Raw genomic sequence first — 57,671 nt, 5'->3', positions numbered from 1 at the left:
CTGTGCAGGCGACCCACGGCGACGTCACGGGAGACCTCGTCGTCGTCGTGCGCGACGCAGGGCGGGTCGACGCGTGGATCCGCCCGCCCGCCGACGGCTCGCCCACGGGGCGGCTGGGCGACCCGCGCTGGGACGTCGCGTGCGCGCTCGACTGGCTGGCAGTGGGGCTCGTCCCGGCGCTGGATCCTGCGTGGCACCTGGACCCGGCCGCCGTTCTCGTCGCGCGGTATCGCGACGCCGGTGGCTCCGCGATGCCGACGCGCGGCATGGCGGTGGCCCGGACGCTCGCGACCGCGGTCGAGTGGACCGCCCAGCTCGCGGTGCTGTCCGAGCCCGACGACGAGGACCTGGCGTGGCTGGCCGGGCTGTGGTCCCGGCCGCTCGAGCTGGTGCGCGGAGCGGTGCGCGTCGGCAGGGACGTCGCCGGCGACGCCCGCTGAGCTCCGGCGGGCGTCGACCCGCCGAGGGACCGGGGGAGGGACCGGTCCTGGACGTACGGCCGTTGAGGGGCGGCCGGCACGTCAGCAGGACGTCGAAGGCCCGATCCGCAGGGGGGATCGGGCCTTCGACGTGGTGCTGCGTGGTGCTGCGAAGAGCGCGGGCCGTCAGGCCGCGTCGTCCTCCGACGTCAGGTTCCGGGTCTTGTTCTGGTCGAGCAGGATGCCGGGGCCGTTCGTCGTGGAGATCGTCGCCTTGGTGATGTAGCGCCCCTTCGAGGCCGACGGCTTCAGACGCAGGATCTCGTCGAGCGCCGCAGCGTAGTTCTCCACCAGCTGGACGTCGGAGAACGACGTCTTGCCGATGATGAAGTGGAGGTTCGCGTGACGGTCCACGCGGAACTCGATCTTGCCGCCCTTGATGTCGGACACGGCCTTGGCCACGTCCATCGTCACGGTGCCGGTCTTCGGGTTCGGCATGAGGCCACGCGGACCCAGGACCTTGCCCAGACGACCGACCTTGCCCATGAGGTCGGGCGTGGCGACGGCGGAGTCGAAGTCCGTGTAGCCCTTGGCGACCTTGTCGATGAGCTCGTCGCCACCGACCTCGTCGGCACCGGCGGCGCGCGCCTGGTCGGCACGCTCACCCGTCGCGAAGACGATGACGCGCGCGGTCTTGCCCGTGCCGTTCGGCAGGTTCACCGTGCCGCGGACCATCTGGTCCGCCTTGCGCGGGTCGACACCGAGGCGGAAGACCACCTCGACGGTCGCGTCGTACTTGGTGGTCGAGGTCTCCTGCGCGAGGCGCACGGCCTCGAGCGGGCTGTAGGCCTTGCCGGCCTCGATCTTCTCGACGGCGTTGCGGTACGCCTTGCTGTGCTGCGGCATCTGCTTGTTCTCCTCGTGTCAGCAGTCGTGGTCGATCGGGCCGCACATGGCCCTGCCACTGGTGGGGCGGGACGCCTTACTCGGCGACCTTGATCCCCATGGAGCGGGCGGTGCCCGCGATGATCTTCTCGGCGGCGTCCAGGTCGTTCGCGTTGAGGTCCTCGAGCTTGGTGCTCGCGATCTCACGGACCTGCTCGCGCGTCAGCGTCGCCACCTTGACGGTGTGCGGCGTGGGCGAGCCCTTGTCGACGCCCGCGGCCTTCTTGATGAGCTCGGCGGCCGGCGGCGTCTTCGTGATGAACGTGAACGAGCGGTCCTCGTACACCGTGATCTCGACGGGGATGACGTTGCCGCGCTGGGCCTCGGTCGCCGCGTTGTACGCCTTGCAGAACTCCATGATGTTCACGCCGTGCTGACCCAGCGCGGGGCCGATCGGCGGCGCGGGGGTGGCGGCGCCGGCCTTGATCTGGAGCTTGATCAGGCCGGTGACCTTCTTCTTCGGGGGCATTGCGACTTCCGTTCGTGTCGTGGGCCGACGCCGTGGGCGATGACCCGGTTGCAGGACCCCGCTGCGCGGGGGCGTCCGGTCAGATCTTGGCGACCTGGCTGAACGAGAGCTCGACCGGGGTCTCCCGGCCGAAGATCGAGACGAGCACCTTGAGCTTCGCGGCCTCGGCGTTGATCTCGGAGATCGTCGCGGGCAGCGTGTCGAAGGGGCCGTCGGTGACGGTGACCGACTCGCCGACCGTGAAGTCCACCTGGATCTTGGGGGCCGACGACGCCGCGGCGCCCGACGCGGCCGCCTTCGGGGCCGGGGCCTCGATCGTCGGGGCCAGCATCGAGAACACCTCGTCGAGCGTCAGCGGGACGGGCTGGTGCGTGTGACCGACGAAGCCGGTGACGCCCGGCGTGTGGCGGACGGCGCCCCACGACTCGTCGGTGAGGTCCATGCGGACCAGGACGTAGCCGGGGATCCGGACGCGGCGCACGACCTTGCGCTGCGCGTTCTTGATCTCCACGACCTCCTCCATGGGGACCTCCACCTGGTAGATGAAGTCCTCCATGTTGAGGCTCTGCGTGCGGTTCTCGAGGTTCGCCTTCACGCGGTTCTCGTAGCCCGCGTAGGAGTGGATGACGTACCAGTCGCCGAGCTGGCTGCGCAGCTGTGCCTTGAACGCCGCGACGGGGTCCTCGTCGACGTCGGGCTCGTCGGTCCCGGGCTCGAGGGCCTCGGTCTCCGCCGCGTCGGCGACCTCGTCGGCGGCCTCGACCTGCTCGTCGCTCTCGTCCGTGGCGGGCGCGTCGACGTCGCCCGCCGACTCCTCGACGGCCTCGACCGACGCGAGGGCGTCCTCGAGCTCGAGGTCAGCCGGGGTGGGCTCCTGCGACTCCTGCGACACGTGCGAACCTGCTTTCTGGATGCGTGGGGGGCGCCCGACGGGCGGCCCGGGGTCCTGCGGGGGCGTCAGCCGCCGAAGACCCAGAAGCTGACCTTGCCGATGAGGATGTCGACGACGGTCACGAACGCCATCACGACCGCCACGAACACCAGCACGACGCTCGTGTACGTGATCAGCTCCGAGCGCGTCGGGCGCACGACCTTCTTGAGCTCGGCGACGACCTGGCGCACGAACAGCGCGATGCGCGCGAACAGTCCGCGGCGCTCGTCCTTGCGGTCGGCCTTCGGCCTGGGCGCCGACTCGGATGCCGCGGAGGCAGCGGTCTCGCTCACGTCTGGGCCCTCACGTCTCGTCGTGGTCGGTACCCCGGACGGGTCCCGACGAAGGGGACGACCCGACGCGTCGCGCCGGACCGTCCGGCGGTCCTGCTCGCACCCCGACCGGATCCGGTCCGTGACCGGACCGACCGGGAACGCGTGCGCAGGGCAGACAGGACTCGAACCTGCAACCTGCGGTTTTGGAGACCGCTGCGCTACCAATTGCGCCACTGCCCTACGACGGCCACTGCACCACGGCGAGGGCACCCGAGGGCGCGGCTCATCATGGCGTTCGTCAACCGCCGACGGATCACTGTACGCGACGCGAGGCGATGGGTCGAACCGCCGTCCTCGGGTCACGACGGCCGCGCGCGACCGCGCGTCGCGCCACGTGGTCGCAGGACGAAATGCCGCCGCGCCGCGGGCGTGACCTCTGCCACTATGGAGCGCGTGACCGAGCAGACCTCCCGCCCCCGCGTCTCCGCCCGCCTCGCAGCGATCGCCGAGTCGGCGACGCTCGCCGTCGACGCGAAGGCGAAGGCGCTCAAGGCCGCGGGTCGGCCGGTGATCGGGTTCGGCGCCGGCGAGCCCGACTTCCCCACGCCGTCGTACATCGTCGACGCCGCCGTGCGCGCCGCGCAGGACCCCGCGAACCACCGGTACACGCCCGCGGCGGGCCTGCCCGCGCTGCGCGAGGCGATCGCGGCCAAGACCCTGCGCGACTCGGGCTACGAGGTCCGCCCGGCCGACGTGCTCGTCACCAACGGCGGCAAGCAGGCCGTGTACCAGGCGTTCGCCGCCATCCTCGACCCTGGCGACGAGGTGCTGCTGCCCGCGCCGTACTGGACCACCTACCCCGAGGCGATCCGCTTGACCGGGGCCGAACCGGTCGAGGTGTTCGCAGGGGTCGACCAGGGCTACCTCGTGACGGTCGAGCAGCTCGAGGCGGCGCGCACCCCGCGCACCAAGGCGCTGCTGTTCAACTCCCCGTCCAACCCGACGGGTGCGGTGTACTCCCCCGAGCAGACGGCCGAGATCGGTCGCTGGGCGCTCGAGCACGGCATCTGGGTCATCACCGACGAGATCTACGAGCACCTCACGTACGACCACGCGGTGTTCACCCCGGTCGTGCGCGTGGTCCCGGAGCTCGCGGAGCAGTCGATCGTGCTCAACGGCGTCGCCAAGACGTACGCGATGACGGGCTGGCGCGTGGGTTGGATGATCGGCCCGAGCGACGTCATCAAGGCCGCGACGAACCTGCAGAGCCACCTGACGTCGAACGTCGCCAACGTCTCGCAGCGGGCGGCGGTCGCGGCGCTCACCGGGGACCTCACGGCCGTCGAGGCGATGCGCACGGCGTTCGACCGGCGCCGGCGCACCATGGTCGAGATGCTCTCGGCGATCGACGGCGTCACGTGCCCCGCACCGGAAGGCGCGTTCTACGCGTACCCGTCCGTCGAGGGGCTCCTGGGCCGCACGATCCGCGGGACGACCGTGGAGACGTCCGCCGACCTCGCCACCCTGATCCTCGAGGAGGCGGAGGTGGCGGTGGTCCCCGGCGAGGCCTTCGGTCCCAGCGGGTTCCTGCGGCTCTCGTACGCGCTCTCCGACGACGACCTCGTCGAGGGCGTCACGCGCGTGCAGCGGCTGCTCGGCGAGGCCCAGTAGAGCCGTGACGTCGCCCGCCGACGCCGTGACGGTCGTCGGGCTGCGCAAGCGCTACGGCGAGACGCCGGCCGTCGACGGGGTCGACCTGCGTGTGGGCCGCGGCGAGATCGTCGCCGTGCTCGGACCCAACGGCGCGGGCAAGACGACGACCGTCGAGATCCTCACGGGGTTCCGCCGCCGCGACGAGGGCGACGTGCGCGTGCTCGGGGTCGACCCCGCCGAGGGCGACCGCGCGTGGCGCGCGCGGCTGGGCGTCGTGCTGCAGAGCACGAACGACCTCGCCGAGTCGACCGTCGGTGAGCTCGTGCACCACTTCGCGCGGTTCTACCCCTCGGCACGTGACCCGGAGGAGGTCATCGACGCCGTCGGGCTGCGCGAGAAGGTGCGGACGCGTGCCCGCCAGCTCTCCGGCGGCCAGCGCCGTCGGCTCGACGTGGCGCTCGGCGTCGTCGGCCGCCCCGAGCTCGTGTTCCTCGACGAGCCGACCACGGGGTTCGACCCGCAGGCGCGGCGCTCGTTCTGGGACCTCGTCGCCGGCCTGCGTGCGGACGGCACGACCGTGCTGCTCACGACGCACTACCTCGAGGAGGCCGAGCACCTGGCGGACCGCGTGGTCGTCGTGAACCACGGGCGCGTGGTGGCCGAGGGTCCGCCGCACACGCTCGGAGGCCGCTCGGCGCGGCACGCGCTCGTGCGCTGGGAGGAGGAGGGGTCCGTGCACGAGGAGCGCACCGACGCGCCCACGGCCCTCGTCGCACGGCTCGCGGACCGGCTCGGGGAGGTCCCGGGGCTGCAGGTGCTGCGCCCGACGCTCGAGGACGTGTACCTGGCGCTCGTCGGCGACGACGAGAGGCGCGAGACCGACGAGGCGACGCGATGAGCACCGGGTCCGTGCCACGACCACGCCGACCCCCGGTGCTGCCCGGGGTGGCTGCGCTCGGGCTCGCCCGGACCCGCTACGAGGTGCGGACCTTCTTCCGCGAGCGCGACGCGGTCATCTTCATCTTCGCCTATCCCGTGATCATGCTCGCGATCTTCGCGACGGTGTTCGGCAGCGACGGCTCGAGCGTCGACGTCGGTTCGACGTCGATCCCGTTCGCCCAGTACTTCCTCCCGGGCATGGTCGCGACCGGCGTGATGCTGTCGAGCTTCCAGAACCTCGCGATCTCGATCGCCGTCGAACGGGACGAAGGCGGCCTCAAGCGGCTGCGTGCGACCCCGCTGCCCGCCGCGTCGTACTTCGTCGGCAAGGTCGGCCAGGTGCTCACGAGCTCGCTGCTGCAGGTGGTCCTGCTGCTCCTCGTGGCCCGGCTGCTGTTCGACGTGCCGCTGCCGGAGTCGGCCGGCCGGTGGGCGACGTTCGCCTGGGTCTTCGTGCTCGGAACCGCGACGGGATCGGTGTGCGGCGTCGCGTTCTCGTCGCTGCCGCGATCCGGGCGCTCGGCGAGCGCGGTCGTGACGCCTGTCGTGCTGGTGCTGCAGTTCGTCTCCGGCGTGTTCTTCCAGTTCGACCAGCTGCCGGCCTGGATGCAGCACGCCGCGGCCCTGTTCCCCCTCAAGTGGATGGCTCAGGGCATGCGCTCGGTGTTCCTCCCCGACGAGGCCGCCGCGCTCGAGCCGACCGGCACGTGGCAGCACGGGCTCACCGCGGTCGTGCTGCTCGGATGGCTCGCGGGCGCGCTCGTGCTCGGCGTGCGCACCTTCAGGTGGCGCCGACGCGACGACGGGTGAGGTGACAGCGACCCGCGGTCAGCCCTCGGCGCCCGAGTCGTCGGGGGCCAGGTCGTCCGGGCCGATTCCGAGGTCGTCCGTGCCGTAGTCGTCCGTGCCGTAGTCGTCCGTGCCGTAGTCGTCCGTGCCGTAGTCGCCGGAGCCGGCGTCCACGGCCCAGTCATCGGTGCCGGCGTCATCCGCCCGGCCGTAGCCGTACATCATGGCGTTGCCGAGCATCTCCTGGAGGCTGTCCTCGTCGAGCTCGCCCGACTCCTTGAGCTCGGTGTAGTGCTCCGACACGACGCGGGCCGCGTCGCCGATCGTCGCGAGGACCGACACGCGCCAGCCCCCGTCGCCCTTCACCGCGACGAGCCCAAGGTCGCCGAGCCCCAGCTGCTTGCCGACCTTGGAGTCGTCGAGGCACATCTTCTGCCCGCTGGACGCGTCGGAGGCGCACACGCCCGCGATCGTGACCGACTCGTCGCCCTGCTCGACGACGACGTGCTTCGCGGTCAGCCGCCGCAGGTCGGAGCCGATCTCCTCCGACGTGAACGTCGCGTCCTTCGCGGTGAAGACGTCGTCCGCAGACACGTCCTGCTTCTCGATCGACCGGCCGTAGACGGCGAGGAAACGCCGCTCGGCCGTCGGCAGGACGTCCGCGAGCGGGTCGATGTCCCCCGAGCTCAACGCGGCGAGCGCGTCGACGAACGCCGTGCCGGCCGCCTCGGGCGACGCAGCCGCCTTGCCGTCACCCGTCGGCATCGCGCCACGCCTGCTCGCGTCGGCGCCGATCGCGTACTCCCCGATCGTCATGAGCGGGCTCACGTACCAGCGACCGTGCTCGCGGACGGTCACGACGAAGGCGTGGTCGATGCCGGCGTCGCCCGTCGGCTGCGAGAGGTCGACGCTCCAGGGAAGCTTCGCCTCGAGCTCCGCGACCGCCTGCGTGCGTACCTCGTCGAGCATCGCGTCCGACTCGGTGCTGCTCGCCTTCGACGCCTCGAGGAACGAGTCGACGATCTTCTCGGCGTCGCCGTCGATCGTCAGGCGGCCCCCGACGACCGACACCTTCTCGAGCCCGTCGCCGATGCTCACCGAGGTCGTCCTGAGTCCGGTGAGATCGATGTCGAGCGCGTCGACCACCTTCTTGTACGCATCGGTCGACGACCCGCTCGACGTCGACAGCCCCGAGAACGCGTCGGTGAGCGAGCCGACCTCCGCAGGCGAGAGCGAGCCGTACGCTGCCACCAGGTCCTTGTCCGCGACGCCGTGCAGCATCTGCTCGGCCGCGCCCGCCGGGGTCGACGAGCCGTCGAGCTTCTGGAAGACGAGCAGCCACGCCGCGAGCGCCGCTCCCCCGACGACGACCACGGCTGCGGCTGCGACGCCGATCCACAGCCCGCGACGGCGACGCCGCTCGACCGGGGGCTGCACCCACGTCTCCTCGACCTGCTCCTGCACGGGCGCGAGCGAGCGCAGCGCGGCGAGCGCGGCGTCCGCACCCGACGACGTCGCGGTGGTCGGGGCGCCCTGCGGAGCGGGCGTCCACGACCCCGTCCGGGGCTGCTCCTGCGGAGACCACGAGGACGCCTGGGCGGGCGCCGCCGGACGCGTCGGATGCGTCGGACCGTCGGCCCGGGCCGCGAGCGCGGCATCGACCCGCGGGTCCCCGAGGGATCCGAGCCAGGCCAGCAGCGCCGGCTCCGCGGCCGGGTTCGCGGCGACGATCGCGCGCAGCTCGGGCCGGTGCGTCGCGATGCGAGCGAGCTCGTGCGCGGGCGCCTGCGGGTGGGCGGCGGTCGTCGCGTCGTCCATCGGTTCCTCCTGTGTGCCCCCTGTGCCGCGGTCTGCGGCGCGGCCAGGCTAGACGGCGACGACGACCGCGCGGGCCAGCCGTCCGGGTGACGTCGTGGCGGCGAGCGGGTGAGATGCGTGCGCGGTGGCACACTGGCGCGGTGCGTGACCTGGACCAACTGCCCAAAGCGCACCTGCACCTGCACTTCACGGGGTCGATGCGGGTGCAGACGCTCGCCGACCTGGCGGCGGCGCACGGCATCCGGCTCCCGTCCGCGCTGCTCGACGACGACCCGCTGCACGTCCCCGCCGACGAGCGTGGCTGGTTCCGGTTCCAGCGCCTCTACGACGCTGCGCGCGCATGCGTGCGCAGCGAGCACGACATGCGCCGGATCGTCACCGAGGCGGCGCTCGACGACGCCGCCGAGGGTTCGGGGCGGCTCGAGATCCAGGTGGACCCGACGTCGTACGCACCGTTCGTCGGCGGCATCACGCCGGCCCTCGAGATCGTGCTCGACGCGGCCCGGACCGCGGGTGAGCACGCGGGCATCGAGGTCGGGGTGATCGTCGCGGCGTCGCGCATGCGCCACCCGCTCGAGGCGCGCACGCTCGCGCGGCTCGCCGCGCGGCACGCGGGCGACGGGCCGGGGCAGGTCGTCGGCTTCGGGCTGTCCAACGACGAGCGCCGGGGTGACACGGGCGAGTTCGCACCGGCCTTCGCGATCGCGCGGCGCGCCGGCCTGGCGTCGGTGCCGCACGGCGGGGAGCTGCTCGGCCCGTCGCACGTCGACGCGGTGCTCGACCACCTCGAGCCGGACCGCCTCGGCCACGGCGTGCGCAGCGCCGAGGACCCGCGGGTGCTCGAGCGCGTCGTCGACGGCGGCGTCGCGCTCGAGGTGTGCCCGGCGTCGAACGTGTCGCTCGGGGTCTACGGCTCGGCGCGCGAGGTCCCGCTGCGCACGCTCACCGAGGCAGGGGCGCTCGTCGCGCTCGGGGCCGACGACCCCCTGCTGTTCCGCTCGCGCCTGACCGACCAGTACCGGCTCGCGCGCGAGCAGCTGGGCTTCTCCGACGACGAGCTGGCGCGGCTGGCCCGCTCGTCGGTGCTGGCGTCGCGCGCGTCGGCGACGACCAAGGCGCGCCTGACCGCTGCGGTCGACGACTGGCTGACCCGCCCCGACGTGGCCGAGCCTGCGGACGCCGAGCGCTCCGGCTAGAACGGGCCCGAGGTCGGCTGCGCTTCGGGCTGCGGGAGCGTGCGCGCGGGCTCGAGGCGCTGCAGCACGAGCGACACCCCGACCAGCACGATCCCGAGGATCGTGGCGGACTGGAGCACGTCGGTCACGAAGATCATGAGACGCAGGCCCGACGTATCGAAGACCCGGCCGGCGGCGAGCGTGTAGCCGACGATCCCGACGGCAACGAGCACGACGCCCGTCCAGAACGTCGCGGCGGGGGTGGGACGAGGCATCGACATCGGTGCTCCTCGACGCAGGGCGTGCGGTGGTTCCGCGCGCGGTCGTTCGCAACCTAGCGGAGCTCGTCCTGGCGCGGAGCCGGTTCGGGGGACGAGCTACACCGAGACGCCGACCAGCACGGGTTCCGGCTCGAGCTCGATGCCCGACGACGCGAGCACCCCGTCGCGCACCTCGCGTGCGAGCGCGACGACGTCCGCGGCGGTCGCTCCCCCGCGGTTGGTGAGCGCGAGGGTGTGCTTGGTCGACACGGTCGCGGGCCCCGCGCCGTACCCGCGGCCGAAGCCCGCCTGCTCGATCAGCCATGCGGCGCTCGTCTTGACCAGGCCGTCCGCCGCCGGCCAGCGCGGCGCCCCCTCGGGCACCTGGGCCTCGGGCACCACGGGGTTGGTGAAGAACGAGCCGGCGCTCGACGTGTCGGGGTCCGACGGGTCGAGCACCATGCCCTTGCGGCCGCGCAGCTCGAGCACCGCGGCCCGCACGTCGAGCAGCGGTGCACGCTCGCCGACCTCGACGCCGAGGGTCCGCGCCAGCTCCGGGTAGGCGATCTGCGCCGAGAGCGCGCCCTGGCGGAGCTGGAGCGTGACGTCGAGGACGACGTACCGCGGCGTCGGGTGCCAGGGGGCGCGCTCGTCGTCGACCGACGCCCGCATCGACCGCTTGAGCAGCGACGTGCGGTAGCCGAAGCGCAGGTCGACGAGCGGCAGCGTGCGCACGCGCGCGCGCTCGCGGTCCCAGACCCGGACGGTCGCGATGCTCTGCGCGACCTCCTGGCCGTAGGCGCCGACGTTCTGGACGGGCGTCGCGCCCGTCGAGCCAGGGATGCCCGAGAGCGCCTCGATGCCGTACAGGCGGTGGCTCGTCGCCTCGGCCACCACGTCGTCCCACGGCGTGCCGGCCGGGATCGTGTACGTCACGCCGGCGCACGCGGAGTGGTCCGGCACCTCGATCCCGGTGCGCACGTCCCGCACGACGAGGCCGTCGAAGCCCTCGTCGGCGACGAGCAGGTTGGACCCGCCCCCGACGACGAGCAGCGGCGTCCCCTCGTCGTCGGCCGTGCGCACGGCGTCGACCAGCTCGGCCTCGGTGCTCGTCTCGACGTACCGGGCCGCGGGACCGCCCACGCGCAGGGTGGTCAGGTCCGCAAGGGCAGGTGCCGTCGTCACGTCCACGCGACCCAGGTTAGTTCGCGACGTCCACCGGGGCGGACTCGGGGTCGTCGGCGGTCGTCGCCCGCAGCGGTGCCGCGGCGTTCGTGACCAGGAGCCCGAGCACGATCGGCACCGCTACCGCGAGCAGCGCCTCCCGGTAGCCGACGTGGTGCGCGAGCAGGCCGAGCAGCGGCGGACCCGCCAGGAACGCGCTGTAGCCGATGGTCGACACGACGCTGACCCGTGCGGCGGCGCGCACCGGGTCGTCGGACGCGGCGCTCATCCCGACCGGGAAGCCGAGCGCGGCACCCGCACCCCACAGGACGACGCCCAGGACGGCGACGACGAGGTTGTCGACGAGACCGAACACGAGCAGCCCGGTGAGCGCGAGCGCGCTGCACAGACGCAGCACGACGACGCGTCCGTACCGGTCGAGCAGCCACGTGCCGAACCAGCGCATGGTCGTCATCGCGCCGACGAACACCGCGAACGCCATGGCGCCCACGGCGTCCTGCGCGTCGAACCCGTCGACGACCGCGAGGCTCACCCAGTCGTTCGCGGACCCCTCGGTGAGCGCCGCGGCGAGCACCACGAGGCCGACGAGCAGCGTGCGCGGCTCGAGCCACGCGGCGAGGGCGCGACGGGCTCCCGTGGGCGCGACCGTCGTCTCGTCGGTCGTCGTGACGTGCTCGTCGGACGACGGCAGGAACGCACGCACGGCCACGAGCACGCAGACCGACGACACCGCGACCGCGACGGGCAGGTGGATCCACACCGGCACGCCGAGGCCCGCGACGACCGCCGCGACCCCGGCGGCAGCGAACGTCCCGAAGGAGAAGCTCGCGTGGTACCTCGGCATCACGGTCCGCCCGAGCTGCTGCTCGACCGCTGCGCCCTCGATGTTCATCGCGGCGTCCCACACGCCGGTGCCGACGCCGAACACCACGAGCCCCAGCGCGGTCACGACGATCACGTCGGTGCCGATGCCTGCCGACGCCAGCACGAGCCCGGCGGCGTTGACGAGCGCGAAGCCGCCCACGGTCCGCCGCGCGCCGAGTCGCTCGACGACCATGCCGGCGATGGGCAGCGCGACGAGCGAGCCGACCGCGATGACGAGCAGGAGCGCACCCATCTGCGCCTGCGAGAAGTGGAGCCCGTCGCGCACGGCCGGGAGCCGCGACGCCCAGGACGCGAAGTTGAACCCGTTGAGGAAGAAGACCGCGAACACCGCGAGGGAGGCGCGCTGCACCGGCGTGCGGGGCGCGGGCATCAGGCGGCCCTCGACGGCTCGGGGGTGCCCGTGGCGGCTCCCGCCGCGACCAACCCGCTCGCGAGGAGCACGTCGTCGACGAGCATCGGCCCGCGCGCCAACGCGTCGAGGTCGGTGCTGGCGTCCTGCACGTCCTGCGCGTCCTGCACGTCCTGCACGTCCTGCACGTCCCCACGGTCCCCCGCGGGCGCGCCAGACGCGACCTGCGGAGCGACCTGCGGAGCGACCTGGCGTGCCAGGCTCACGCTCGCGACCATCGCGACCACGATCAGGGTCAGCGCGTGCCGCGCCCCGGTGTGCTCCGCGGCGAGTCCGAGCAGCGGGGGTGCGGCGATCGACGCCACCGACGCGAACGACGAGACGACCGCGACCCGGCCGGCGGCACGCAGCGGGTCGTCGGACGCCGCGGCGATCCCGACCGGGAACGCGAGCGCCGCGCCGAAGCCCCACAGCGCGACGCCGACGCCGGCCAACGCGAACGTCGGGGCGAAGCCGAACAGCAGGAGGCCGGCGATCGCGACGAGACCCGACGAGCGCAGCACGGCCACACGTCCGAACCGGTCGACCAGCCGCGTGCCGAGCAACCGGACGGCCGTCATCGCGGCGACGAACACGCCGAGCACGACGCCCCCCGTCGACTCCGGCCGGTCGAAGCCGTCGACGACCGCGAGGGAGAGCCAGTCGTTGGCGGACCCCTCCGAGAGCGCGGCGGCCATGATGACGACCCCGATGAGAAGCGTGCGCGGCTCGCGCCACGCGTCGAGTGCCGAGCCGAGCCGCCGGGCTCGCGGTGCGCCGGGCACCCGCTCGCGTCGGGCCGACCCGAGCTCGCCTGCGCCCGGCGGCAGCACCACGCCGCGCAGCGACGCGAGGCGCCACACGACCGCGACCGCGGCGACGAGCGTGAACTGCAGCGGCACGGACACGCCCTGGTGCGACGCAGCCGCACCCAGCCCCGAGCCGACGACGGCACCGATCGAGAACGCCGCGTGGAACTGCGGGATGACGGTGCGACCCATTGCCCGCTCGATGCGTGCCGACTCGACGTTGAGCGGCACGTTGCCGAGCGCCACGGCGACGCCGTTGAGGAAGACGCCGACCGAGAGCACGAGAACCGAGCCGACCCCCGGGCCGACGCCCATGAGCACGTAGCCGACGGCGAGCACGGCGGTCGACGCCACCAGCGAGGCACGGCTGCCGAAGCGCTGCACCACGATGCCCGCCGCGAGCACGGTGGCGAGCGCGCCCACGGAGCCGACGAGGAGCACGCCGCCGAGCTCGGCGGTCGAGAGCCCGAGCTCGCTGCGCACGGTCGGGATGCGTGCGAGCCAGCTCGAGAACGTGATGCCCGCGAGCGCGAACAGCCCGAGGAGCAGGCGGCGGGCGCGTGCGACGTCGTCGGCCGGTGCTGGCGCGGGGATGGGCCCGGTGCGGGCGGGGACGGGCACGAGGGTCTCCGGGTGCGGACGAGGCGGACGGGACGAGATGGCGGTGAGCCGGGCATGCGCTCGATCGAATCGATTCGATCGATTGCCGAGCGGGTCTGTCGAATCGATTTGAGGAACGTCGACATTCTGCGGGTACGCTGGCCGCGGCGTCAACACGACCGCGCCGCGCCTCGCGGCCCGTGCGGACTCCGAACGACGACCCGCGCAGCACCACCCACGCACCCCACGCTCGCACGGGCGGCGTCCTCCCGGTCGCCACCCGTCGGCCCCGCCGGAGGTCCACCTGTCCGCCCACCGCCCGACCCTCGCCGATGTCGCGGCCGCCGCACAGGTGTCCGTGTCGACCGCGTCGCTCGCCTTCTCCGGCGCCGGCCCGATCGCGGCGGCCACGCGCGAGCGCGTGCTCGAGTCGGCGCGCGAGCTGGGCTACGCGGGTCCCAACCCGCTCGGCCGCCAGCTGCGCCGCGGGCGCTCGGGCATCGTCGGCGTCGTCATCGGCGACGCGCTCGCACGCGCGTTCCGTGACCCCGTCTCGACGCAGGTGCTCGACGGCCTCGTCGGCCACCTCGGCCCGCTCGACCTCGGCGTGCTCCTGGTCCCCGGCTCGGCCGCGCCCGACGCGCCGGCCGTCGACCCGCTGCTGGAGTCCGCCGCGATGGACGTCGCCGTGGTGATGTGGGGCGGCAACGACGACGACCCCGTGCTCTCGACGTTGCAGCGCCGTGGCATCCCGACCGTCGTGGTCGAGGGACGCAAGCTGCCCGGCGTGTGCGTGGTCGGCATCGACGACCGCACCGGCATGGCCGCGACGACGCAGCACCTGCTCGACCTGGGCCACACCCGCATCGCGACCGTGACGCTCCCGATGGACCGAGACCGGCACGAGGGACCGGTCGACGAGGCACGGCTCGAGCGACCGATGTGGGAGATCACGCGGCGACGGCTCGACGGCGTCCTCGACACCGGCGTGCGGCCCGTCGTCGTCTACGAGACGCCCGCGTCGCTCGTCGAGCACGGCGCCTCCGCCGGCCGGGCCCTGCTCGGCGAGCCGGACCGGCCCACGGCCGTCGTGTGCCAGTCCGACCTGCTCGCCTCGGGCGTCGTCCTCGCGGCGCGCGAGCTGGGGCTGCGGGTCCCGCAGGACGTGTCCGTCGCCGGCTTCGACGGGATCGAGCTGCCGTGGCTCGCACCCGACGAGCTCACGACCGTCGTGCAGCCGCTCACCGACAAGGGTGCGACGCTCGGTCGCATCGTCGAGGAGCTGCTCGCCGGCGAGGAGGTCGCCGACCACGAGATGCCCGTGAGCCTGCGCGTCGGCACGACGACGGGGCCGCCGCCCGCCTGACGTCCCGCGAAGGGCCTCGGCCCGGACCCAGCCGGCCGACTCCGCCGGTCGACCCAGCCGGTCGACTCAGGCGAGCCGCACGACCGCCTGCGCCTTGCCCAGCACGCGCGCTCCTTCGACGGTCACCGTCAGGTCGACCCGCGCGGTCCCCGCCTCGGCGTCCAGCGCCCCGACGACGCCCACGACCTCGACGACCGCCTCGCCCGGGTCCGGCACGGGGACCGGCCGCGTGAACCGCACCTGGTAGTCGACGACGGCGCCCGGGTCACCCGCCCAGTCGGCCACCGGCCCGGCTGCGGCACCCATGGTCCACATGCCGTGCGCGATGACGCCGGGCAGCCCGACCGACGACGCGACGCGGTCGTTCCAGTGGATCGGGTTGAAGTCCCCCGACGCGCCGGCGTAGCGCACGAGGCGCGCCCGGTCGACGACGACCTGCGCGCGCGCGACCTCCTGGCCGACCGTGAGGTCGGCGAGCTGCGGGGCCATCAGGACTCCTCCGTCGTCTCGGGGCGGACCGCGAGCGTCGAGACGACCGTCGCGACGGCCTCGCCGTCCTCGGCCGCGATCTCCGCGCGCGTGGTGATCATCGCGAGCCCGGCGCGCTCGACGATCTGGTCGACGTGCAGGACCGTGACGAGCCGGTCCCCCGCGTGGATCGGCCGGTGGTACGTGAACCGCTCGTCTGCGTGCACGACGCGGCTGAAGTCGATTCCGGCCGCGGGGTCCTCGAAGAGCTGCGACTCGGCGCGCTGCGCGACCACGACCGCGAACGTCGGCGGCGCGATCACGGCGGGGTACCCGAGCGCGCGGGCCGCATCCGCGTCCGTGTGCGCCGCGTGGGTCGCGCCGACGGCCGCGGCGAACTCGGCGATCTTCACGGCTCCGACCTCATACACGGAGTTCGGCGGGTACTCACGTCCCGCGTAGCTGGTGTCGACCGGCATCGTCGCTCCCTCGTCGTCCGTGTGGTCGTGCGTGCTCGTCGTCCGATCCTGCCCTACCCCGGCGCACCGTCGCGTGCCGGTCCACAGGACGACGAAGCGCGCCTCCCGGCGTGTGCCGGTGGCGCGCTTCGTGTGCTGTGCGGCTGGACCGCCTCCTGACGGAGACAGGTTCAGCGGGTCTCGCGGTGCAGCGTGTGGCGGTTGTCCCGCGGGCAGAACTTCTTCATCTCGAGCCGGTCGGGGTCGTTCCGACGGTTCTTCTTCGTGATGTAGTTCCGCTCCTTGCACTCCGTGCATGCGAGCGTGATCTTCGGACGGACGTCCGAGCTCTTGCTGGCCATGGCCCTTGCCACCTCTCGCGCCCACGGCGCTGCATTCGTCTTCGTGGAGCGCCGGCCGACGCGCCACCCTTCGTTTCTTCGGCGGTAGCGGGAGCGGGACTCGAACCCGCGACACCACGATTATGAGCCGTGTGCTCTAACCACCTGAGCTACCCCGCCAAGTGAGCGGCCCGTCCCGCGCCTGACGACGCGGGACCGGACACACCACAGAGCCCCGAAAGGGAATCGAACCCTTGACCTTCTCCTTACCATGGAGACGCTCTGCCGACTGAGCTATCGGGGCAGCGCGGACCAGAGTACAAGACGTGAGCGCCGACGGCGAAATCCGCTCCGCCGCCGGCGCCCACGCCCCGCACCACACCACCTGCCGCGGCCCGGCTAGCGCCCCCGGAGCCGCAGGATCACGCGGATCCTCACTTCGCCAGCTTCGCCACGTCGGCCGCGCTCAGCGCACGGTCGAACACGTGGACCTCGTCGACCGCACCCTGCAGGAAGTCGACGTCGTTGCCGTCCCACTGCCCGCGACCGATCGTCACGGTCCCGGTCGTGGCGTACGTCGTCGAGCTCTTGGCGGTCGCCTCGAGCTTGCCGTCGACGTAGACCGACAGGGTCCCTGCGTCGGCGTCGCGCACACCCACGAGGTGGTACCAGCGACCGGTCTGGACGCTGACGTCCGCCGCGATCGCACGCGGTCCCTCGGGGAAGCTGAACGCGAAGCCCTGCTGGGCGTTGTTCTTCCCGCTGTACTGCAGGAAGAACGGGCTGCGGCCGCCGAGCCCGTCGGTCGCCACCGCGGTCGAGTACGCGTCCGGCAGCGCGTCCATGCGCACCCATGCCGAGACGGAGTAGCTCTGGGTGGTGTCGAGCTTCGGCACCGACGCCGTGGCCTGGGCCTTCTTGCCGTCCAGGCCGAGCGCCTTGCCGTGCTTCCCGGCGACGAGCTCAGCACCCCCGACGAGGGTCGCCGCGCCGGCCCGGCCGCTCGAGTCGGGGCTCGTGACCCCGCTCGTCTGGTCGAACGACCACGCGCCGACGCCCACGACGCCGCCCCGACCCTTCGCCGCCGGCTCGCCCGCACCGGCCGCGATGACCTTCAGGTTCGCCGCCCGGACAGCCGCGCGGTCCATCTTGAGGACCCGGCGGTCGTAGGTCCAGAACCCGTTGACCTCGCCCTCGACGTCGGTGATCTGCGTGTACACCGAGCCCGAGACGCGGTCACGTGCGAGCCCGACGAGCTGCGCCGTGTTCCCGACGTACGCCTTGGTGAGCGCCGACGAGCTCGAGACCTCGCCGTACGGGTTCACCGAGCCGCCCGGCCAGACGTGGCCGAGGACCGACAGCGAGAACCCGCCGTGCTCGCCGTCCATCGCAGCACGCGTCGCGTCCGGCGTCGGGGCGGCGGGGCCCGTGTACATGTGCCAGTCGATCATGTCGCCGGCCTTCGGGTCGCCGTGCGAGTTGCAGCAGTTCATGCCGCTGTGCGCGTTGACGAGCCTCGTCGGGTCCTGCGCCTTGACGTCCTTCGCGACACGCGTCGTGTCGGCCAGGTTCCACTCGCCCCAGCCCTCGTTGAACGGGATCCAGCCGATGATCGACGTCGCCGAGACGTGCTGCGCGATCATCGTGTGCAGCTCCTTCTCCCACTCGGCACGCTGCGCGGCGTCGTTGTTGCTGCCGCTCGGCATGTCCTGCCACACGAGCATCCCGATCTGGTCCGCGTGGTAGTACCAGCGCTGCGGCTCGACCTTGATGTGCTTGCGGATGGTGTTGAAGCCGAGGGACTTGGTCTGCTGGATGTCCCACGCGAGCGCCTCGTCGGTGGGCGCCGTGTAGACGCCGTCCGGCCAGAAGCCCTGGTCCAGGGTCGAGAGCAGGAACGTGCGCTTGCCGTTGAGCAGCACGCGGTTGACGCCGTCGACCTCCTTGACCTCGATCGAGCGGATGCCCACGTAGGACCCGACGACGTCGTTGCTCTTGCCGTCCTTGAGCTGCACCTTGAGCGTGTAGAGGTACGGGTCGTCCGGGGTCCACCGGTGCGCGTTCGCCACCTTGAGGGAGAGCACCTCGTTGGGCGAGCCGCTCGTCGTCGCGACCTTCTTCCCCTTGGCGTCGTACGCGGTGACGAACGCCGTGGCGCTCGACGACGCCTCGGCGGAGACCGCCGTGACCTCGATGCGGTCACCCGAGTCCGAGAGCTTCGGCGTGAGCGTCAGCGAGTCGACGTGCGCGGCGTCCACGGGCTCCAGCCACACCGTCTGCCAGATGCCCGACGACGGCGTGTAGAAGATGCCGCTGGGGTTGGCGGACTGCTTGCCCTTGGGCTGGTCGCCCGTGGTGTCGGTGACGCGCACGACGAGGTCGTTGGTGCCGTTGCGCACCGCGGACGTGATGTCGGCGCTGAACGCGTCGTAGCCGCCCGTGTGCTCGGCGACGACCTTGCCGTTGACGTACACGGTGGTCTGGTAGTCCACGGCGCCGAAGTTGAGCTCGAGGTGCTGCTGGTTCTTCTTCGTGCCCACGTCCCACGTCGCCGGCACCGTGAACGAGCGGTGGTACGCGAAGTGGTCCTCGTGCCGCTCGATGCCCGACAGCTGCGACTCGATCGGGTACGGCACGACGACGTCCTCGGCATCCGACCACGACGTCGGCACCGCGGCGTCCGCGGAGTCGAGCGCCTCGAAGTCCCACACGCCGTTGAGGTTGGTCCACTCGTCGCGCGTGAGCTGCGGGCGGGGGTACTCGGGCAGCGGGGCGTCCTTGTCGACGTCCTTCGAGAACTTCGTCGTGAGCACGTACGTCGAGGCGTTGTCCGCGCCCACGTTGAACTCCGGCACCGCGGTCCCGCCCGCGGTGAGCGAGCCTGCACCGTCGTAGACCACGCGCACGACCGAGCCCGTGAGCACCGCGGCGCCGAGCGTGATCGTGAGCTTCTTCCCCGAGGCCGCGACGGTCGAGACGGGGTAGTCGGTCCCGTCGACCGAGACACGCACGTGGTCGGCCGCGGAGTCGGCACCCGCCACGGCCGCGGGGAAGGTCAGCGTGACCTTCTTGCCGCTCGCCTGCACCTGCGCCGCGACGTCGTACGGCGTGAAGTCGGCGGGCGGCGTGAACGCCTCCTGCGGCACGGCCGTCTTGGCGATGCCCGCGTCCGTCGAGGCCCAGCGCAGGTGGACGTTCGCGCCTCCGGTCGCCTGGAACTGGTCGAACTCGAACGGCACCGCCTGGCCCGCCTCGAGGTGGACCGCGTGCGTCGCGGTCTGCTCGACGTCCCACTGGTTGACCCAGAAGTCGATGAGCCGGTGGTCGTCGTCCTTGCCGCCCACCCAGAGACGGAAGCCGTTGTCGCCGATCGCCGAGAACGTGTAGTCGCCCGTCTTGGGCGCGGTGACCGTGCCCGTCCAGCGGACGCCGACGTTCTCCGCGCGGCCCGTCGCGGCGCGGTACACCGGGAGCATGTCGGCGACGTCGACGTCGGGGTCCAGCTGGGAGCTGACGAGGTTCGCGTCCTCGAGCGCGAAGGTGCTGGTGTTGCTGATGGTGAAGTAGTCGCCGCGCAGCCCGGTGCGGTCCGCTGCGGCGGTGGCCGTGGCCGTCGTGGCCGTCGTCGTGCCGGTGGCCCGTGGAGCCGCCTGGGCGCCCGCGGGCACGAGCGCCCCTGCGGTCGCCAGCGCCAGGGCTCCGACGAGGACGGCGCCGAGCCGCCCCTGCCGTGCCCGAGTCCTGTGGTGCATCGTCCTGACCTCTCGTCGTTGAGTGGGTGCTTCTCGCCGCGTCCCGGGGCCGACCCGTGGTTCATCGGGGTGTCGGTGGTTCGTCGGGTTCGCGGTGAGTGCTCCCGATTGTGACCAGGATCGATCGCAAAGGCAACAGTTTCGGACAAAGAGCGATCAGATTCGCAGCGGTTCGGCCCGAACCGAACATCGAGCAACCCGTGGTCGCCCCCGCGCGCCGACGGTGCGATTCACATCCAGCGGCACTTGTGACCAGTGGGGCTGGTGAGGCGCGGCGACGGCATCACGTGGCGCACGCGTCACAAGTGCCGCTGATCCGATCGTCGCCGGACGCGTGGGTCCGGCGGCACGGGTGCGAGAGAGCGGGGTCGGGCAGGGTCGGCCGGGGTCGGTCAGGGGCGGCCGGGGTCGGTCAGGACGGCGTGGGAGCAGTCCAGCGGACGCCGTCGAGGACGAGGCGCAGCGCACGCTCCGTCCTGTCGCGGTCGACCGCCTCGGCACCCGCCATGCAGACGCCGCTGACGGCCCGCATGAGGTCACCCGCCTCGAGGTCGGCGCGCACGGCGCCCTGCGCCTGCGCCGCCTCGACGATCCGGCGCGCAGCGGCCTCGAGCTTCACGCGCCCCTCCCCCATGACCTGCGCGGCATCCGGACCGAGGCCGACCTTGAGTGCGGTCGCCATGCCCCGCTTGCGGGTCACGTAGTCGACGAACCCGAGCACCCACTCGTCGAGCGCCTCGCCGGCAGGCCCGTGCGCGAGCAGCTCGTCGGCACGCACGACGAACGCGTCGAGGTTGTCCCGGTACACCGCGGCGATGAGGTCGAGGCGGGTCGGGAAGTGCCGGTAGAGCGTGCCGACGCCCACGCCGGCCGTGCGTGCGATCTCCTCGAGCGAGGCGTCCGTCCCGTGCTCGTCGAACGCGAGGGTCGCCGCCTCGATCACCTTGCGGCGGTTGCGTGCGGCGTCGGCGCGCAGGGGACGCGGCTTCTCGTCGGTCACCTCGCGCGCTCCTCTCGTCGTCGGCCCGCCGGCCCGCCCCAGGTTCGTGACGCACGTCGCGTCGTCGCGACGGCATGCACCTGTTGCCAAACCGGAGGGTGCCTCCGTATAGTTCCAAACGGAGGCTCTCTCCACTTCCCCACATACTAACCCCGCGGAGGTCCGCGTGTCCGCGACCAGCTCCCCCACCGCAGCGACGGCCACCGGCCGTCTGCGCTCCGCGTCCCCGGCTCTCGTGCTGGCGGCGATCCTCACCACCCAGCTCATGCTCGTGCTCGACACGACCATCGTGAACGTCGCGCTGCCGGACATGCAGCGCGCGCTCGGCTTCACACCCACCGGGCTGTCATGGGTGCTCAACGCCTACACGCTCGCGTTCGGCGGCCTGCTGCTGCTCGGCGCCCGGGCCGGCGACATCGTCGGCCGCAAGCGTGTGCTGCTCGCCGGCATCTCGTTGTTCACTCTCAGCTCGCTCGTCGGCGGCTTCGCCGAGTCGACGACCGTCCTCCTGCTCGCCCGCGCGGCGCAGGGCGTCGGCGCCGCGTTCGCCGCGCCGTCCGCGCTCGCGCTGCTCATGGCGCGCTTCCCCGAGGGCCGCGAGCGCGCCCGGGCCCTCGGCTACTTCTCGGCCGTCTCGATCGGCGGCTCCGCGATCGGGCTCATCGCCGGCGGCATGCTCACGCAGTGGGTGTCGTGGCGCTGGGTGATGTTCGTCAACGTCCCGATCGGCATCGGCCTCGTGCTGCTGGCACGCGCCGTGCTCACCGAGACGCCGCGCCACCGCGGACGGTTCGACCTCGCCGGCGCGTTCACCTCGACCATCGGCATGACCGCGCTCGTGTACGGGTTCGTCCGTGCGGCGGAGTCCGGCTGGGGCGACGGCCGGGCGGTCGGGTCGTTCGTCGTGGGCGGCGTGCTGCTCACCACGTTCGTGCTCGTCGAGCTGCGCGCGGCCTCACCGATCACCCCGCTGCGGCTGTTCGGCGACCGCACCCGCTCGGCCGCGCTCGCCGGACGCCTGCTGCTCATGGCCGCGATGACCGGGCTGTTCTTCTTCCTCACCCAGTTCCTGCAGGACGTGCTCGGGTACTCGCCGCTCGCCACGGGCGTCGCGTTCCTGCCGATCACGGTCATGCTGCTCGTCTTCTCGCAGGTGTCCGCCCGGCTCATGGGCCGCGTCGGCATCCGGCTGCCGATGGTCGTCGGGCTGACGATCACCACCGTCGCGCTGCTGCTCCTGTCGCGGCTGAGCGTCGACTCGGGCTACCCGCAGATCCTGGTCTCGCTCATGCTGTTCGGGATCGGCAACGGCCTCGCGTTCGTGCCGCTCACCGCGGCGGGCCTGCAGGGCGTGGACCCGCGCGACGCGGGTGCCGCCTCGGGTCTGGTCAACGCCGCGCAGCAGATCGGCGGCGCACTGGGCCTCGCGGTGCTGGTGACGCTCGCCGAGAGCGCGGCGCGCGCCGCGGCACCCGTCGGCGACACCGCCGCCCAGATCGCGCAGCACGCGTTCGCCGTGGGTGCCAGCCGTGCGTTCCTCGTCGGAGCCGGGCTCATCGCGGTGACGGTCGTGATGCTCGCGACCCTCGTCCGGACGCCGCGTCGGCCCCAGCCGGTCGGCGAGCAGCTCGCCGAGGAGATCGAGCAGGAGCTCGCGCTGCTCGCCGAGTGACGGGCCGATCGGTCGCACATGACGAAGGGCCGTCCTCCCATCGGGGATGACGGCCCTTCGTCGTTCACAACGTGGCGGGTGAGGGATTCGAACCCCCGTAGGCGTTGCCAGCTGATTTACAGTCAGCCCCCTTTGGCCACTCGGGTAACCCGCCGGGGTGCGTACCGCGCGCTCCGGGCCCCCGGACGGATCCGGGACCGGGCGACGCCGCGGCGTGCCGTGGAAGGATAGCAACACCGGGCCCCCGGGAGCGAAACGGGTGGCCGGACGGATGCAGCGAGGCCGGTCGCAGCCGGCGCGAGGGAGGAAGTCATGGCGAGCGAGTCGTCGTTCGACGTCGTCAGCAAGGTGGACCGGCAGGAGGTCGACAACGCCCTCAACCAGGCCGCGAAGGAGATCGCGCAGCGCTACGACTTCAAGGGCGTGGGCGCGTCGATCGCGTGGAGCGGCGAGAACGTCCTGATGATCGCGAACTCCTCGGACCGCGTGCTCGCGATCCTCGACGTGTTCCAGTCCAAGCTCATCCGCCGCGACATCTCGCTCAAGGCGCTGGACCTCGGCGACGGCGAGCCCAAGCCGTCCGGCAAGGAGTACCGGCTGAGCGCCGCGATCAAGGAGGGCCTGTCCTCCGAGGTGGCCAAGAAGCTCGCCAAGATCGTGCGCGACGAGGGCCCCAAGTCGGTCAAGACGCAGATCCAGGGCGACGAGCTGCGCGTGTCGGCCAAGAGCCGCGACGACCTGCAGGCGGTCATCGCGCTGCTCAAGGGCGCCGACGTGGACGCCGCGCTGCAGTTCACGAACTACCGGTGATCCTCACAGCAGGACGCTGAGCGCCCCGCCGACGAGCGCAGCGACCCAGGCCAGGCCCGCGAGCGCGGCCAGCGACGGTGTGGTGGCGCTCGGACCGCTCGCCTGCCCCGCACCGCGGCGCGCCTCCTCCAGGAGGTGCGCCGCGGTCGTCACGTCCGGGTCGCCCGCGAGCAGCGGCGGCGAGACGTCGGGGACGAACGGCACGCCGAACGCGTCGTCCGTGGTGCGCACGACGAGGCCGTCCTCGGACGTGAGGACGCGCGTCACGTCGGCCCAGGCGATCGTGCGGTCGACGAACGGGCCGGTGGTGCGCAGCCCCGCACGCGTGATCCGCAGCCGCGGGCGTGCGCGCTCGACCCACCCGCCACCCAGCGCGGCGGTGCCGAGCGACCCGCCGATCAGGGCGACCCAGCCGGGTCCGTCGGGCGGTGCGAAGAGCCAGCGGGCCGCGACGAAGACGATCGGCGCGACGGCGAACGGGACCACGAGCGGCGTGCGCCGGAGCACGCGCGCTGCCACCCCGAGCACGCGGACCGACCGGGGCTCGCCCGCTGGGTCCTCGTGCTCGCGACCGGCCGGACCTCGCTCCGACAGGCTCGCGTCGAGCCGTCGCTCCCGCTCGACGGCGCCCTCCGAGCGCATACCCGGCGCCAGGGGACCACGCGCACGACGGCCCGCCGCCGACCACGGCAGCGACATCCGCTCGCGCGCGGGGAACCTGCTCGCCCACCACGCGCCGTCGACCTGGACCACCGGTCGGTCGCCGAGCGCATCGAGACCCACGACGACCGCCTCGGTGTCGGACGGCCGGTGCCAGTCCTCGTCGTCCTCGTCGTCCTCTCCCTCACGGTGCATGTCGCGCAGCCACGCGAGCAGCTCGTGGTCGGACAGCTCGCTCGTCGGGCGCTCGTCGTCGTGCTCGTTCTCGTCCGACCCGTCGGTGCCGTCGATGCCGCCGGGCCCGCCAGCGGCACCGTCGCGCGCGCCGTCGACCCGCTCGTCGGTCGTCGTCAGGGCGAGCTGGGCGACGACGCGGTGCGGGGCGTCGAGCGGGGCGACGTCCAGGCGCGACGACGAGCTCGGGGCGACCGCGACCCGCCACGCGACCCCGCCGTTCCGCAGCAGCCGGTGCGCGCGGGCGCGCCGGTCGAGCTCGACCAGGAACGCCGTCACGGCGACCAGGAGCAGCACCGCGATCGCGACCAGCGGCCCCGTCGGGTCGAACGCGTCGTCGGTGCGCTCGGCACGCGAGCCGTCGGGCAGGTAGGTCACCGGGACCTCGTCGCCGACGCTCGCGGACAGCGAGTTCTCCGAGACCCGGATCGTGCGGCCGTCGACGTCGGCGTCGAACCAGAAGCCGTCGTCGTCCACCTTCGTCACGGTCCCCGTACCGTGCACGGCAGCCGCGCGGAACTCCTGCGCGGACGTCAGGTCGTGGTGGTACAGGCCGGTCAGCGGGGCGACTCCGACGAGCGCCACGACGCCGACGGCGAGCACGCCGACCCGCGGACGCAGCATCAGCCGCCGTAGGTCGTCGTCCACGTCCGGCACGACGACCATTCCGGACGAGCGCGCCACGACGCGCTGGTGCGCGGCAGCGGCGGCGTCCAGGACACCGACGACCGCCGCGACGAGCCCGAGGACCGCCCACCACGCCGCCGGGACCGCGACCGAGGGCGGCCATGCCGTCCCCAGCGCACCGGTCGCGGCGACGAGCCACACGCCCCAGGCCGGGCGCCACACCGAGACGACGACAGCCCCTGCGGCGAACCCGACGAGCGCGGCCGAGCGCTGGGCGGTGCCGTCGGCGACCTGGGCCGCGGTCCACACCTCACCCCCGGGCAGGGAGATCGCGAGGATCCCGACGACCAGCGTCGCCAACGGGAGCAGCCATCGGGTGGTCCACACCGGCACGCGGCGGACCCATCGGGACGCGAGCGCGTCGTCCAGCACGGTGGGCTCGATCACGGCCACCGCTCCTCTCGTGCGTCCGCAGGTGCCGGAGCGGGGCGCTCAGCCGCGGGACCTCCGGCGCACGACGATCGTCACGACGATGCCGGCGGCGACGAGTATGACAGCCCACACCAGCGGGGCGACCGCGTCGGCGCCCGTCGTCCCGAGCTCGCCCGGACCGGTCGGTGCGGGCGATGCGGACGGGGTCGGGGCGGGCGTCGCCGTGGAGGTGTCGGTCGGGGTCGGGGTGGGCGTCGGGGTCACGGGCGCGGCGACCACCGACGTCGTCGCCGACGCCGTGAGGACGCCGACGCCGGTGCACACGTCGCACGTGGTCACGCCAGCCACGTTCGTCACCTCGCCCACGGTCGTGGTCGACGCGGTCACGACGACGACGGCCGTGCCGTGCGCGGGGATCGTCGCGACCGCGGACACGTCCCCCGTGCCGGACGCGGGCGCGCACGACGAGCCGTCCGAGACGGTGCACGTCCACGTCGCGTCGTCGAGGCCCGGCGGCAGGTCGTCGCTGATGGTCGTCGCAGGTGCGGGCACGTCGCCCGCGCTCGAGACGGTCACCGTGTACGTGACCTCGTCCCCGACCGTGGCCTGAGCCGTTCCGGTCTTGACCACCGCCAGGTCGACCGGCACGGTGCACGGCACGGCGACGGAGTCGGAGTCGTTGTCCTCGTCGGCGTCGGGCAGGTCGCTCGACGTCGTCGCGGCGAACGTCGACGTGCCGTCGGTGCACGCGTCGAGCGCGCCCGACACGGTCGCGGTGAACGTCACCGTCGTGGAGCCGCCCGCCGCGAGCGTGCCGAGGTCGCAGTCGTACCCGTCGCCCTGCGGCGTGCAGCCCGCCGGGGCGACGACCGAGCCGGACGCGACCACGGGCGGGACGCTCACGTGCACGGTCGCGCCGGGCGCCAGGCCGTCGACGGTCGCGAGGTTCTCGACGTCCACGGTCCAGGTCACGCCCTGCCCGTACACCAGGGGCGTCGGGTCGACGCTCACGGTCGGCGTCAGGTCCGGGAGCTCGCGGACCCGGGTGCTCGTCGTCGCCGAGTTGTCCGACGGGTCGGTCTCGGTGCGCGTGCCCGAGGTGATCGTCGCGGTGTTGGTCACCGTCGTCCCCGCGAGCCCCACGGGCGCCGTGCCGGCCACGGTGATCTGCACCGAGCCGCTGCGCAGCAGGTCGACCGGGACGTCCAGCGGCTGCCCGGCGGTCGCGTCACCCGTCGCGGGGTCCGGGCAGGTCCCCCCGGTCTGCGGGGTGCAGCTCCACGTCACGCCCGTCAGTCCCGCGGGGATCGTGTCCGTGACCACGGCACCCTCGACGGGGTTCGTGTCGTCGCTGCTCGCCGTGACGGTCCACGTGACGTCGGAGCCCGGGGCGACGCTCGTCGGCCCCGACTTGGCGACCGAGAGGTCGGCGTCCGCGGTCGCCACGACGTTCGAGACCTCGTAGTTGTTCGTCGCACCGCCCGTGCCCGCCGAGAACCCCAGGTCGAGCCGCGCCGGTCGTGCGGGCTGGCCACGGCCCAGGGAGCGCACGTCCACGTGGTCGTACACGGTCTGCAGCGGCCCGCCCGCGGCTGCGTCCATCCGCACGGTCACCGTGAGGCTGTCCGTGCCGGACGGCTCGACCTGGACCTGCACGTGGCGGGACTGCGTCGCCGACGTCGACACGGTGCCGCCCGGGGCGCCGGTGACGTCGAGCACTGGCCACGCCGTCGGGGCGGCGAGCGCCGCACCGCGGAGCGTGACCGACGAGGGACGGTTCGGGAACTGGTTGTCGGCGCTGAAGTTGCCCGCGTTGTCGAGGCCGACCGCGACGTACCCGCCCTGCATCGCCACGTAGCCCGACGAACCCCCCGACCCACCCAGGTTGGGCGCGGTGGCCGCGTCCATGAGGAAGAACGTCATGGCGTCACCCGGGTTGCCACCGCCGTACGCCTTGTAGTCGAAGTCGACCGTGAACGCGACGTCCGAGCGGAACGAGTCGTCGATCACCGCTGTGCCCGCCTGGAAGCCGGGGCTCGGGGTCGTCAGGCTCAGCACGTCCTTCGAGAGCGCCGCCGAGTTCTGGTCTGGCTGCGGCAGCGCCCAGCTCTCGTCCGTCACCGGCGTCGAACCGTCGATCTGCTGCACCGGGAACGGGTCCGCCAGGGCGGGCGCGGCGGCGAGCAGGACGAGGGCTGCGGCCCCGAGGGCCGCGACGGGACGAAGCAGTCGCATGCGCCCATCATCGTCGATCCCGTCGCGGAACCGTGACACCGAAGGTCCCACGTCCGGGCGAGACCTGGACGCGCGACCTGATCGGCTCAGTACCGCGTGATGCCGCCCTGCGTGCCTGCCTGCGCCTCGAGGCGCGCGATGCGGTCGGCCATCGGGGGGTGCGTCGAGAACAGCCGCGCCATGCCCTCGCCCTTGAACGGGTTCGCGATCATCAGGTGCGACACGTCGACGAGCTCGCGGTCCTGCGGCAGCGGGCGCGCGGCGGTGCCCTGCTCGAGCTTGCGCAGCGCCGAGGCCAACGCCATGGGGTCGCCCGTGAGGGCGGCACCGTCCTCGTCCGCGTCGTACTCGCGCGTGCGGCTGATGCCGAGCTGGATCATGGTGGCCGCCAGCGGCGCGAGGATCACGAGCAGCAGCCCACCGAGCGGGTTGCGCTCGCGGTCCCCGCCGCCGAACCAGAATGCGATCTGCGCGAGGCTCGTGATGACACCGGCGATCGCCGCCGCGATCGACGACGTGAGGATGTCCCGGTTGTACACGTGCATGAGCTCGTGCCCGAGCACGCCCCGCAGCTCGCGCTCGTCGAGCAGCGCGAGGATGCCCTCGGTGCAGCACACCGCCGCGTTCTGCGGGTTGCGGCCCGTGGCGAACGCGTTGGGCGCGTTGGTCGGCGAGACGTACAGGCGCGGCATGGGCTGACGCGCGGCCGTGGAGAGCTCTCGCACGATCTTGTACATGGCCGGCTGCTCGGCCTCGCTCACGGGACGCGCGCGCATCGCCTTGATGGCGATGGTGTCCGACTTCCAGTAGCTGACGGCCGTCATGATCAGACCGACACCGGCGAACAGCAGCACGTACTTGGCCGTGCCGCCGCCGACGAGCCACCCGATGCCGAGCACGACCGCCCACATGACGCCGAACAGCATCGCCGTCTTGAGCCCGTTGTAGTGCCGGTGACCCATCCCCGCTGACCTCCTCGAGTGCACGGCGCGATCCGCCGTCGAGCACTCCAACGCTAGCCGCCCCCGTCCGGTTCCGGACGGGGGCGGCTGCGGTGTCGTGCCGTCGGGTCCCGGTGCGGGCCCGGTGCGGGCCCGGCGGACGGGTCAGACCTCGGAGACCTCGCGGCCGAGAGACACCGCGACCATGTGGTCGCGCGGAACCACCTTCACGCGCTCGCGCCCGTGCGGCTCGCCCAGCCCGCGCTCGTACGCGTCGAGCAGCTCCCAGCCGGACCACTCGATGACGTCGACGCCGCGCTGCGTGAGGAACTCGGTCACCGCCGCGGGGTCGCGGTCGGTCGCGGAGTAGAACGCCGCACCGCCCGCCTCGACGTCCTCGGTGAGGTGGCGGATCGTCTCGGAGGCGTCCGACTTGGTGTGGCCGATGAGGCCGACCGGGCCGCGCTTGATCCAGCCCGTCGCGTACACGCCCGGCAGGTGCTCGCCGTCGACGTCCGTGACGCGGCCCTCACGGTTGGGGATCACGCCCGCGACGTCGTCGAACGGGATGTCGACGAGCGGCGAGCCGAAGTAGCCGACGGCCCGGTACACGGCGCCGACCTCCCAGTCCTGCGTCTGCCCCGTGCCGGTGACGTTGCCGTCGCCGTTGAGCGCCGTGCGCTCGGTGCGCAGCCCGACGACCTTGCCGTCCTCGCCCAGGATCTCGACCGGCTTGTGCAGGAAGTGCAGGTGGATGCGACGGCTCGCCGTGTTCTCCTCCGACTCCTTGAGCGTCCAGTCGGTGAGCGTCTTGACGACCTGCTTGGTCTGGTTCGACGAGTGGATCGCCGCCATCGAGCCCTCGTCGAACTCGAAGTCCTCCGGGTACACGATCACGTCGACGTCCGGCACGTGCCCGAGCTCGCGGAGCTCGAGCGGTGAGAACTTGACCTGCGCGGGACCGCGGCGGGCGAACACGTGCACGTCCGTGACCGGCGAGGCCTTCAGCAGGTCGTAGACGTTCGCGGGGATCTCGGTGGGCAGCAGGTCGTCCGCGTGCTTGGCGAGGATGCGCGCGACGTCGAGCGCCACGTTGCCAGCACCGAGCACCGCGACGTGCTGCGCCTCGAGCGGCCACGTGCGCGGCACGTCCGGGTGCCCGTCGTACCAGGACACGAAGTCCGCGGCGCCGTACGAGCCGTCGAGCTCGATGCCGGGGACCGGCAGGGCCGCGTCCCGGATCGAGCCCGTCGAGAAGATCACCGCGTCGTAGAACTGGCGCAGGTCGTCGAGCTTGAGGTCGGTGCCGTAGTCGACGTTCGCGAGCAGACGGATGTCGCCGCGCTCGAGCACCTTGTGCAGCGCGACGATGATCTGCTTGATGCGCGGGTGGTCCGGCGCGACGCCGTACCGCACGAGGCCGAACGGGGCGGGCAGGCGCTCGAACAGGTCGATGCTGACGTCCAGGCCGCTCTTGGACAGGATGTCCGAGGCGTAGATGCCGGCCGGGCCGGCGCCGACGACGGCAACGCGCAGGGTCGGGGTGCTCACGGGAACCGGGTGCCTTCCGATCGGGGTGCCCTCGCCGGATGCGTCACGGTCTGGGCGGTGCTCGCCCACATCCTACGGCGCTGGGTGAGGCTGCCCTCAGTCTCCGGCCAGAATACGGACAACCCCGGTCGGGTTGCTGCGAGATCCGTGCTCGACCTCGGCGTCCACGACGAGCACCGTCACGTTGTCCGACCCGCCCGCGGCGAGGGTCGCGGCAACGAGGCGGTCGGCAGCGACCTGCGGATCCGGCTGCGCCTTGAGCTCGGCCTCGATGCGCGCGTCCGTGAGCTCGTCGGTCAGTCCGTCCGAGCACACGAGCATGCGGTCGCCCGGGCTGACCGGCAGCCAGAACACGTCCGGCTCGACCTGCGCGGACCTCCCGCCCAGCGCGCGCGTCACGACGTGACGACGCGGGTGGTGCGCCGCATCGGACCGGGCGACGACGCCGCGCTCGACGAGGTCCGCGACCTCCGAGTGGTCGCGCGTGACCTGCTCGAGCACGCCGCCGGCCATGCGGTACGTACGCGAGTCGCCCACGTTGAGCACGAGCCAGCACGCGACGCCCTCGTGCTCGCTCAGCACCACGCCGGATGCCGTGGTGCCCGGGCGGCGGTGCTTGTCCCGCGCCGGCAGCGCGCGCACCTTCTGGTGAGCGGTGCGCAGGACCGCGCGTGCGGCAGCCAGGTCCGGGCTCCCCTCCGCGAGAGTGCGCAGGGCGTCGACCGCGGTGCGGCTCGCGAGCTCGCCCGACTCGTGCCCACCCATGCCGTCCGCCACCACGTAGACGCCGTCCGCGGCGTGCAGCGCGTCCTCGTTGGAGCTGCGGCCAGCGCGGTCGGTGGCGACGCCCACGGCCACGCGCACGCTGCTCGCAGGGGTCATGAGGGGTCCTCGCGGGAGGCTGGGGTGGTCGTCGGCCAGCATAACCAGGCGGACGTGCGGCCGCCCCGGGCCCGTCGACCTCGTCAGCGCCGTTCGACGCGGGCGGCCCGCTGCCCGAACCGGATCGTCCAGCCCGGGCCGACGAGCGCGCGCACCCCGCCGGGCAGCTTCGCGGCGGCACCGTCGGGGTCGACGAGCACCGTGCCGTTGACCGAACCGCGGTCGACGACCCACAGCTCGTCGCCGCCGTCCGCGATGCCGAACGCGAGGTGCACCTTGGACACCGAGCGATCCGGGTCGTCGATCACGACGACGTGCACGATGCCGAGCTCGCCCTCGGGGCTGCGGCCCACCAGGCCGTCGCCGACGACGTCGATGCGCGGGCCCGTGTCGAACACGAGCCGCAGCGTGTGCTCGCGCTCGGTCGGGACGCTCTCACGCATGCGGGTGTACTCGAGGTCGCCGAGGTCCTGCTGGCGCGGGACCGGCGGCACCGATGCCTGGCCGGGGTAACCGGTGATGATGGGTGCGGGCGGGTCGACGTGCGCGGCGCGTGTGCGTTCGTACGTGGGCGCGTCGTCGGCCGCCGCGGCTGCCGCGGCGAGGCGCTCGGCGTACGCCGACGCCACCGGGCCGCCGCGGGGGCGCACGGCGGCGGGTTCGGGTGCGGGCTCCTGCAGGTCGGCAGGCACCTCGACCTGCTCGTCGCGCACGGCCTCACGGCCGGCAGCACCGACGGCCACCACCGCATCGCCAGCGCTCGCGTCTCCGGTCACGTCGCCGAGGAGTGCGACAGGCGGGGACGGCATCGGCGGCATCGGCGGCACGACCGGCAGGCGGGCAGGTGCCGCCGCGGGTCCTGCAGCAACCCCGCCCGCACGTCCTGCCGCCGGGCCGCCGACAGCCCGCTCGACCGCGCGGTCCCACGCTGCCGTGCGGTCACCGGCCCCGCTGCGCAGCGCGTCCGCGCGCAGCACGATCGTGCCCACGAGCTTGTCGTGCCACCCTCGCTGCGCGGGCCCCGGGTCGAACAGACCGGAGGCCGACACGAGCAGCGGTCCGACCACGGGGACGACGCCGGACACGCCGAGCACGAGGTCGCGCAGGAAGATGACGAGCAGCCCCGCGGGACGGCCCGTGGTCGCCGAGAGCGTGCGGTACCCGAGCAGCGCTCCGCCCGCGGTCGCGCCCGTGAACGACTCGCTGATCCACAGCGCCACGCCCGCGACGAGCGCGAGCAGCATCGGCAGCAGGCGCGCCGACGGCGACGCGGCCGCACCGGTGGCTCCCGGCGTGAGCAGCAGCGCGACCAGGTACACCACGGCGACGACGAGGCCGTCGATCACGTACCCGAGCACGCGCCTGCCCACGGGCGCCACCGTGCCGGGGCTCACCGGCACACCGAAGCTCGTGCTCACGGCAACTCCTCCACCACCGACCGGCCGACGGGCCGGGCGCTCCCCTGCGTCGGGTCGCGCGCACATCGTGCCAGACGCGCGACCACGCGCGGCACCGTGGACCGGCACGGCTGTGGACGACGTCGACCAGGCGGGTGACACGGTGCTGGTCGACGTGCTGGTCGACGTGCTGGTCACCCGCCGTGGCACAGACCCCGACGGGTCAGGACGCGCGGTCCACCAGCAGCTCCGCGAACGACACGAGCGCGTCCTTCGCGGGCCCGTCGGGCAGCGGCTCGAGCTCGGCCACGGCCTCGTGCACGAGAGCCACCGCCTGCGCCCTCGTCTCGGCGACGACGGGGTGTGCGGCGAGCGCGGCGACGGCGGCAGCGAGCGCCGCGTCGTCGGAGAGGTCGGTGTCGAGCAGCGCGAGCACCTCGCGGTCGTGGTCGTCGGCCACGCCGGTCGCGACGCGCGCACGCAGCAGGAGCGCGGGCATCGTCGGGACCCCCTCGCGCAGGTCCGTGCCCGGGGTCTTGCCCGTCACGGAGCCGTCGGAGGTCAGGTCGATGACGTCGTCGGCGAGCTGGAACGCGACACCGATGCGCTCGCCGAACGCGGTGACGGTCGCCACGACGTCGGGTGCGCAGCCGGCGAACATCGCACCCAGACGCGCTGACGTCGCGATGAGCGATCCGGTCTTGTCGGCGAGCACCTGCCGGTAGTGCGCCACCGGGTCCTCGTCGCCACGCGGTCCGACCGTCTCGTGCAGCTGGCCGAGGCACAGCCGCTCGAAGGTCGCCGACTGGATGCGTACCGCCTCCGGGCCCAGCCCCGCGACGGTCGACGACGCGCGCGCGAACAGCAGGTCGCCCGTGAGGATCGCGACCGAGTTGCCCCACACCTCGTGCGCCGTGGGCGCACCGCGGCGCATGGGCGCGGAGTCCATGACGTCGTCGTGGTAGAGCGTCGCGAGGTGAGTCAGCTCGACGACGACCGCCGCGTCGAGCACCTCGCGGCGCGCACCGTCGCCCAGCTCGGCGGTGAGCAGCGTGAGCAGCGGACGCAGGCGCTTGCCTCCCGCGTTGACGAGGTGGCGCGAGGCGTCGTCGGCCAACGCGTCCGCGTGCGCGACGGCGCCGCGCAGCTGCTCCTCCACGAGGGCGAGGCGTCCGGTCAGGCGATCGGCCAGCTCCGGGTCGGCGAGCGGCACGGCCGGGGTCGAGGTCACGGGACGAACCTATCCCGCGGCACGCCCGAACCCCGCACCGGACGGCGCCGGACGAGGACGCCGATCAGGGCAGGAACGTCGACATGTGCTGCACGAGGTCGAGCACCGGCGTCGGGAAGACGCCGAGCACGACCGTCGCGACCGCGCACAGGCCGATCGCCACGGCCGCGAGACCCTCGCTGCGCACGACGGTCGTGACGGTCGTCGCCGGGCGCTCCTCGACGAGCGTCGCGACCGCGGCGCCCTGCGGCGTCGCGAGCTCGACGTCGGTCCCGGGCTCCACCGCGTCGTCGGCCGAGACCGAGGCCGTCGAGGCCGCCGGCTCGCCGCTCTCCTCGACCTCCGGCACGTCCGCGAAGAACATCAGCACGACGATGCGCACGTAGAAGAACGCCGCACCGGCCGATGCGAGCACGCCGACGAGCGCGAGCGGCCACGCGCCGCCGTCGGCCGCCGCCGAGAACACCCCGAACTTCCCGATGAACCCGGCCGTGAGCGGGATGCCCGCGAACGAGAGCAGGAACAGCGCGAACGACGCCGCGAGCCACGGGTGCCGGCGCCCGATGCCGGCCCACTGCGACAGGTGCGTCGCCTCGCCGAGCACCAGGCCGTCCGCGTCCCGCTCGCGCACGAGCCACACGACGCCGAACGCGCCGATCGTCGCGAGGCCGTAGACGAACAGGTAGAACAGCACCGACGAGACGCCCTGGGCGTCCAGCGCGACGACGCCCGTGAGGATGAATCCCGCGTGCGCGACCGACGAGTACGCGAGCACGCGCTTCATGTCCGTCTGCACCATCGCGATGACCGTCCCGACGACCATCGTCGCGATCGTCACGGTCCACAGCACCACGTCGAGGTCCCACTTGAGGCCCGGGATCACCGTGTACACGAAGCGCAGGAGCGCGCCGAACGCCGCGACCTTGGTGCACGCCGCCATGAACCCCGTGATCGGGGTGGGCGCGCCCTGGTAGACGTCGGGGGTCCACGCGTGGAACGGCACGGCGCCGACCTTGAACAGCAGACCCGCGAGGATCAGGACGGACCCGACGAGCAGCAGCGTGTCGAGGTCGGTCGGCGAGCCGATCTTCGTCGCGATGTCCGCGTAGTGCAGCGACGACGAGTAGCCGTACACGAGCGCGATGCCGAACAGCATGAGCGCCGAGGCGAACGCGCCGAGCAGGAAGTACTTCATCGACGCCTCCTGCGAGAGCAGGCGCCGGCGCCGGGCCATGCCGGTGAGCAGGTACAGCGGGAGCGAGAGCACCTCGAGCGCGACGAACAGCGTCAGCAGGTCGGCGGTGGCCGGGAAGACGAGCATGCCGCCCGTGGCGAACAGCAGCAGCGGGTACACCTCGGTCTGCTGCAGGCCGAGGCGGCGGGCGAGCGCCTCGTGGTCCGATCCCGGCACGGAGGCGGCGGACGGTGCGAACGCGTCCTCGCCCGTCTCCGTCCGGTCCGCGACGACGAGGATCGCGATGATCGCGAGCACGAGGATGGTGGCCTGCAGCACGAGCGTGGGACCGTCGACGACGAGCGAGCCGCCGAGCACCTTCACGCCGCCCGAGGTGCGTACCCCGTGCCACAGCGCCGCGACCGCGACGAGCGAGCCGGCGAGCGCCGCGAGCGTGAACGCGAGCTGCACGGTGCGGCGCACGCGCGCCGGCACGAAGGCCTCGAGCAGCACGCCGATGACCGCGGCGAGCAGGACGATCGCGACCGGTGCGAGGTGCGCCCAGTCCACGTGGGGGGCCGTGAACATCACTTGCTCCCTTCGGCCGTCACCGGCACGTCGGTGACGCCCACCTGCTCGAGCGTGGTGTGCGCGGGCGGGCGGACCAGGTCGAGCGCCGGGCCGGGCACGAAGCCGAGCACCAGCATCGCGGCGATCAGGGGCGCGACGGCCCACCGCTCGCGCACGCGCATGTCGGGCATCGTCTCGAGCCCGTCACGCACCGGGCCGGTGAAGATGCGCTGGTAGGTCCACAGCACGTAGATCGCGGCGAGGACCACGCCGAGCGTCGCGACGATCGCGGCGGCGGGGTGCCGCGCGAACGTGCCGACGAGCACCAGGAACTCCGAGATGAACGTCGACAGGCCGGGCAGCGAGAGCGCCGACAGGCCCGCGACGAGGAACGTCCCGGCCATGATCGGCACGACCTTCTGCAGCCCGCCGAAGTCGGCGATCTGCTGCGAACCGCGCCGCTGCACGAGGAAGCCCGCGATGAGGAACAGCGCACCCGTCGAGAGCCCGTGGTTGACCATGTAGAACGACGAGCCGGCCACCGACGTGGACGTGAACGCGAAGATCCCCAGCACGATGAACCCGAAGTGCGACACCGACGTGTACGCGATGAGCCGCATGAGGTCCTTCTGCCCGATCGCGAGCAGCGCGCCGTACAGGATCGAGACCACCGCGAGCACGATGACGAACGGCGCGGCCCACCGCGACGCCGCGGGGAACAGCGGCAGGCACAGCGTGAGCATCCCGAACGTGCCGACCTTGTCGAGCACGCCGACCAGCAGCGTCGACGTCCCGGGCGTCGCGTTCTGCGCCGCGTCGGGCAGCCACGTGTGCACCGGGAACATCGGCGCCTTGATCGCGAACGCGAGGAAGAACCCGGCGAACAGCCACTTCTCCGTGGTGGGGTCGAGCGTGATGCCGGTGAGGTTGTCCGTGAGGAAGCCCTGCGCGCCGCCGGGGCCGTGCTGGTAGAGCACGATCACCGCGACGAGCATGATGAGCCCGCCGAACAGCGAGTAGATGAGGAACTTGATCGCCGCGTACCGCCGCTGCGCACCGCCGAAACGGCCGATGAGGAAGTAGACGGGGATCAGCATCGCCTCGAACAGGACGTAGAAGAAGAACACGTCCCGTGCCGCGAACACCGCGACGATGAAAGCCTCGAGCACCAGCGTGATCGCGAGGTAGGCGCGCAGCTGGTCGGTGGGCCCGTCGGACGAGCCCTGCTCGCGCCACGCGGCGAGCACGACGAGCGGCACGAGCAGCACGGACATCGCGATGAGCGCGATGCCCACGCCGTCGACGCCGACCGCGTACGACGCGCCGATCGACGGGATCCACTGATGGGTCTCGAGGAGCTGGTGCTCGCCCGCGCGGGACGTGTCGAACGCGGACAGCGCGCCGACGACGAGCAGCAGCTCGGCGAGCGAGAAGCCGAGCGCGACGCCGCGCGCGCTCGATCGGGCTCCGGCGGGCAGCAGCGCCAGCACCGCGGCCCCCACGAGGGGGAGCACGACGAGGGCGGTCAGCCAGGGGAAGTCGGAGGACATCGGTGGGTGCGCTCCTCAGCTCTGGGTGACCAGGACGGCGACGACGAGGACCACCAGACCGAGGAGCATCGTCGCCGCGTACGAGCGGACGAAGCCGGTCTGGGTCTTGCGGAGCAGGCGGCCGAGGCCCACGCTCGACTGCCCGACGCCCACCGCGGCGCCGTCGACGACGGCCTTGTCCGCGTACACGAGCGTGCGGGTCAGGTGCTGGCCGGGCTCGACCAGCAGGGCGTCGTTGACGACGTCCTGGTACAGGTCGACGCGGGCGGCGCGGGTGAGCGCGGTGCCGACGGGTGGCGTGACGGGCACGGTCGAGATCGCGTAGCGCCGCCACGCGATGACCGCGCCGACGACCACGACGAGCAGCGTGAGCCCGACGAGCACCGGCGCAGCGAGCACCGGGTCGCCCTCCTCGTGGCTGCCCGTGACGGGTGCGAGCCAGTCGACGAAGCGGTTGCCCAGGCCCAGGAACGCGCCGAGCGCGACCGAGCCGACCGCGAGGATGATCATCGGCCACGTCATGAGCGCCGGGGACTCGTGCGGGTGCTGCGCGCTCCCGTCGGCCTTCGTCGACCAGCGCTTCTCGCCCTCGAACGTCATGAAGAACAGGCGCGACATGTAGAACGCCGTGATGCCCGCCCCGAGCAGCGCGACCATGCCGAACACCCACGCGCGCCACGTGTGGCCGTCGGTCGGGATGAACGCGGCCTCGATGATCTTGTCCTTCGACCAGTAGCCCGAGAACGGCGGGATGCCGAGGATCGCGAGCCAGCCCGCCATGAACGTCAGGTAGGTGATCTTCATGTACCGCGCGAGCCCGCCGAACCGGCGCATGTCCACCTGGTCGTCCATGCCGTGCATGACGGACCCGGCGCCCAGGAACATCCCGGCCTTGAAGAAGCCGTGGGTCACGAGGTGGAAGATGGCGAACGCGTACCCGACGGGGCCGAGGCCCGCGGCGAGCACCATGTAGCCGATCTGCGACATGGTCGAGGCTGCGAGCGCCTTCTTGATGTCGTCCTTCGCGCAGCCGACGATCGCCCCGAACAGGAGCGTGATCGCGCCGACGACCACCACGACGAGCTGCGCGGTGGGTGCGGCGTCGAAGATCGCCGACGAGCGCACGATGAGGTAGACGCCCGCGGTGACCATCGTCGCGGCGTGGATGAGCGCCGAGACGGGTGTCGGGCCCGCCATCGCGTCCCCGAGCCACGACTGCAGCGGGAACTGGGCCGACTTGCCGCACGCCGCGAGCAGCAGCATGAGGCCGATGCCCGTGAGCGTCGCGGTGCTGACTCCCGACATGTCGGCGCCGAGCACCGTGGAGAAGTCGACCCCGCCGAACGTCGAGAACATCAGCCCGAGCGCGACCACGAGCCCGATGTCACCGATGCGGTTGGCGACGAACGCCTTCTTCGCGGCGACCGCGTACGGCGTGCGGTGGTTCCAGAACCCGATGAGCAGGTACGAGGCGAGGCCCACGCCCTCCCAGCCGACGAACAGCAGGAGGTAGCTGTCCGCGAGGACCAGGACCAGCATCGCCGCGACGAACAGGTTGAGGTACGCGAAGAACCGGCGCCGGTCGCGGTCGTGGTCCATGTACGCCACGGAGTACACGTGGATGAGCGTCCCGACGAACGTCACGAGCAGCACGAACGTGAGCGACAGCGGGTCGAGCCGCATGCCCGCGTCGAGGTGGAACGCGCCCGCGTCGATCCACGTGCCGAGGTGCACGTCGAGCACGCGCTCGCTCGCGTCGCGGCCCAGGATCGCGAGGAACGTCAGCAGGCCGACGACGAACGCGCCCGTCGACGCGAGCACGCCGAGCCAGTGGCCCCAGCGGTCCGAGCGTCGGCCCGCGAGCAGCAGGATCGCCGCGGACGCGAGCGGGAGCCCGACGAGCAGCGGCGCGACGGCGTAGATGCCGCCGCGCACGGGCTGCGCACCGGAGCTGATCTCCGAGATCGGCAGCATGGTGGGGGCGGACGCCGCCCACGTCATCAGGGTGTGCACGGTCCGCCCCTCAGCTCTTCAGCAGGTTCACGTCGTCGACCGAGGCCGAGCGCCGGGTCCGGTAGATCGACACGATGATCGCGAGCCCGACGACGACCTCCGCCGCGGCGACGACCATCACGAAGAACGCGAGCACCTGCCCGTCCAGCGCGCCGTGCATGCGGGAGAACGTCACGAGCATCAGGTTGGTCGCGTTGAGCATGAGCTCGATGCCCATGAACACGATGATCGCGTTGCGCCGCAGCAGCACGGTCGCGGAGCCGATCGAGAACAGGATCCCCGACAGCACGAGGTAGTTGGTGAGGTTCACCGGGCCTCCTCCCCCGTCGTCGTCGGGCCGTCGGTGCCCGCACCCGCGGCACCGTCCGGTGGTGCGGAGCCGCCGGGCGTCGTCGCGAGTTCCGGGTCGGGTGTCACGTCACGCGCCGCACCGCCCGCCAGCACGCGGTCGATGCGCGCCGCGTACTCGTTCGCGTCGGCCTCCTGACCGCGCACGCGCAGCACGCGCGGCACCGAGCTGTCGATCGGGTTGCCGTACGGGTCGAGCGCGGGGACGTCCATCGCGTTGTGCCGCGCGTACACACCGGGCGCCGGCAGCGGCGCGAGGTGGTGGCCGCCGGCGACGCGCAGGTCCGCGAGCTCGCGCTGGCCACGCTTCGGCGTGAGCCGACGGCGGTGGCTCATGACGAGAGCTCCGAGCGCGGCCGTCACGAGCAGCGCGCCGACGACCTCCATCGCGAACACGTGGTCCGAGAAGATGAGGTGCGCGACGCCCACCGGGTTCGAGTCCGCGTTCGCCTCGCCGAGGCCCGTGGGCACCGGGTACGTCGCCGCGAGCAGGACGCCCCCGAGCACGACGAGGAGGCCGAGCGCGGCGATCACGCCGATCCAGCGCTGCCCGCGGATCGTCTCGACGAGCGAGTCCGCGCTGTCCACGCCCACGAGCATGAGGACGAACAGGAACAGCATCATGATCGCGCCGGTGTAGACGACCACCTGCACGACCCCGAGGAACACCGCGCCCTGCGTCACGTACATGAACGCGAGCGAGATCATCACGACGATGAGCGACAGCGCCGCGTGCACGGCCTTGCGGGCGAACAGCAGGCCGAGCGCCGCGATCACCATGATCGGCGCGAGCACCCAGAACAGGACCGCCTCGCCCGTGGACGCACGACCCGCGGTGTCGACGGCCGCGGGCAGGGCGGTCGGCAGCAGCGCGGGCAGGTGCGCTGGCAGGTGCGCCGCGAGCGGGCTCATCGGGCGCCCTGCTTGTTCGCGCCCGCCACGAGCCGCGCCATCTCGGCGGCCGTCTCGCCCGGCACGTTCGCGGCCTCGACGCCGGCGCCCTCGGGCAGCGTCGGGTCGTCGGGACGGTGCTCGCGCACCCACGCGCGCTGCGCGTCCGTGGGGCCGCTGACCTCGCCGCGGTAGTACTCGGTGTCCGTCGTGCCCTCCACCATCGGGTGCGGCGCGGCGAGCATGCCCTCACGCAGCGGGGCGAGCAGGTCCTGCTTCTCCCAGATCATGCCCGCGCGGGTCGGACCGGCGAGCTCGTACTCGTTGGTCATCGTGAGCGCGCGTGTGGGGCACGCCTCGATGCACAGGCCGCAGAAGATGCAGCGCAGGTAGTTGATCTGGTAGACGCGGCCGTAGCGCTCGCCGGGCGAGTGCTGGTCGTCGGGCGTGTTGTCAGCGCCCTCGACGTAGATGGCGTCCGCGGGGCACGCCCACGCGCACAGCTCGCAGCCGATGCACTTCTCTAGGCCGTCCGCGTAGCGGTTGAGCTGGTGGCGCCCGTGGTACCGCGGCTTGGCCGGGACCTTCTCGGAGGGGTACTCCTCGGTCACCGTGCCGCGGAACATGTTCGAGATCGTGACGCCGAACCCGCCCACGGGCGCGAACGCCGCGCGCAGCCCGGTCGCCGGGGGAACGACCGAGCGGTACCCGTCGGCCGGTGCGCCGACCTCGCCGGCGGGCTTGCGCGGGGCGACGCCCTTGCCGGGCGCTGTCGCTCCAGGCGCTGCCTTGCCGGGCGCTGCCTTCGCAACGGCCGGCTTCTTGCGCGGTTCAGCCACCGTGCACCTCCGGGGTGGTCTCGGACGGGTCGGGCGCCCCCGCGGGCACGCTCGCTGCCGCGGTCACGCGGCCCTTGCGCGGAGAGGGCGGGAGCACCTGGCCGGGCAGGGGCGGGACGGGGTAGCCGGCCGCGAAGGGGTCGAACTCGCGCGGCGCCGCGGCCTTCGTCGGCTCCGGCGCCTTCTTCTCGGGGAAGAACAGCGAGACGACGATCGCGAGCACCAGGACCCCCGCGAGCACGAACAGCCACGTGCGCAGGTCGAGGTCGCTGAAGTCGCGCAGCCCCTTGAACGCGGCGACCGCGACCAACCACACGAGCGCGGCCGGGATGAGGAGCTTCCAGCCGAGGTTCATGAACTGGTCGTACCGGAAGCGCAGCACCGAGCCACGGACCCAGACGAAGAAGAACATGACGGCCCACAGCTTCACCAGGAACCACAGCACGGGCCACCAGCCCGTGTTGAACATGCCGTCGTTGATCAGCGAGATGCCGAACGGTGCGCGCCAGCCGCCGAGGAACAGCGTCGTCGCGACCGCGGAGACGTTGAGCATGTTGATGTACTCCGCGAGGAAGAACCACGCGAACTTCATCGACGAGTACTCGGTGGTGTACCCGCCGACGAGCTCGCCCTCGGCCTCCGGGAGGTCGAACGGCAGGCGGTTGGTCTCGCCGACCATCGAGATCACGTAGATGACGAACGCGGGCAGCAGCGGGATGAACCACCACAGCTTCGTCTGGGACGACACGATCTGCGACGTCGACATCGAGCCCGCCATGAGGAACACCGTGACGAGCGACAGGCCCATCGCGAGCTCGTAGCTGATGACCTGGGCCGTGGAGCGCACGCCGCCGAGCAGCGGGTACGTCGAGTTCGACGCCCAGCCGCCGAGCACGATGCCGTACACGCCTACCGACGCGCACGCAAGGATGTAGAGCACCGCGACCGGGAAGTCGGTGAGCTGCAGCGGCGTGTGGTGGCCGAAGAGGTTCACCGCCGGGCCGAGCGGGATGACCGCGAACGTCAGCAGCGAGCAGAACACCGCGATCATCGGCGCGACGAGGTAGACGATCTTGTCCGCCGCGGAGACCGTCATGTCCTCCTTGAACAGGAGCTTCATGGCGTCGGCGAGCGACTGCAGCAGACCGAACGGGCCGTGCACGTTGGGGCCGGGACGCACCTGCATGCGCGCGACGACCTTGCGCTCGAACCAGATCGCGAACAGCACGCTCGTCAGCAGGAACACGATGATGACGACGGCCTTGATGACCCACAGCCACCACGTGTCCTGGCTGAAGTCCGCCGTCACGGGCGCGACCGCCGCGCCCAGCATGCCCGCGTGCATCAGGCCTCCCCGAGGGTGGTGATGGTGCTCGTCGTGCCGGCACTCGCGATCCGCACGAGCGTGCCCGAGTCGGCGTGCAGCGTGTCCCGCACGGCCGAGCCCGGCGCGTTCGTCGGCAGCCACACCACGTGGTCCGGCATGTCGCTCACCGCGACGGGGATCGTGACGGTGCCCGCGTCGGTGCTCACGGCCAGCAGGTCGCCGTCCGCGACGCCCGCCGCGGCGGCGGTGGCCGCAGACACGCGGGCGGTCGGGCGCTTGGCGGTGCCCGCGAGGTGCGGCTCGCCCTGCTGCAGGCGGCCCGCGTCGAGCAGCTGGTGCCACGTCGCGAGCACGGCCGTGCCCGGTGCGACGGCGGGCGGCTCGGCGGCCTCGACGTCGGGCGCGGCGACGCGGGCGCCCGACCAGCCGCCGACACGGTCCAGCTCGGCGTGCACGTCGTTCACGGTCGCGAGGCCGAGGTCCACGCCGAGCTCGGCCGCGAGGCGGTCGAGCACGCGGTGGTCCGGCAGCGCGTGCGAGACGAGCGCCTGCGGGAACGGACGCGGGCGCCCCTCCCACGTCACGAACGTCCCGGGCTTCTCCACGGGGGGCGCGACGGGCAGCACGACGTCCGCGCGCTCGGTCACCTCGGAGGGCCGCACCTCGAGCGAGACGAGGAAGCCCACGCGGTCCAGTGCGTCGCGCGCGAGCGCCGGGTCGGGCAGGTCGGCGGGGTCCACGCCCCCGACGACGAGCGCGCCGAGGCTGCCGTCGCGCGCGGCGGCGACGATCTGCGAGGTCGACCGCCCGGGTACCGCCGGCAGCTCGTCGACGCGCCATGCCGCGGCGAGCTCGGCCCGCGCGGCGTCGTCGGCCACCGGGCGCCCGCCCGGCAGCAGCGTCGGCAGCAGGCCGGCCTCGACCGCACCGCGCTCGCCGGCACGCCGCGGCACCCACGCGAGCCGGGCACCGGAACGGGCGGCGAGCCGCAGCACCGCGGAGAACCCGCCCGGCACGCCTGCCAGTCGCTCGCCGACGAGCACCACGGCACCGTCGGCCGCGAGCATCTCGGCGGCGGACCCGAGCTCGTCGTCGGCGCCGTCGACGATCCCGTCGAGCACCTCCGCCTCGGTCCCGGGCGCCGCTGCGAGCAGCGTGCCGTTCAGACGCGTCAGCCCGCGCGTCGCGAGCGCCGCGACCGAGAGCACGCGCGTGCCGTGGTGCAGCGCCGCCGCGCGCAGGCGCAGGAACAGGACGCCGGCCTCCTCCTCGGGCTCGAGCCCGACGAGCAGCACCGCGGGCGCCCGGTCCAGGTCCGCGAACGTCACCTCGAGCGTGCGGCCCGCGACGTGGTGGGCGAGGAACGCCTCCTCCTCGTCGGAGTGCGGTCGTGCGCGGCCGTCGACGTCGTTGGTGCCCAGCGCGACGCGTGCGAGCTTGCCGTACGCGTAGGCGTCCTCGAGCGTGAGCCGCCCGCCCGCGAGCACGCCCACGGACTCCGCGGCGCGCAGGCCCGCGGCCGCGGCGCCGAGCGCCTCGACCCAGCTCGCGGGCTCGAGCTCGCCGCGCGAGCCGTCGGCGCCGGGACGCCGCACGAGCGGGGTCGTCAGGCGGTCGGGCGCGGACTGCCAGGTGAACGCGAAGCGGTCCTTGTCGCTGATCCACTCCCGGTTCACGGCGGGGTCGTCGCCCGCGAGCCGGCGCAGCACCACACCGCGGCGGTGGTCGACGCGGATCGCGGAGCCGTTCGAGTCGTGCTCCGAGATGCCCGGCGTCGACACGAGGTCGAACGGGCGCGAGCGGAACCGGTACGCGGCGCTCGTGAGGGCACCGACCGGGCAGATCTGCACGGTGTTGCCCGAGAAGTAGGACGCGAACGGCTTGCCGCTGACGTCCTCGGTCGACTCGCCCACGGGCGCGTCGCCGACGTAGCCGAGCACCTGGGTGTCGAACGTGCCGATCTGCTGCTGCGCACCGCGCTTCTGCAGGTCGATGAACGCGTCGCCCGCGATCTCCTCGGAGAACCGCGTGCACCGCTGGCACAGCACGCACCGCTCGCGGTCCAGCAGGATCTGCGTGGAGATCGAGATCGGCTTGGGGAACGTGCGCTTGACGTCGACGAACCGGCTCGTGGCGCGCCCGTTGCTCATCGCCTGGTTCTGCAGCGGGCACTCGCCGCCCTTGTCGCACACCGGGCAGTCGAGCGGGTGGTTGATGAGCAGCAGCTCCATGACGCCGTGCTGAGCCTTGTCCGCCTCGGCGCTCGTGTGCTGCGTGCGCACGTCCATGCCGGGCGTCGCCTCGAGCGTGCACGACGCCTGCGGCTTGGGCATCTTCGCAGGGTTGCCGTCGCGGCCGGGTGCCCACACCTCGACCAGGCACTGCCGGCACGCGCCCGCGGGGGCCAGCAGCGGGTGGTCGCAGAACCGCGGGATCTGGATGCCCAGCTCCTCGGCGGCGCGGATCACGAGCGTGCCCTGGGGGACGCTCGTCTCGATGCCGTCGATCGTGAACGTGACGGTGTCTGCCGGCTCCTGCGGCGCGGCGGGCGGGGCCGCAGGCACGAGCGGCGTGGTCGGACCGGCCGACGTGATCGTCATGCGTGCACCCCCGCGAGGGCCGCGCCGGAGCGCGGGCGGTAGTCGAACAGCGCGCTGCGCTCGGGCGGGAACAGCACGTCGGCTGGCGTGTGGCAGCCCGCCTCGAACTCCTCCCGGAAGTACTTCACGGCGCTCGTGATGGGGCTGGTCGCGCCGTCGCCCAGCGCGCAGAAGGCGCGGCCGAGGATGTTGTCGCACAGGTCGAGCAGCAGGTCGATGTCCTGCGGCGTGCCCTGCCCGCGCTCGATGCGCTGCAGCACCTGCGCGAGCCAGAACGTGCCCTCGCGGCACGGCGTGCACTTGCCGCACGACTCGTGCTTGTAGAACTCGGTCCAGCGCGTCACGGCGCGCACCACCGAGGTCGTCTCGTCGAAGATCTGCAGCGCGCGCGTGCCGAGCATCGAGCCCGCCGCGCCGACCGACTCGTAGTCGAGCGGGACGTCGAGGTGCTCGGCGGTGAAGATCGGGGTCGACGAGCCGCCGGGCGTCCAGAACTTCAGCTCGTGCCCCTCGCGCACCCCACCGGCCATGTCGAGCAGCTCGCGCAGCGTGATGCCGAGCGGGGCCTCGTACTGCCCGGGCCGAGTCACGTGGCCGGACAGCGAGAACAGGCCGTGGCCCGTCGAGCGCTCGGTGCCCATCTGCTTGAACCAGTCGGCGCCGCCGCGCAGGATGCCCGGCACCGAGGCGATCGACTCGACGTTGTTCACCACCGTCGGCCGCGCGTACAGGCCCGCGACCGCGGGGAACGGGGGCTTGAGGCGCGGCTGACCGCGCAGTCCTTCGAGCGAGTCGAGCAGCGCGGTCTCCTCGCCGCAGATGTACGCGCCCGCACCCGCGTGCACCGTGATCTCCAGGTCGAAGCCCGAGCCGAGGATGTCGGTGCCCACGTAGCCGGCCGCGCGCGCCTCGGCGACCGCGGCGAGCAGCCGGCGGTACACGTGCACGACCTCGCCGCGCACGTAGACGAACGCGTGGTGGCAGCCGATCGCGTAGGACGTGATGATGACGCCCTCGATGAGGTCCTGCGGGCTGGCCAGCATGAGCGGGATGTCCTTGCAGGTGCCCGGCTCGGACTCGTCGGCGTTGACGACGAGGTAGCGCGGACCGCCGTCCGGCGCGGGCAGGAAGCCCCACTTCATGCCGGTCGGGAAGCCCGCGCCGCCGCGGCCGCGCAGGCCCGAGTCCTTGACCATCGTGACGACGTCGGCCGCCTGCATGCCGAGCGCGCGCCGCAGGCCACGGTAGCCGCCGCCCTGCTCGTACGTCGACAGCTTCCACGACTGCTCGGCGTCCCACCGGTCGCTGAGCACAGGGGTGAGGGTCGTGCCCATCACTGCTCCTTCGCGTCTCGGGAGGCCTGCTGCTTCTCCTGCGCGGCCGACGAGGCGTCGCCCGCGGTCGTCGCCGGCCGCTCGGCGCTCGACTGCTCGCCGCCGGTCTTCGGCTCGTGCGTCGAGCCGCCGCCGCGAGCAGCGGTCCGCGACGAGCCGCCGCCCTCCTCGCCCGGGAACGCCGGCGCGCGCCAGTCGTTCTCGCGTGCGAGGACCGTGCCGCGGATCGTCGGCTCACCGGCCCCGACGCCCTCGTCGGCCCGGCCGTCGTCGAACCCGGCCAGCACGCGCGAGACCTCGCGGAACGTGGCGACCGAGTCGGCGCCGCGGGTGGGGGCGACGGGCTCCCCGGACCGGAGACGGTCGACGACGTCGGCGACCGACTCCGGGGTCTGGTTGTCGAAGAACTCCCAGTTGACCATCACGACCGGCGCGTAGTCGCAGGCTGCGTTGCACTCGACGCGCTCGAGCGTGATCTTGCCGTCCTGCGTGGTCTCGTCGTGCCCGATGCCGAGGTGGTCGCACACGTGCTCCCAGATGGCGTCACCGCCCATCACGGCGCACAGCGTGTTGGTGCACACGCCCACGGTGTACTCGCCGTTGGGGTGGCGCTTGTACTGCGTGTAGAACGTCGCCACGGCGGACACCTCGGCCGTCGTCAGGCCCAGGTGGTCGGCGCAGAACGCGATGCCCCGCGGGCTCACGTAGCCGTCCTCGGCCTGCACCAGGTGCAGCATCGGCAGCAGCGCCGAGCGCTCCTGCGGGTAGCGCGCGACGATCGCGTCCGCGTCCGCCGCGAGGCGCGCGCGCGTCGCCTCGTCGTACGCGGTGCGGTGCGTCTGGCCGTTCGTGCGGCCGACGACGGGCTCGACGGTCATCAGCGGTCCACCCCTCCGAGCACCGGGTCGATCGACGCGACGGCGACGACGACGTCCGCCACCTGGCCGCCCTCGCAGATGATCGACGTGGCCTGCAGGTTGTTGAACGACGGGTCGCGGAAGTGCGCGCGGTAGGGGCGCGTGCCGCCGTCGGACACCAGGTGGACGCCCAGCTCGCCGCGCGGGTGCTCGACGGTCTGGAACACCTGGCCGGCGGGGACGCGGAAGCCCTCCGTCACCAGCTTGAAGTGGTGGATCAGGGCCTCCATCGAGGTGCCCATGATCTCGCGGATGTGGTCGAGCGAGTTGCCCATGCCGTCCGTGCCGATCGCGAGCTGTGCGGGCCAGGCGATCTTCTTGTCGCCCACCATCACCGGGCCCGGGTTCTTCTCGAGGCGGTCCAGCGCCTGCTCGACGATCCGCATCGACTGGTAGATCTCCTCGAGCCGCACCACGATCCGGCCCCACGCGTCGGCGTCCTGCGACGTCGGGACGTCGAAGTCGTACGTCTCGTACCCGCAGTACGGGTCGGTCTTGCGCGCGTCGTACGGCAGTCCCGCGCTGCGCAGCATCGGCCCGGTGATGCCCAGGGCCATGCAGCCCGCGAGTCCCAGGTAGCCGACGCCCTTGGTCCGCAGGTGCAGGATCGGGTTGGCCAGCATGAGGTCCTCGAGCTGGCGCACGTAGTGCCTGACCTGCACGAGCGCGTCGCGCGTCTGCTGGACCGCACCCGGGGGCAGGTCCTGCGCGACGCCGCCGGGGCGGATGTACGCGTTGTTCATGCGCAGGCCGGTCACCAGCTCGAAGATCTTGAGGATCTCCTCGCGGGCCGTGAAGCCGACCGTCATGATGGTCGTCGCGCCCAGCTCGTTGCCGCCCGTCGCGATGCACACCAGGTGCGACGTGATGCGGTTGAGCTCCATCATCAGCACGCGGATGTCGCTCGCCCGCTGCGGGATGTCGTCGGTGATCCCCAGGAGCTTCTCGACGCCCAGGCAGTACGCAGCCTCCTGGAACAGCGGCGCGACGTAGTCCATGCGCGTGCAGAACGTGACGCCCTGCGTCCAGGTGCGGAACTCCATGTTCTTCTCGATGCCGGTGTGCAGGTAGCCGATGCCCGCGCGGGCCTCGGTCACCGTCTCGCCGTCGATCTCGAGCATGAGCCGCAGCACGCCGTGCGTCGACGGGTGCTGCGGACCCATGTTGACGACGATGCGCTCCTCGCCCAGGCGCGCGGCCTCCTCGGCGATCTGCGACCAGTCGCCGCCCGACGCCTCGAAGCTGGGGATGCCCGCCGTCTCGTCGTCGACGATGTGGCCCGTCGCGTGCGTCGTGCTCATGAGTAGGACCTCCGCTGGTCCGCGGGCGGGATGGTCGCGCCCTTGTACTCGACGGGGATGCCGCCGAGGGGGTAGTCCTTGCGCTGCGGGTGGCCCGGCCAGTCGTCGGGCATCTCGATGCGCGCGAGGCCGGGGTGGCCGTCGAACACGATGCCGAAGAAGTCGAACGTCTCGCGCTCGTGCCAGTCGTTGGCCGGGTACACCGACACCGTGGAGGGGACGTGCGGGTCCTCGTCGGGCACCGCGACCTCGAGCCGCAGCCGGCGGCCGTGCGTCACCGACACCACGTGGTAGACCGCGTGCAGCTCGCGGCCCGTCTCGTGCGGGTAGTGCACGCCGCTCACGCCGAGGCTGAGCTCGAAGCGCAGGTCGTGGTCGTCGCGCAGGTGGCGGGTCACCTCGACGAGGTGCTCGCGGTGCACGTGCAGCGTGAGCTCGCCGCGGTCCACCACGACGTGCTCGACCGCGTTCGCGTACCCCGTGCCCGACGCGTCGAGCAGCTCGGTCAGCACGTCGACGACCTCGTCGAACCAGCCGCCGTACGGGCGCTCGCTCGGACCGGGCAGCACGACCGTCGTGACGAGGCCGCCGTAGCCCGACGTGTCGCCGCTGCCGTGCACGCCGAACAGCCCGTGCCGCACGTCGACCACCTCGAGCGGGGTGCGCGCCGCGACCGTGTCGTCGGCCGGCACGTTCTGGGAGCCGGCCTCGAGGGCCGCGGCCGTCGCCGACTGCGCCGCCGCGGCGTCGCTCGTCGCGCCCGCCCCCGGCTTGGCGGCCTGTGCCGCGTCCGCCTTGTCGCCCGTGGTCGCCGTCGTCGCCTGCTCGTCGCGCGTCGCGTCCTTGGGGGCGGTCACGGGCGCGTGCGGGGCGCCGACGTCGTCCTTCTTCTCGTCGGTCACGTCGTCGCTCACCGCAGCAGGCCCGTCATGTGCGACGTCGGTGTCGCCGCGAGCGCGGCGGCCTCGGCGGCGGCGGCCGCCTCCTGGCGGTTGACGCCCATCGGCTCCTTCGAGATCTGGTCGTGCAGCGTGAGGATCGCGTTGATGAGCATCTCCGGGCGCGGCGGGCAGCCCGGGAGGTAGACGTCCACGGGCACGATGTGGTCGACGCCCTGCACGATCGCGTAGTTGTTGAACATGCCGCCCGAGCTCGCGCACACGCCCATCGACAGGACCCACTTGGGCTCGGACATCTGGTCGTAGACCTGCCGCACGACGGGCGCCATCTTCTGGCTCACACGGCCCGCGACGATCATGAGGTCGGCCTGGCGCGGGGACGCCCGGAACACCTCCATGCCGAAGCGCGACAGGTCGTAGCGCGGCGCGCCGGCGGCCATCATCTCGATCGCGCAGCACGCCAGTCCGAACGTCACCGGCCACAGCGAACCCTTGCGGAAGTAGCCGACGAGGTCCTCGATGGTCGTCAGCAGGAACCCGGAGGGTGCCTCTTCGATACCCATGCTCAGGCCGTCCTCTCGCTCGTCGTGCTCAGTCCCACTCCAGCCCCCCGCGGCGCCACTCGTAGACGAACGGCACCGTGATGAGCACCAGGAACATCAGCATCGCGACGAGACCGAACATCGCGAGGTCGCCGAAGCTCACGGCCCACGGGTAGAGGAACACCACCTCGATGTCGAACACGATGAACGTCATCGCCACCAGGTAGTACTTGATCGGGAACCGCCCGCCGCCGATCGCGTGCGGCGTGGGCTCGATGCCGCACTCGTAGGCCTCGAGCTTCGCGCGGTTGTAGCGCTTCGGGCCGATGACGGCGCTCGCGCTCACGCCGCCGAGCGTCAGCACGGCGGCGATCCCCATGAGGATCAGCAGCGGCACGTACGGGTTGGTCATCGTGCGTGGCTCCTCGACGTCGAGGTACGGGGGGCGAGCTTGCGGGTCATGCGGCGGGCGCGATCCGGGCGAGGGCGGAGATCGTCCTGTCCACCATGTCACCACCACGGGGTTCGTAGCAGTCCGAGAGCAGCTTCAGGACGAACTTCATGAGAAGCGGACGCGGCAGCCCGTACCGGGTGCAGACGCGCATGACCTCGGGGTGCTCGATGAGCCGCACGAACACCCGGCCGAGCGTGTAGTACCCGCCGAGGTCGTCCTTCATGCGCGTCTGGTACGTGGCGAACGCGCGCTCGCGCCCCGCGGCCGAGCCGCGTGCGAGCCCCTGCGCGATCGCGTCCGCGGCGACCCGTCCGGCCTGCAGCCCGTACGCGATGCCCTCGCCGTTGAACGGGCTCACCATGCCGGCCGCGTCGCCCGCGAGCATGAGCCCGTTGCCGTACAGCGGGCCGCGGTTGAAGCCCATCGGCAGCGCCGCGCCGCGCACGGGGCCCAGCTGGTTCTCGTCGGTGAACTCCCACTCGGCGGGCGCGTTGCGCATCCACGCGGCGAACAGCGCCTTGTAGTCCACCTTCGTCGCGGCGGCCGTGGAGCTGACCGAGCCGAGCCCGACGTTCGCGGTGCCGTCGCCCAGGGAGAAGATCCAGCCGTATCCGGGCATGAGCGTCGAGCGGCCCGGCTCGCCGTCCCACAGCTCGAGCCACGACTCCATCCACGGGTCGTCGTGCCGCGGGGTCCGAAAGTAGGTGCGCACGGCGACGCCCATGGGTCGGTCGTCGCGCTTGGCCAGGCCCACGCCGGTGGCGAACCGCGCGCTCACGCCGTCGGCCGCGACGACGACCGGCGCACGGAACACGACGTCCTCGCCCGCGCGGCGCCCGTTCGCGTCGACGGGGCGGGCCGTGGCACCGACGACCCGGCCGCTGCGCTCGTCGCGCACCGCGCCGACGACGTTGGTGCGCTCGTGCACCTTCGCGCCTGCGGAGCGCGCGTGCTCGACCAGCAGGTGGTCGAACGACATGCGCGCACGGGCCAGGCCGTACGACGGGTACGACGAGATCTCGGGCCACGGCAGCTCGATGCGGTGGCCGCCGCCGATCACACGCAGGCCCTTGTTGCGGATCCAGCCGTCCTGCTCGCGCAGGGGCAGACCCATGCGCACGAGCTCGGCGACCGCGCGGGGGGTCAGGCCGTCGCCGCAGATCTTGTCGCGCGGGAAGGACGCCTTGTCGAGGAGCAGGACGTCGAGGCCCGCGGAGGCACAGTGGAAGGCGGTCGCGGCCCCGGCGGGACCCGCTCCCACGACGATGACGTCCGCGTCATCCGTCGCCCTGCGCACCATGCTCGACCTCGTTTGTGACGTCGTTCACTATCGGCTGCGGCGACTATAGCCACGCGTTCTGGGGATGTCTGCGAAGGTATGGCTAACCTCATGCAGCCGGGTGAAGAAGGCCCCGTGATCTGGGGCTTCAGCGGCCGACGAGCCTGCCCCGTCCACGCCCACGCATCGCCGGCGTGTCGACGCGCGAGACGCCGTCTCACCACGTGGCGCAGGCCCCGGCGCCTCGTCACCACCTGCCGTGGCCGCCGATCGGGTGGAGAGCCGCGCGTCGGACGAGCCCCCTCCGAGATGACCACGGGGCGCGGCGGTCAGAGCGTGGCGGTCAGGGCTCGTCGTCGGCGCGTCGGCGGCGGGCGAGGAGCAGCAGCGCCCCGACCACGACCGCGCCCAGCGCCGGCCACACCAGGTCGGCCGCGTCCGACCCCGTGTGCGCGAGACCGTCCCCCGGTGCCGCGCCGCCCGACGCGGTCGGAGACGGCGCGGGCGTGGACGGCGGGCCCGACGTGGGCCCGCTGGGCGACGGGGTCGGTGGGTCGGGCGTCGGGGTGGGCGGGTCGGCGGTCGGGGTCGCGCCGGCGCCGTCTGCCGTCTGCACGAGGAGCACCGCGTCGAGCACGTGCGTGACCTGCGAGCGCGCCCCGAGCGCCGCGTCGGCGTCGAACGTCACGGCGAGGTCGAGGCGGACGGTCGCGCCGGCCGCGACGCCCGGGCCGTGCCACCGCGTGCCGCCCGCCACCGGGTGCCCGTCGACGGTCAGCTCGAGCGCACCCAGGAGGGAGTCGGCTCCCGACCCGAGGCCGTGCGCGGCCGCGAGGTCCACGCGCGCGGGGTCCGACGACGTGTTGCGCACCCAGAGGGTGCCGGCGAGCGTGTCGCCGGGGACGGCCACGTCGACCCCGGCGAACAGGCGCCCGGGGATCGTCGTGCCCCAGGTGACGCCGTCGGTCGAGAGCAGCAGCTGGTCGGCCGTCGCCGCGGCAGCGGCCGGCAGCACCGCGGGGCCGAGCGCCGCCGGCAGCAGGACCACCAGGCCCGCGAGCACCGCCGTCAGCGCCGGCCCGCGGCGCGCACGCCCGACGAGCCCGCGCCGCGCCGCACCCCGCCCCGCCGGCCCGCGCGTCACGAGGCCGTCCGGGCGCGCCGTCGTCGCTCCCGCGCGCCTGCGACGAGGAGCACGCCGCCGTACGCGATGAGACCGCCGGCGACGGCCTTGAGCGCCCACCCGGGCCGGTTCGCTCCCACCCACGTGTTGACGTAGCCGAGGTAGGGCACGTGGTAGGCGACGACCCCGCGCACCTGCACCGCGAGCACGGGATCGTCGTCCGCGTTGTTCGCGTCGCCGCGCGTCAGGAACACGTGCGAGCCGTCGGACTGCGTGCCGACGCCCACGACGCGGTGCGTCACCACCTCGGGCTGCTCCGAGTGCAGCTGGTACGTGACGACGTCGCCGATGTCGATCCGGTCGACGGGGGTCGGACGCGTCACGACGAGCGTGCCCGGCGGCATCGTCGGCTGCATGCTGCCCGTGAGGATCGTGTACGGCGTGGCCCCCAGCAGGAGGGGCACGACGACGAGCGCCAGGGCGAGCAGCACCGCCGCCGCGAGCGCCGCGCCCGAGACCACGCCGCCGAGGGCACGCACGACCCCGAGCCGCTCGTCGCGCGGCGCGCGCGAGTGGCGCGGCGCGGCGCCGGCCGCGAGGTCGATGGTCGCCTCGGGGACGCTGTCGGGGGCGGTCTGCGTCGTCATGTCAGGCGCACGACATCTCGTAGTACGGGAAGATGATGAACGTCTTGCGGGTGGCCTTCACCGTCTGGGTCAGCGCCGTGGACGACCACGTCACGGACGTGTAGGCCTTCTGGGCCACGACCGTGACGGTGTAGGTCGTCGTCGCCGACGGGTCGAGGTCGGTGTTGACGAGGTTGAGCGTCAGCGCGGTCCCGGCGTCGACGTCGAGGACGGTCCCGTCGCTGCCGACGACGTGCACGAGGTACCTGGTGGGCGTCGTCGTCGCGGCGCCCCAGGTGAGGTCCAGCGAGCTGTTGTACGCGAGCAGCCCACCGCCGTTGGACCGCGGCGTGCAGCCGAACGTCCCCGTGGGCGGGGGCACCGCCGCCGCTGCCGCCGCCACCGTCGGCAGCGTCGAGCCGACCGTCCACCAGGCCCACGCGGCGCCACCGCCGCCGAGCACGAGGGCCGCGACCACAGCGAGGAGGACGGCCGCGGGCCGCCCCGCGTGGCGCGCGCGGCGACGCCACCCGCGGCGCGCGGTGCGCTGCGGTGCCGTCGCTGCTGCGCTCTGCACTGCTCGAACCTCCGGCATGGGCGGGCGTCAGTTGGTGGGCTGGTTGCGTGCCTGCACGACGATCGCGATCGACGCGGGGGTCGACTGGACCGTGCTCGGTGCGGTGGTCGAGAGGCTCACGGTCACGCACACGTAGACCGTCGAACCGTTGGCCTGCGTGGCGCTCCACGCGTCGGCGGCGACAGCGGTCGTCGTGCAGCTCGACGTGGCCGTGCCGGTGGCCGTCGTGTAGGCGACCGTGAGGCCGCTCATGGTCGACGCGCCCGTCGACGACGGCAGCTGGTACTGCCAGCGCCCGTTGCCCGAGTGCGTCAGCTTCGCGACGCCCTGCCGGGTCGCACCCGGCGTCAGCGCCGTGAGCGTGGGTGCGGTCGCCCACGTCGCCGAGAGCGAGATGTCCCCCGCGGTGAGGGACGTCGCCGCGGTCGACGCCGTGCGGGACCACGCCGCGAAGGCCGCCGTGCCACCCGCGAGGGTGAGCACGACGGCCGTCGCGAGCGCGATCCAGAGGCGACGCACGGAAGGTGTGACCGTCAGGGGGCGACGGCCGGCGCGGTCTGCTTGAGCGTGGCGGTGACCGCCGGGACACCGACCGCGACGGTCGCGCCGTTGCGGGCGGTCGTCTCGCCCTTGAAGATCACGACCGACGTGATGTTCGCGTTGGGCGCCGCGGGGGTGCCGGTCGGCGTCACGTTGATGTTCCCGCCCGATGCGGTCAGGCCCGTCGCGCCGGAGACCGGGGCGACGGACGACGTGAGCGTGAAGTTCGACTCCGAGCCCGAGGGCGTCGTGGTGAGCGCGCTGCCCGCGGCGGTGAGCGTCGCCGTGAGGTGGTCACCGATCGCGGTGATCGTGACCGGCGTGACGAGCACGACGCAGTCGCCCGGGACGATCCTGACGTTCGCGATGTTCGCGATCGACTTCGAGGTGTCGGCCGCGGTGCACGTCACCGCGTTGGTCGTCGTGTTGATCGTCGCCGAACCCCAGTACCACTGGCCCGTGCCGGTGGCGACGTTGAGGTCACCGGCCGTCACCGTCTGTGCGGCCGAGCTCGCCTGCACCTGCCACGCCGCGAGCGTGCCCGCACCGCCCAGCAGGAGCGCGACGCCGGCACCGATCGCCAGCGCGCCCTTCGTCGTCTTGCGCATGTCCTTCTGCCTTCCGTCGTCCGGTCCGGCGCGTCGCCGTTACGGATCAGGTCGGAAGGATGCCGGGGCCGGATGACGGCCCCGGCGAGTTGTTCACCCGTCCAGGACGCTTGTCCGGGTGCCACCACCCAGGCCGTTCACCCCGGCAAGCGCTTTCCCGCCCATTTCGGGCACCTCGGGCGCAGGGCCGAACGGGTGACGGCCCCGCGTCAGGAGGTCGGCTTGACGCCGCGGTGCAGCGCGACGATGCCGCCCGACAGGTTGCGGAACGCGACCTGCTCCCAGCCCGCGCGCTTCACGAGCAGGCCCAGCTCGCGCTGGTCGGGCCACGCCTGGATCGACTCCGCGAGGTACACGTACGCGTCGGGCTCCTTGGACACCGCGCGCGCGACCGGCGGCAGCGCGCGCACCAGGTAGTTCGCGTACACCGAGCGGAACGCCTTGTTCTTCGGCGTCGAGAACTCGCACACGACGAGCCGGCCTCCGGGCCTGGTCACGCGCAGCATCTCCGCGAGCGCGGCCGCGGTGTCCGGGATGTTGCGCAGGCCGAACGAGATCGTCACGGCGTCGAACGACTCGTCGGCGAACGGCAGCTGCAGCGCGTTCCCCGCGACGAACGGCAGGTCCGGTCGGCGCCGCTTGCCGACCGCGAGCATCCCCTGGGACAGGTCGCACGGCAGCACCCGCACGCCGGCGTCGGCCATCGGCTCCGACGACGTCCCCGTGCCGGCCGCCAGGTCCAGCACGGTGTCGCCTCGCTCAGCGCCGACCGCGGCGATCGTGGCGCGCCGCCAGTGCCGGTCCTGACCGAGCGAGATGACGTCGTTCGTGCGGTCGTAGCGGCGGGCGACGCCGTCGAACATCTCGGCGACCTCGCGGGGGTCCTTGTCCAGGCTGGCTCGCGACATGCCGTCCATCGTCGCAGGTTCTCGCACGACGTTCTCGCACGACGTACTCGCGCGGGCCGGCCGTGACGTCCGTCGCACCCGGGCCGCCCGGAGCGTGGTCCAGACCGGAGCAGGCATACGCTGGACGACGATGAGCACGCTGACCTCCGCGGACGCCCTGACGGGCGGTGTGCCGCTGCCCCTCGTCGTGCGGACCGTCGCGCTCGACCGGCTGCACGACGGCGCTCCGGCCGCCGCCGACCTGCTCGACCTGCTCCCCTCGGACGCACCGCTCGCGTGGGTCCGGCGCGGCGACGGCCTCGTGGGCTGGGGGCAGGCCGCGCGGTTCGAGGTCGGCGGCTCGGGGCGGTTCGCCGATGCCGAGCGTGCGTGGCACGAGCTGCTCGCCCACGCCGTGGTGCGTGACGAGGTGCGGCTGCCCGGCACGGGTCCGGTCGCGTTCGGGTCGTTCGCGTTCGACGACGAGTCCGCCGCGGGTGGCGTCGTCGTCGTCCCGCAGGTCGTCGTCGGCCGGCGCGGCGACCGGACGTGGCTCACGACGATCTCCGCAGGCGCTCAGCTCGGCCCCGCACCGACGCTCGCGGACGTCGTCCGCCCCCGCACCTCGCCCGTCGACCCCGGCCGCGTCGAGTACGACGACTCCTCGGCAGACGACTGGGCCGACGTCGTCGCCCGTGGCATCACGGCGATCCGCGCGGGCGAGGTGGACAAGGTGGTGCTCGCTCGCGACGTGCACGCGCGCACCGAGCGCCCGCTCGACGTGCGATGGGCGCTCGGGCGGCTCGCCGAGCGGTACCCCTCGTGCTGGACGTTCAGCGTCGACGGCATGCTCGGCGCGACGCCCGAGCTGCTCGTGCGCTCGGAGAAGGGTCTCGTGCAGTCGCGCGTGCTCGCGGGCACCGTGCGCCGGACCGGGGACGACGACGCCGACGTCGCGCGCGCCGCGATCCTCGCCCGCTCGTCGAAGGACCTCGAGGAGCACGAGTACGCCGTGCGGTCGGTGGCGCGCGCGCTCGAGCCGTTCTGCTCGTCGAGCAACGTCCCCGACGTGCCGTTCGTGCTGCACCTGCCCAACGTGCTGCACCTCGCGTCCGACGTGACAGGGGTGCTCGCCGCGCCCGGCGACGCCGCGGAGCACCCGTCGTCGCTGGCCCTCGCCGCGGCGCTGCACCCGACCGCCGCGGTGTGCGGCACGCCGACCGACGCGGCGCGCGAGCTCATCCGCCGCGTCGAGGGCATGGACCGCGGGCGGTACGCCGGGCCCGTCGGGTGGTTCGGCGCCGACGGCGACGGTGAGTGGGGCATCGCGCTGCGCTCCGGCGCGGTCGACCCCCACGACCCCCGGCACGTGCGGCTGTTCGCCGGGTGCGGCGTCGTCGCCGCGTCCGACCCGGCGGCCGAGCTCGCCGAGTCCCACGCGAAGCTCGTGCCGATGCGGTTCGCGCTCGCCTCCGACTGACGTCGCGCCGCCCTGCACACCCCGAGCACGCACCGGCCCGCGCCGAGCGCGTATCCCACGCGCCGAGCGCGCACTGCCCGCGGCGCGCGCTCGCGGCGTACGACCCGCGCTCGAGGACGGTCGCCGTGGCGCTGGCGGGTGGGCGGTAGCGGGTGGGCGCAGGGGGCGGGTGGTGGCAGGTGGCGGGTGGTGGCG

The 57,671-nt window shown here is 72.9% G+C and carries 51 protein-coding genes and 4 tRNA genes (1 of these 55 running past the window's edge); 9 read left to right on the top strand and 46 right to left on the bottom strand.

Features of this window, described 5'->3' with window-relative positions; genetic code table 11:
• On the top strand, window positions 1-440 hold the 3' portion of the coding sequence (locus AW16_RS0110745; RefSeq protein ID WP_029290260.1) for a hypothetical protein. It extends 379 nt beyond the left edge of the window; only the last 440 of its 819 coding nucleotides appear in the window; its start codon lies beyond the left edge, outside the window; the stop codon is at window positions 438-440.
• Between the two features lie 165 nt (window positions 441-605).
• On the opposite strand, the gene rplA is transcribed toward AW16_RS0110745, so the two are convergent.
• The 5 genes from rplA to AW16_RS0110720 all read right to left on the bottom strand — a co-directional run bounded on the left by rplA (window position 606) and on the right by AW16_RS0110720 (window position 3,279).
• Entirely contained in the window at window positions 606-1,325 is a 720-nt protein-coding gene (rplA, locus tag AW16_RS0110740) for a 50S ribosomal protein L1 (protein ID WP_029290258.1), read from the bottom strand.
• Between the two features lie 76 nt (window positions 1,326-1,401).
• Window positions 1,402-1,833, bottom strand: a complete 432-nt coding sequence (rplK, locus tag AW16_RS0110735; RefSeq protein WP_029290256.1) for a 50S ribosomal protein L11 — start codon at window positions 1,831-1,833, stop codon at window positions 1,402-1,404.
• A gap of 79 nt (window positions 1,834-1,912) precedes the next feature.
• On the bottom strand, window positions 1,913-2,725 hold the full coding sequence (gene nusG / locus AW16_RS0110730) for a transcription termination/antitermination protein NusG (RefSeq protein ID WP_029290254.1): 813 nt from the start codon (window positions 2,723-2,725) through the stop codon (window positions 1,913-1,915).
• A 65-nt stretch (window positions 2,726-2,790) separates the two neighbouring features.
• Entirely contained in the window at window positions 2,791-3,057 is a 267-nt protein-coding gene (gene secE / locus AW16_RS0110725) for a preprotein translocase subunit SecE (RefSeq protein ID WP_029290252.1), read from the bottom strand.
• Window positions 3,058-3,206: 149 nt separating this feature from the next.
• Window positions 3,207-3,279 (bottom strand) — tRNA-Trp (locus AW16_RS0110720).
• A gap of 204 nt (window positions 3,280-3,483) precedes the next feature.
• On the opposite strand from AW16_RS0110720, the gene AW16_RS0110715 reads away from it, so the two are divergent.
• From AW16_RS0110715 to AW16_RS0110705, 3 genes are read left to right on the top strand one after another with little or no spacing between them, the layout of a single operon-like run.
• A complete protein-coding gene (locus AW16_RS0110715; protein ID WP_029290250.1) occupies window positions 3,484-4,710 on the top strand; it encodes a pyridoxal phosphate-dependent aminotransferase in 1,227 nt (408 codons plus the stop codon).
• 4 nt (window positions 4,711-4,714) lie between these two features.
• Window positions 4,715-5,590, top strand: a complete 876-nt coding sequence (locus tag AW16_RS0110710) for an ABC transporter ATP-binding protein (RefSeq protein ID WP_029290248.1) — start codon at window positions 4,715-4,717, stop codon at window positions 5,588-5,590.
• The gene (locus AW16_RS0110705) at window positions 5,587-6,441 is read left to right on the top strand and encodes an ABC transporter permease (protein ID WP_029290246.1); all 855 of its coding nucleotides are present in this window, start codon (window positions 5,587-5,589) and stop codon (window positions 6,439-6,441) included. The genes AW16_RS0110710 and AW16_RS0110705 overlap by 4 nt, the downstream gene beginning before the upstream one ends.
• A gap of 18 nt (window positions 6,442-6,459) precedes the next feature.
• Here the strand turns inward: AW16_RS0110705 and AW16_RS0110700 are convergent, their stop codons facing one another.
• Entirely contained in the window at window positions 6,460-8,238 is a 1,779-nt protein-coding gene (locus tag AW16_RS0110700) for a hypothetical protein (RefSeq protein ID WP_029290244.1), read from the bottom strand.
• Between the two features lie 140 nt (window positions 8,239-8,378).
• On the opposite strand from AW16_RS0110700, the gene AW16_RS0110695 reads away from it, so the two are divergent.
• On the top strand, window positions 8,379-9,434 hold the full coding sequence (locus tag AW16_RS0110695; RefSeq protein ID WP_034648811.1) for an adenosine deaminase: 1,056 nt from the start codon (window positions 8,379-8,381) through the stop codon (window positions 9,432-9,434).
• Here AW16_RS0110695 and AW16_RS0110690 read toward each other — a convergent pair.
• The 4 genes from AW16_RS0110690 to AW16_RS0110675 all read right to left on the bottom strand — a co-directional run bounded on the left by AW16_RS0110690 (window position 9,431) and on the right by AW16_RS0110675 (window position 13,561).
• Window positions 9,431-9,688, bottom strand: a complete 258-nt coding sequence (locus tag AW16_RS0110690; RefSeq protein WP_156044140.1) for a hypothetical protein — start codon at window positions 9,686-9,688, stop codon at window positions 9,431-9,433. The genes AW16_RS0110695 and AW16_RS0110690 overlap by 4 nt on opposite strands.
• Before the next feature lie 102 nt (window positions 9,689-9,790).
• Window positions 9,791-10,864, bottom strand: coding sequence for a UDP-N-acetylmuramate dehydrogenase (locus AW16_RS0110685; protein ID WP_029290238.1), 1,074 nt, complete (start codon window positions 10,862-10,864; stop codon window positions 9,791-9,793).
• A gap of 10 nt (window positions 10,865-10,874) precedes the next feature.
• Window positions 10,875-12,113 carry an MFS transporter gene (locus AW16_RS0110680; RefSeq protein WP_034648789.1) on the bottom strand — a complete coding sequence of 413 codons (1,239 nt, stop codon included), beginning with the start codon at window positions 12,111-12,113 and terminating at the stop codon, window positions 10,875-10,877.
• Window positions 12,113-13,561 carry an MFS transporter gene (locus AW16_RS0110675; protein ID WP_231496016.1) on the bottom strand — a complete coding sequence of 483 codons (1,449 nt, stop codon included), beginning with the start codon at window positions 13,559-13,561 and terminating at the stop codon, window positions 12,113-12,115. Before AW16_RS0110675 ends, AW16_RS0110680 begins: the two co-directional genes overlap by 1 nt.
• Window positions 13,562-13,844: 283 nt before the next feature.
• Here AW16_RS0110675 and AW16_RS0110670 point away from each other — a divergent pair, with 283 nt between their 5' ends.
• Window positions 13,845-14,906, top strand: a complete 1,062-nt coding sequence (locus tag AW16_RS0110670) for a LacI family DNA-binding transcriptional regulator (RefSeq protein WP_029290232.1) — start codon at window positions 13,845-13,847, stop codon at window positions 14,904-14,906.
• 66 nt (window positions 14,907-14,972) lie between these two features.
• Here the strand turns inward: AW16_RS0110670 and AW16_RS0110665 are convergent, their stop codons facing one another.
• From AW16_RS0110665 to AW16_RS0110635, 7 genes are all read right to left on the bottom strand, one after another.
• Complete coding sequence (locus tag AW16_RS0110665; protein WP_029290230.1) at window positions 14,973-15,395, bottom strand: MaoC family dehydratase; 423 nt, start codon at window positions 15,393-15,395, stop codon at window positions 14,973-14,975.
• Entirely contained in the window at window positions 15,395-15,853 is a 459-nt protein-coding gene (locus AW16_RS0110660) for a MaoC family dehydratase N-terminal domain-containing protein (RefSeq protein ID WP_029290228.1), read from the bottom strand. The genes AW16_RS0110665 and AW16_RS0110660 overlap by 1 nt, the downstream gene beginning before the upstream one ends.
• A 170-nt stretch (window positions 15,854-16,023) precedes the next feature.
• Window positions 16,024-16,194 (bottom strand): 50S ribosomal protein L33, encoded by a 171-nt coding sequence (gene rpmG, locus AW16_RS0110655; RefSeq protein ID WP_029290226.1) that lies wholly within the window; start codon window positions 16,192-16,194, stop codon window positions 16,024-16,026.
• Window positions 16,195-16,279: 85 nt separating this feature from the next.
• Window positions 16,280-16,353: transfer RNA gene (locus tag AW16_RS0110650), tRNA-Met, on the bottom strand.
• A 51-nt stretch (window positions 16,354-16,404) separates the two neighbouring features.
• Window positions 16,405-16,477: transfer RNA gene (locus AW16_RS0110645), tRNA-Thr, on the bottom strand.
• A gap of 130 nt (window positions 16,478-16,607) precedes the next feature.
• A complete protein-coding gene (locus AW16_RS0110640) occupies window positions 16,608-19,925 on the bottom strand; it encodes a LamG-like jellyroll fold domain-containing protein (protein ID WP_029290225.1) in 3,318 nt (1,105 codons plus the stop codon).
• 412 nt (window positions 19,926-20,337) lie between these two features.
• Window positions 20,338-20,925 carry a TetR/AcrR family transcriptional regulator gene (locus AW16_RS0110635; protein WP_029290223.1) on the bottom strand — a complete coding sequence of 196 codons (588 nt, stop codon included), beginning with the start codon at window positions 20,923-20,925 and terminating at the stop codon, window positions 20,338-20,340.
• A gap of 166 nt (window positions 20,926-21,091) precedes the next feature.
• Between AW16_RS0110635 and AW16_RS0110630 the strand changes: the two genes are divergently transcribed.
• On the top strand, window positions 21,092-22,597 hold the full coding sequence (locus AW16_RS0110630; protein ID WP_034648786.1) for an MFS transporter: 1,506 nt from the start codon (window positions 21,092-21,094) through the stop codon (window positions 22,595-22,597).
• Window positions 22,598-22,669: 72 nt separating this feature from the next.
• Here AW16_RS0110630 and AW16_RS0110625 read toward each other — a convergent pair.
• Window positions 22,670-22,751, bottom strand: a tRNA-Tyr gene (locus AW16_RS0110625).
• Window positions 22,752-22,909: 158 nt separating this feature from the next.
• Here AW16_RS0110625 and AW16_RS0110620 point away from each other — a divergent pair.
• Entirely contained in the window at window positions 22,910-23,407 is a 498-nt protein-coding gene (locus AW16_RS0110620) for a YajQ family cyclic di-GMP-binding protein (RefSeq protein ID WP_029290219.1), read from the top strand.
• A 3-nt stretch (window positions 23,408-23,410) separates the two neighbouring features.
• Here the strand turns inward: AW16_RS0110620 and AW16_RS17730 are convergent, their stop codons facing one another.
• From AW16_RS17730 to AW16_RS0110480, 28 genes are all read right to left on the bottom strand, one after another.
• Window positions 23,411-25,375, bottom strand: coding sequence for a PH domain-containing protein (locus AW16_RS17730; protein ID WP_156044137.1), 1,965 nt, complete (start codon window positions 25,373-25,375; stop codon window positions 23,411-23,413).
• 45 nt (window positions 25,376-25,420) lie between these two features.
• The gene (locus AW16_RS0110610; RefSeq protein ID WP_029290217.1) at window positions 25,421-27,595 is read right to left on the bottom strand and encodes a DUF11 domain-containing protein; all 2,175 of its coding nucleotides are present in this window, start codon (window positions 27,593-27,595) and stop codon (window positions 25,421-25,423) included.
• 86 nt (window positions 27,596-27,681) lie between these two features.
• On the bottom strand, window positions 27,682-28,557 hold the full coding sequence (htpX, locus tag AW16_RS0110605; protein ID WP_029290215.1) for a zinc metalloprotease HtpX: 876 nt from the start codon (window positions 28,555-28,557) through the stop codon (window positions 27,682-27,684).
• A gap of 144 nt (window positions 28,558-28,701) precedes the next feature.
• A complete protein-coding gene (locus AW16_RS0110600; protein WP_029290214.1) occupies window positions 28,702-30,087 on the bottom strand; it encodes an FAD-dependent oxidoreductase in 1,386 nt (461 codons plus the stop codon).
• A gap of 96 nt (window positions 30,088-30,183) precedes the next feature.
• Window positions 30,184-30,969, bottom strand: a complete 786-nt coding sequence (locus tag AW16_RS0110595; RefSeq protein ID WP_051681869.1) for a PP2C family serine/threonine-protein phosphatase — start codon at window positions 30,967-30,969, stop codon at window positions 30,184-30,186.
• 83 nt (window positions 30,970-31,052) lie between these two features.
• Window positions 31,053-32,387, bottom strand: coding sequence for an RDD family protein (locus AW16_RS17725; protein ID WP_051681864.1), 1,335 nt, complete (start codon window positions 32,385-32,387; stop codon window positions 31,053-31,055).
• Between the two features lie 202 nt (window positions 32,388-32,589).
• Window positions 32,590-33,597: a polyprenyl synthetase family protein gene (locus AW16_RS0110585; protein ID WP_029290212.1), complete on the bottom strand. Its 1,008-nt coding sequence runs from the start codon at window positions 33,595-33,597 to the stop codon at window positions 32,590-32,592.
• Window positions 33,598-33,661: 64 nt separating this feature from the next.
• Entirely contained in the window at window positions 33,662-35,359 is a 1,698-nt protein-coding gene (gene nuoN / locus AW16_RS0110580) for an NADH-quinone oxidoreductase subunit NuoN (RefSeq protein WP_034648783.1), read from the bottom strand.
• Window positions 35,359-36,891: an NADH-quinone oxidoreductase subunit M gene (locus AW16_RS0110575; RefSeq protein ID WP_029290208.1), complete on the bottom strand. Its 1,533-nt coding sequence runs from the start codon at window positions 36,889-36,891 to the stop codon at window positions 35,359-35,361. The genes nuoN and AW16_RS0110575 overlap by 1 nt, the downstream gene beginning before the upstream one ends.
• 15 nt (window positions 36,892-36,906) lie before the next feature.
• Entirely contained in the window at window positions 36,907-38,904 is a 1,998-nt protein-coding gene (nuoL, locus tag AW16_RS0110570; RefSeq protein ID WP_029290206.1) for an NADH-quinone oxidoreductase subunit L, read from the bottom strand.
• Between the two features lie 10 nt (window positions 38,905-38,914).
• Window positions 38,915-39,214 carry an NADH-quinone oxidoreductase subunit NuoK gene (gene nuoK, locus AW16_RS0110565; RefSeq protein WP_029290204.1) on the bottom strand — a complete coding sequence of 100 codons (300 nt, stop codon included), beginning with the start codon at window positions 39,212-39,214 and terminating at the stop codon, window positions 38,915-38,917.
• Complete coding sequence (locus tag AW16_RS0110560; protein ID WP_081861596.1) at window positions 39,211-40,164, bottom strand: NADH-quinone oxidoreductase subunit J; 954 nt, start codon at window positions 40,162-40,164, stop codon at window positions 39,211-39,213. Before AW16_RS0110560 ends, nuoK begins: the two co-directional genes overlap by 4 nt.
• On the bottom strand, window positions 40,161-40,982 hold the full coding sequence (nuoI, locus tag AW16_RS0110555; protein ID WP_034648779.1) for an NADH-quinone oxidoreductase subunit NuoI: 822 nt from the start codon (window positions 40,980-40,982) through the stop codon (window positions 40,161-40,163). Before nuoI ends, AW16_RS0110560 begins: the two co-directional genes overlap by 4 nt.
• Entirely contained in the window at window positions 40,975-42,327 is a 1,353-nt protein-coding gene (nuoH, locus tag AW16_RS0110550; protein ID WP_051681863.1) for an NADH-quinone oxidoreductase subunit NuoH, read from the bottom strand. Before nuoH ends, nuoI begins: the two co-directional genes overlap by 8 nt.
• Window positions 42,327-44,909: an NADH-quinone oxidoreductase subunit G gene (locus AW16_RS0110545; RefSeq protein ID WP_029290196.1), complete on the bottom strand. Its 2,583-nt coding sequence runs from the start codon at window positions 44,907-44,909 to the stop codon at window positions 42,327-42,329. Before AW16_RS0110545 ends, nuoH begins: the two co-directional genes overlap by 1 nt.
• Entirely contained in the window at window positions 44,906-46,243 is a 1,338-nt protein-coding gene (gene nuoF / locus AW16_RS0110540; RefSeq protein WP_029290194.1) for an NADH-quinone oxidoreductase subunit NuoF, read from the bottom strand. The genes AW16_RS0110545 and nuoF overlap by 4 nt, the downstream gene beginning before the upstream one ends.
• A complete protein-coding gene (gene nuoE, locus AW16_RS0110535) occupies window positions 46,243-47,121 on the bottom strand; it encodes an NADH-quinone oxidoreductase subunit NuoE (RefSeq protein ID WP_029290192.1) in 879 nt (292 codons plus the stop codon). The genes nuoF and nuoE overlap by 1 nt, the downstream gene beginning before the upstream one ends.
• Window positions 47,121-48,461 (bottom strand): NADH-quinone oxidoreductase subunit D, encoded by a 1,341-nt coding sequence (locus AW16_RS0110530; protein WP_029290190.1) that lies wholly within the window; start codon window positions 48,459-48,461, stop codon window positions 47,121-47,123. The genes nuoE and AW16_RS0110530 overlap by 1 nt, the downstream gene beginning before the upstream one ends.
• Window positions 48,458-49,375 carry an NADH-quinone oxidoreductase subunit C gene (locus AW16_RS0110525; RefSeq protein WP_369794781.1) on the bottom strand — a complete coding sequence of 306 codons (918 nt, stop codon included), beginning with the start codon at window positions 49,373-49,375 and terminating at the stop codon, window positions 48,458-48,460. Before AW16_RS0110525 ends, AW16_RS0110530 begins: the two co-directional genes overlap by 4 nt.
• Complete coding sequence (locus tag AW16_RS0110520) at window positions 49,372-49,923, bottom strand: NADH-quinone oxidoreductase subunit B family protein (RefSeq protein ID WP_029290186.1); 552 nt, start codon at window positions 49,921-49,923, stop codon at window positions 49,372-49,374. The genes AW16_RS0110525 and AW16_RS0110520 overlap by 4 nt, the downstream gene beginning before the upstream one ends.
• A gap of 28 nt (window positions 49,924-49,951) precedes the next feature.
• Window positions 49,952-50,314, bottom strand: coding sequence for an NADH-quinone oxidoreductase subunit A (locus AW16_RS0110515; RefSeq protein WP_029290184.1), 363 nt, complete (start codon window positions 50,312-50,314; stop codon window positions 49,952-49,954).
• A gap of 46 nt (window positions 50,315-50,360) precedes the next feature.
• Window positions 50,361-51,656: a geranylgeranyl reductase family protein gene (locus tag AW16_RS0110510; protein ID WP_029290182.1), complete on the bottom strand. Its 1,296-nt coding sequence runs from the start codon at window positions 51,654-51,656 to the stop codon at window positions 50,361-50,363.
• Between the two features lie 322 nt (window positions 51,657-51,978).
• Window positions 51,979-52,779: an LPXTG cell wall anchor domain-containing protein gene (locus AW16_RS18440; RefSeq protein ID WP_029290180.1), complete on the bottom strand. Its 801-nt coding sequence runs from the start codon at window positions 52,777-52,779 to the stop codon at window positions 51,979-51,981.
• Entirely contained in the window at window positions 52,776-53,405 is a 630-nt protein-coding gene (locus tag AW16_RS0110500; protein WP_081861594.1) for a signal peptidase I, read from the bottom strand. The genes AW16_RS18440 and AW16_RS0110500 overlap by 4 nt, the downstream gene beginning before the upstream one ends.
• A 1-nt stretch (window position 53,406) precedes the next feature.
• On the bottom strand, window positions 53,407-53,961 hold the full coding sequence (locus AW16_RS0110495; RefSeq protein WP_029290178.1) for a hypothetical protein: 555 nt from the start codon (window positions 53,959-53,961) through the stop codon (window positions 53,407-53,409).
• 27 nt (window positions 53,962-53,988) lie between these two features.
• Window positions 53,989-54,480 carry a hypothetical protein gene (locus tag AW16_RS0110490; protein WP_029290177.1) on the bottom strand — a complete coding sequence of 164 codons (492 nt, stop codon included), beginning with the start codon at window positions 54,478-54,480 and terminating at the stop codon, window positions 53,989-53,991.
• A gap of 14 nt (window positions 54,481-54,494) precedes the next feature.
• Window positions 54,495-55,109: an alternate-type signal peptide domain-containing protein gene (locus tag AW16_RS17720; protein WP_051681862.1), complete on the bottom strand. Its 615-nt coding sequence runs from the start codon at window positions 55,107-55,109 to the stop codon at window positions 54,495-54,497.
• Between the two features lie 209 nt (window positions 55,110-55,318).
• A complete protein-coding gene (locus AW16_RS0110480; protein WP_029290174.1) occupies window positions 55,319-56,017 on the bottom strand; it encodes a demethylmenaquinone methyltransferase in 699 nt (232 codons plus the stop codon).
• A 130-nt stretch (window positions 56,018-56,147) separates the two neighbouring features.
• Between AW16_RS0110480 and AW16_RS0110475 the strand changes: the two genes are divergently transcribed.
• Window positions 56,148-57,476 carry an isochorismate synthase MenF gene (locus tag AW16_RS0110475; protein WP_029290173.1) on the top strand — a complete coding sequence of 443 codons (1,329 nt, stop codon included), beginning with the start codon at window positions 56,148-56,150 and terminating at the stop codon, window positions 57,474-57,476.
• The last annotated feature ends 195 nt before the right edge of the window (window positions 57,477-57,671 follow it).

It is taken from the genome of Cellulomonas sp. HZM, assembly GCF_000708885.1.
In the GTDB taxonomy this organism is placed as follows: Bacteria; Actinomycetota; Actinomycetes; order Actinomycetales; family Cellulomonadaceae; genus Cellulomonas.
The sequence above is the reverse complement of the archived record's forward strand: the minus strand, read 5'-3'. Positions and strand labels throughout refer to the sequence as shown.

Coding starts and splice junctions, on each gene's coding strand:
- AW16_RS0110510 (WP_029290182.1), bottom strand. CDS start 51,656: ATGGTGCGCAGGGCGACGGATGACGCGGACGTCATCGTCGTGGGAGCG.
- AW16_RS0110665 (WP_029290230.1), bottom strand. CDS start 15,395: ATGGCCCCGCAGCTCGCCGACCTCACGGTCGGCCAGGAGGTCGCGCGC.
- AW16_RS17720 (WP_051681862.1), bottom strand. CDS start 55,109: ATGCGCAAGACGACGAAGGGCGCGCTGGCGATCGGTGCCGGCGTCGCG.
- AW16_RS0110700 (WP_029290244.1), bottom strand. CDS start 8,238: ATGGACGACGCGACGACCGCCGCCCACCCGCAGGCGCCCGCGCACGAG.
- AW16_RS0110530 (WP_029290190.1), bottom strand. CDS start 48,461: ATGAGCACGACGCACGCGACGGGCCACATCGTCGACGACGAGACGGCG.
- nuoH (WP_051681863.1), bottom strand. CDS start 42,327: ATGCACGCGGGCATGCTGGGCGCGGCGGTCGCGCCCGTGACGGCGGAC.
- AW16_RS0110660 (WP_029290228.1), bottom strand. CDS start 15,853: ATGCCGGTCGACACCAGCTACGCGGGACGTGAGTACCCGCCGAACTCC.
- AW16_RS0110480 (WP_029290174.1), bottom strand. CDS start 56,017: ATGTCGCGAGCCAGCCTGGACAAGGACCCCCGCGAGGTCGCCGAGATG.
- AW16_RS0110620 (WP_029290219.1), top strand. CDS start 22,910: ATGGCGAGCGAGTCGTCGTTCGACGTCGTCAGCAAGGTGGACCGGCAG.
- AW16_RS0110520 (WP_029290186.1), bottom strand. CDS start 49,923: ATGGGTATCGAAGAGGCACCCTCCGGGTTCCTGCTGACGACCATCGAG.
- nuoF (WP_029290194.1), bottom strand. CDS start 46,243: ATGGGCACGACCCTCACCCCTGTGCTCAGCGACCGGTGGGACGCCGAG.
- AW16_RS0110515 (WP_029290184.1), bottom strand. CDS start 50,314: ATGACCAACCCGTACGTGCCGCTGCTGATCCTCATGGGGATCGCCGCC.
- AW16_RS0110715 (WP_029290250.1), top strand. CDS start 3,484: ATGGAGCGCGTGACCGAGCAGACCTCCCGCCCCCGCGTCTCCGCCCGC.
- AW16_RS0110545 (WP_029290196.1), bottom strand. CDS start 44,909: ATGACGATCACGTCGGCCGGTCCGACCACGCCGCTCGTGCCTGCGGCC.
- AW16_RS0110680 (WP_034648789.1), bottom strand. CDS start 12,113: ATGCCCGCGCCCCGCACGCCGGTGCAGCGCGCCTCCCTCGCGGTGTTC.
- AW16_RS0110610 (WP_029290217.1), bottom strand. CDS start 27,595: ATGCGACTGCTTCGTCCCGTCGCGGCCCTCGGGGCCGCAGCCCTCGTC.
- nuoE (WP_029290192.1), bottom strand. CDS start 47,121: ATGACCGTCGAGCCCGTCGTCGGCCGCACGAACGGCCAGACGCACCGC.
- nuoN (WP_034648783.1), bottom strand. CDS start 35,359: ATGTTCACGGCCCCCCACGTGGACTGGGCGCACCTCGCACCGGTCGCG.
- AW16_RS0110640 (WP_029290225.1), bottom strand. CDS start 19,925: ATGCACCACAGGACTCGGGCACGGCAGGGGCGGCTCGGCGCCGTCCTC.
- AW16_RS0110595 (WP_051681869.1), bottom strand. CDS start 30,969: ATGACCCCTGCGAGCAGCGTGCGCGTGGCCGTGGGCGTCGCCACCGAC.
- AW16_RS0110690 (WP_156044140.1), bottom strand. CDS start 9,688: ATGCCTCGTCCCACCCCCGCCGCGACGTTCTGGACGGGCGTCGTGCTC.
- AW16_RS0110475 (WP_029290173.1), top strand. CDS start 56,148: ATGAGCACGCTGACCTCCGCGGACGCCCTGACGGGCGGTGTGCCGCTG.
- AW16_RS0110560 (WP_081861596.1), bottom strand. CDS start 40,164: ATGAGCCCGCTCGCGGCGCACCTGCCAGCGCACCTGCCCGCGCTGCTG.
- AW16_RS0110705 (WP_029290246.1), top strand. CDS start 5,587: ATGAGCACCGGGTCCGTGCCACGACCACGCCGACCCCCGGTGCTGCCC.
- rpmG (WP_029290226.1), bottom strand. CDS start 16,194: ATGGCCAGCAAGAGCTCGGACGTCCGTCCGAAGATCACGCTCGCATGC.
- rplK (WP_029290256.1), bottom strand. CDS start 1,833: ATGCCCCCGAAGAAGAAGGTCACCGGCCTGATCAAGCTCCAGATCAAG.
- htpX (WP_029290215.1), bottom strand. CDS start 28,557: ATGGGTCACCGGCACTACAACGGGCTCAAGACGGCGATGCTGTTCGGC.
- AW16_RS0110500 (WP_081861594.1), bottom strand. CDS start 53,405: ATGACGACGCAGACCGCCCCCGACAGCGTCCCCGAGGCGACCATCGAC.
- rplA (WP_029290258.1), bottom strand. CDS start 1,325: ATGCCGCAGCACAGCAAGGCGTACCGCAACGCCGTCGAGAAGATCGAG.
- AW16_RS0110575 (WP_029290208.1), bottom strand. CDS start 36,891: ATGTCCTCCGACTTCCCCTGGCTGACCGCCCTCGTCGTGCTCCCCCTC.